The 56,735-nt window shown below is 63.8% G+C and carries 52 protein-coding genes and 1 tRNA gene (1 of these 53 running past the window's edge); 21 read left to right on the forward strand and 32 right to left on the reverse strand.

What is annotated here, in order from left to right; translation table 11 throughout:
• Positions 1 to 127 precede the first annotated feature (127 nt).
• A complete protein-coding gene (locus DDZ17_RS18725; RefSeq protein ID WP_241505958.1) occupies positions 128 to 1,459 on the reverse strand; it encodes an ISL3 family transposase in 1,332 nt (443 codons plus the stop codon).
• A 256-nt stretch (positions 1,460 to 1,715) separates the two neighbouring features.
• Here DDZ17_RS18725 and DDZ17_RS18730 point away from each other — a divergent pair, with 256 nt between their 5' ends.
• Entirely contained in the window at positions 1,716 to 3,608 is a 1,893-nt protein-coding gene (locus DDZ17_RS18730) for a hypothetical protein (protein ID WP_116368522.1), read from the forward strand.
• Between the two features lie 33 nt (positions 3,609 to 3,641).
• Here DDZ17_RS18730 and DDZ17_RS18735 read toward each other — a convergent pair whose 3' ends face one another.
• From DDZ17_RS18735 to DDZ17_RS18745, 3 genes are all read right to left on the reverse strand, one after another.
• On the reverse strand, positions 3,642 to 4,784 hold the full coding sequence (locus DDZ17_RS18735) for a PepSY domain-containing protein (protein ID WP_116368523.1): 1,143 nt from the start codon (positions 4,782 to 4,784) through the stop codon (positions 3,642 to 3,644).
• Positions 4,768 to 6,891, reverse strand: coding sequence for a TonB-dependent receptor (locus DDZ17_RS18740; RefSeq protein WP_116368524.1), 2,124 nt, complete (start codon positions 6,889 to 6,891; stop codon positions 4,768 to 4,770). The genes DDZ17_RS18735 and DDZ17_RS18740 overlap by 17 nt, the downstream gene beginning before the upstream one ends.
• Before the next feature lie 128 nt (positions 6,892 to 7,019).
• Complete coding sequence (locus DDZ17_RS18745) at positions 7,020 to 7,853, reverse strand: SDR family NAD(P)-dependent oxidoreductase (protein WP_116368525.1); 834 nt, start codon at positions 7,851 to 7,853, stop codon at positions 7,020 to 7,022.
• A gap of 311 nt (positions 7,854 to 8,164) precedes the next feature.
• Here DDZ17_RS18745 and DDZ17_RS18750 point away from each other — a divergent pair, with 311 nt between their 5' ends.
• The 4 genes from DDZ17_RS18750 (at position 8,165) to DDZ17_RS18765 (ending at position 12,321) form a co-directional block, all read left to right on the forward strand.
• A complete protein-coding gene (locus DDZ17_RS18750; RefSeq protein WP_116368526.1) occupies positions 8,165 to 8,611 on the forward strand; it encodes a nuclear transport factor 2 family protein in 447 nt (148 codons plus the stop codon).
• Positions 8,612 to 8,904: 293 nt separating this feature from the next.
• Positions 8,905 to 11,220 carry a TonB-dependent receptor gene (locus tag DDZ17_RS18755; protein ID WP_116368527.1) on the forward strand — a complete coding sequence of 772 codons (2,316 nt, stop codon included), beginning with the start codon at positions 8,905 to 8,907 and terminating at the stop codon, positions 11,218 to 11,220.
• Between the two features lie 213 nt (positions 11,221 to 11,433).
• Positions 11,434 to 12,081 carry a glutathione S-transferase family protein gene (locus DDZ17_RS18760; protein ID WP_116368528.1) on the forward strand — a complete coding sequence of 216 codons (648 nt, stop codon included), beginning with the start codon at positions 11,434 to 11,436 and terminating at the stop codon, positions 12,079 to 12,081.
• A gap of 24 nt (positions 12,082 to 12,105) precedes the next feature.
• Entirely contained in the window at positions 12,106 to 12,321 is a 216-nt protein-coding gene (locus DDZ17_RS18765; RefSeq protein ID WP_116368529.1) for a DUF4287 domain-containing protein, read from the forward strand.
• Between the two features lie 67 nt (positions 12,322 to 12,388).
• Here the strand turns inward: DDZ17_RS18765 and DDZ17_RS18770 are convergent, their stop codons facing one another.
• Entirely contained in the window at positions 12,389 to 14,167 is a 1,779-nt protein-coding gene (locus DDZ17_RS18770) for a hypothetical protein (protein WP_116368530.1), read from the reverse strand.
• 159 nt (positions 14,168 to 14,326) lie between these two features.
• Positions 14,327 to 16,036: an amidohydrolase gene (locus DDZ17_RS18775; RefSeq protein ID WP_116368531.1), complete on the reverse strand. Its 1,710-nt coding sequence runs from the start codon at positions 16,034 to 16,036 to the stop codon at positions 14,327 to 14,329.
• A gap of 246 nt (positions 16,037 to 16,282) precedes the next feature.
• Between DDZ17_RS18775 and DDZ17_RS18780 the strand changes: the two genes are divergently transcribed.
• Complete coding sequence (locus DDZ17_RS18780; RefSeq protein WP_116368532.1) at positions 16,283 to 17,113, forward strand: ion transporter; 831 nt, start codon at positions 16,283 to 16,285, stop codon at positions 17,111 to 17,113.
• Positions 17,114 to 17,345: 232 nt separating this feature from the next.
• Positions 17,346 to 18,251, forward strand: a complete 906-nt coding sequence (locus tag DDZ17_RS18785; protein ID WP_116368533.1) for a transporter — start codon at positions 17,346 to 17,348, stop codon at positions 18,249 to 18,251.
• Here the strand turns inward: DDZ17_RS18785 and ychF are convergent, their stop codons facing one another.
• The 10 genes from ychF to DDZ17_RS18835 all read right to left on the reverse strand — a co-directional run bounded on the left by ychF (position 18,252) and on the right by DDZ17_RS18835 (position 27,617).
• Positions 18,252 to 19,346 (reverse strand): redox-regulated ATPase YchF, encoded by a 1,095-nt coding sequence (gene ychF, locus DDZ17_RS18790; protein ID WP_116368534.1) that lies wholly within the window; start codon positions 19,344 to 19,346, stop codon positions 18,252 to 18,254. It abuts the gene before it with no gap.
• Between the two features lie 35 nt (positions 19,347 to 19,381).
• Entirely contained in the window at positions 19,382 to 19,972 is a 591-nt protein-coding gene (gene pth, locus DDZ17_RS18795; protein WP_116368535.1) for an aminoacyl-tRNA hydrolase, read from the reverse strand.
• A 29-nt stretch (positions 19,973 to 20,001) separates the two neighbouring features.
• A complete protein-coding gene (locus DDZ17_RS18800; protein WP_116368536.1) occupies positions 20,002 to 20,658 on the reverse strand; it encodes a 50S ribosomal protein L25/general stress protein Ctc in 657 nt (218 codons plus the stop codon).
• A gap of 154 nt (positions 20,659 to 20,812) precedes the next feature.
• Positions 20,813 to 21,745: a ribose-phosphate pyrophosphokinase gene (locus tag DDZ17_RS18805; protein ID WP_116368739.1), complete on the reverse strand. Its 933-nt coding sequence runs from the start codon at positions 21,743 to 21,745 to the stop codon at positions 20,813 to 20,815.
• Between the two features lie 222 nt (positions 21,746 to 21,967).
• Positions 21,968 to 22,042, reverse strand: a tRNA-Gln gene (locus tag DDZ17_RS18810).
• A 12-nt stretch (positions 22,043 to 22,054) separates the two neighbouring features.
• Entirely contained in the window at positions 22,055 to 22,885 is an 831-nt protein-coding gene (ispE, locus tag DDZ17_RS18815; RefSeq protein ID WP_116368537.1) for a 4-(cytidine 5'-diphospho)-2-C-methyl-D-erythritol kinase, read from the reverse strand.
• The gene (lolB, locus tag DDZ17_RS18820; protein WP_116368538.1) at positions 22,878 to 23,474 is read right to left on the reverse strand and encodes a lipoprotein insertase outer membrane protein LolB; all 597 of its coding nucleotides are present in this window, start codon (positions 23,472 to 23,474) and stop codon (positions 22,878 to 22,880) included. The genes ispE and lolB overlap by 8 nt, the downstream gene beginning before the upstream one ends.
• Positions 23,475 to 23,477: 3 nt before the next feature.
• Positions 23,478 to 25,226 carry a tetratricopeptide repeat protein gene (locus DDZ17_RS18825; RefSeq protein WP_157976729.1) on the reverse strand — a complete coding sequence of 583 codons (1,749 nt, stop codon included), beginning with the start codon at positions 25,224 to 25,226 and terminating at the stop codon, positions 23,478 to 23,480.
• A gap of 65 nt (positions 25,227 to 25,291) precedes the next feature.
• Positions 25,292 to 26,380, reverse strand: a complete 1,089-nt coding sequence (locus tag DDZ17_RS18830; protein WP_206613597.1) for a 3-ketosteroid-9-alpha-monooxygenase, oxygenase component — start codon at positions 26,378 to 26,380, stop codon at positions 25,292 to 25,294.
• 49 nt (positions 26,381 to 26,429) lie between these two features.
• Positions 26,430 to 27,617 (reverse strand): acyl-CoA dehydrogenase family protein, encoded by a 1,188-nt coding sequence (locus tag DDZ17_RS18835; RefSeq protein ID WP_116368540.1) that lies wholly within the window; start codon positions 27,615 to 27,617, stop codon positions 26,430 to 26,432.
• Between the two features lie 309 nt (positions 27,618 to 27,926).
• Here DDZ17_RS18835 and DDZ17_RS18840 point away from each other — a divergent pair, with 309 nt between their 5' ends.
• Positions 27,927 to 28,613, forward strand: a complete 687-nt coding sequence (locus DDZ17_RS18840; protein ID WP_116368541.1) for an OmpW/AlkL family protein — start codon at positions 27,927 to 27,929, stop codon at positions 28,611 to 28,613.
• Here the strand turns inward: DDZ17_RS18840 and DDZ17_RS18845 are convergent.
• On the reverse strand, positions 28,610 to 29,287 hold the full coding sequence (locus DDZ17_RS18845; protein ID WP_157976730.1) for a helix-turn-helix domain-containing protein: 678 nt from the start codon (positions 29,285 to 29,287) through the stop codon (positions 28,610 to 28,612). The genes DDZ17_RS18840 and DDZ17_RS18845 overlap by 4 nt on opposite strands.
• Before the next feature lie 374 nt (positions 29,288 to 29,661).
• Between DDZ17_RS18845 and hemA the strand changes: the two genes are divergently transcribed.
• The 6 genes from hemA (at position 29,662) to rhlB (ending at position 35,935) form a co-directional block, all read left to right on the forward strand.
• Complete coding sequence (hemA, locus tag DDZ17_RS18850) at positions 29,662 to 31,059, forward strand: glutamyl-tRNA reductase (protein ID WP_116368543.1); 1,398 nt, start codon at positions 29,662 to 29,664, stop codon at positions 31,057 to 31,059.
• Complete coding sequence (gene prfA / locus DDZ17_RS18855; protein WP_116368544.1) at positions 31,056 to 32,141, forward strand: peptide chain release factor 1; 1,086 nt, start codon at positions 31,056 to 31,058, stop codon at positions 32,139 to 32,141. The genes hemA and prfA overlap by 4 nt, the downstream gene beginning before the upstream one ends.
• A gap of 8 nt (positions 32,142 to 32,149) precedes the next feature.
• On the forward strand, positions 32,150 to 32,983 hold the full coding sequence (gene prmC, locus DDZ17_RS18860) for a peptide chain release factor N(5)-glutamine methyltransferase (protein WP_116368545.1): 834 nt from the start codon (positions 32,150 to 32,152) through the stop codon (positions 32,981 to 32,983).
• On the forward strand, positions 32,973 to 33,722 hold the full coding sequence (locus DDZ17_RS18865; protein ID WP_116368546.1) for a HesA/MoeB/ThiF family protein: 750 nt from the start codon (positions 32,973 to 32,975) through the stop codon (positions 33,720 to 33,722). The genes prmC and DDZ17_RS18865 overlap by 11 nt, the downstream gene beginning before the upstream one ends.
• Positions 33,723 to 33,863: 141 nt before the next feature.
• Positions 33,864 to 34,457, forward strand: coding sequence for an HvfX family Cu-binding RiPP maturation protein (locus tag DDZ17_RS18870; RefSeq protein WP_116368547.1), 594 nt, complete (start codon positions 33,864 to 33,866; stop codon positions 34,455 to 34,457).
• A gap of 86 nt (positions 34,458 to 34,543) precedes the next feature.
• Positions 34,544 to 35,935, forward strand: coding sequence for an ATP-dependent RNA helicase RhlB (gene rhlB / locus DDZ17_RS18875; protein ID WP_241505959.1), 1,392 nt, complete (start codon positions 34,544 to 34,546; stop codon positions 35,933 to 35,935).
• 6 nt (positions 35,936 to 35,941) lie between these two features.
• On the opposite strand, the gene cysZ is transcribed toward rhlB, so the two are convergent.
• Both cysZ and DDZ17_RS18885 read right to left on the reverse strand, forming a co-directional pair.
• Positions 35,942 to 36,679, reverse strand: coding sequence for a sulfate transporter CysZ (cysZ, locus tag DDZ17_RS18880; protein WP_116368548.1), 738 nt, complete (start codon positions 36,677 to 36,679; stop codon positions 35,942 to 35,944).
• Positions 36,669 to 36,899 (reverse strand): cysteine-rich CWC family protein, encoded by a 231-nt coding sequence (locus tag DDZ17_RS18885; protein WP_116368549.1) that lies wholly within the window; start codon positions 36,897 to 36,899, stop codon positions 36,669 to 36,671. Before DDZ17_RS18885 ends, cysZ begins: the two co-directional genes overlap by 11 nt.
• A gap of 59 nt (positions 36,900 to 36,958) precedes the next feature.
• Between DDZ17_RS18885 and smrA the strand changes: the two genes are divergently transcribed.
• Entirely contained in the window at positions 36,959 to 37,588 is a 630-nt protein-coding gene (smrA, locus tag DDZ17_RS18890; protein WP_116368742.1) for a DNA endonuclease SmrA, read from the forward strand.
• A 26-nt stretch (positions 37,589 to 37,614) separates the two neighbouring features.
• Here the strand turns inward: smrA and DDZ17_RS18895 are convergent, their stop codons facing one another.
• The 4 genes from DDZ17_RS18895 to gatC are packed head-to-tail and all read right to left on the reverse strand — an operon-like array spanning position 37,615 to position 41,151.
• Positions 37,615 to 37,905 carry a PA4642 family protein gene (locus tag DDZ17_RS18895; RefSeq protein WP_116368550.1) on the reverse strand — a complete coding sequence of 97 codons (291 nt, stop codon included), beginning with the start codon at positions 37,903 to 37,905 and terminating at the stop codon, positions 37,615 to 37,617.
• 4 nt (positions 37,906 to 37,909) lie between these two features.
• Positions 37,910 to 39,352, reverse strand: a complete 1,443-nt coding sequence (gene gatB, locus DDZ17_RS18900) for an Asp-tRNA(Asn)/Glu-tRNA(Gln) amidotransferase subunit GatB (protein WP_116368551.1) — start codon at positions 39,350 to 39,352, stop codon at positions 37,910 to 37,912.
• Complete coding sequence (gene gatA, locus DDZ17_RS18905; RefSeq protein WP_116368552.1) at positions 39,352 to 40,815, reverse strand: Asp-tRNA(Asn)/Glu-tRNA(Gln) amidotransferase subunit GatA; 1,464 nt, start codon at positions 40,813 to 40,815, stop codon at positions 39,352 to 39,354. The genes gatB and gatA overlap by 1 nt, the downstream gene beginning before the upstream one ends.
• A 24-nt stretch (positions 40,816 to 40,839) precedes the next feature.
• Complete coding sequence (gene gatC, locus DDZ17_RS18910) at positions 40,840 to 41,151, reverse strand: Asp-tRNA(Asn)/Glu-tRNA(Gln) amidotransferase subunit GatC (RefSeq protein WP_116368553.1); 312 nt, start codon at positions 41,149 to 41,151, stop codon at positions 40,840 to 40,842.
• A 246-nt stretch (positions 41,152 to 41,397) separates the two neighbouring features.
• Between gatC and DDZ17_RS18915 the strand changes: the two genes are divergently transcribed.
• Genes DDZ17_RS18915 through DDZ17_RS18940 form a run of 6 tightly spaced genes read left to right on the forward strand, consistent with a single transcriptional unit; the run spans position 41,398 to position 49,986 of the window.
• Positions 41,398 to 42,435, forward strand: coding sequence for a rod shape-determining protein (locus DDZ17_RS18915; protein WP_116368554.1), 1,038 nt, complete (start codon positions 41,398 to 41,400; stop codon positions 42,433 to 42,435).
• Between the two features lie 56 nt (positions 42,436 to 42,491).
• Positions 42,492 to 43,334 (forward strand): rod shape-determining protein MreC, encoded by an 843-nt coding sequence (mreC, locus tag DDZ17_RS18920; protein WP_116368555.1) that lies wholly within the window; start codon positions 42,492 to 42,494, stop codon positions 43,332 to 43,334.
• 3 nt (positions 43,335 to 43,337) lie between these two features.
• Positions 43,338 to 43,820, forward strand: coding sequence for a rod shape-determining protein MreD (gene mreD, locus DDZ17_RS18925; protein WP_116368556.1), 483 nt, complete (start codon positions 43,338 to 43,340; stop codon positions 43,818 to 43,820).
• A gap of 1 nt (position 43,821) precedes the next feature.
• Positions 43,822 to 44,412, forward strand: a complete 591-nt coding sequence (locus DDZ17_RS18930) for a Maf family protein (protein ID WP_116368557.1) — start codon at positions 43,822 to 43,824, stop codon at positions 44,410 to 44,412.
• The gene (gene rng / locus DDZ17_RS18935; RefSeq protein WP_116368558.1) at positions 44,405 to 45,883 is read left to right on the forward strand and encodes a ribonuclease G; all 1,479 of its coding nucleotides are present in this window, start codon (positions 44,405 to 44,407) and stop codon (positions 45,881 to 45,883) included. The genes DDZ17_RS18930 and rng overlap by 8 nt, the downstream gene beginning before the upstream one ends.
• Before the next feature lie 44 nt (positions 45,884 to 45,927).
• Positions 45,928 to 49,986, forward strand: coding sequence for a YhdP family protein (locus DDZ17_RS18940; protein ID WP_116368559.1), 4,059 nt, complete (start codon positions 45,928 to 45,930; stop codon positions 49,984 to 49,986).
• Here DDZ17_RS18940 and yjgA read toward each other — a convergent pair whose 3' ends face one another.
• The 9 genes from yjgA to lptA all read right to left on the reverse strand — a co-directional run.
• On the reverse strand, positions 49,987 to 50,514 hold the full coding sequence (gene yjgA, locus DDZ17_RS18945) for a ribosome biogenesis factor YjgA (protein WP_116368560.1): 528 nt from the start codon (positions 50,512 to 50,514) through the stop codon (positions 49,987 to 49,989).
• On the reverse strand, positions 50,507 to 51,862 hold the full coding sequence (gene mgtE / locus DDZ17_RS18950) for a magnesium transporter (protein WP_116368561.1): 1,356 nt from the start codon (positions 51,860 to 51,862) through the stop codon (positions 50,507 to 50,509). The genes yjgA and mgtE overlap by 8 nt, the downstream gene beginning before the upstream one ends.
• A 115-nt stretch (positions 51,863 to 51,977) precedes the next feature.
• On the reverse strand, positions 51,978 to 52,247 hold the full coding sequence (locus tag DDZ17_RS18955) for an HPr family phosphocarrier protein (protein WP_116368562.1): 270 nt from the start codon (positions 52,245 to 52,247) through the stop codon (positions 51,978 to 51,980).
• Positions 52,244 to 53,104 (reverse strand): RNase adapter RapZ, encoded by an 861-nt coding sequence (gene rapZ, locus DDZ17_RS18960; RefSeq protein WP_116368563.1) that lies wholly within the window; start codon positions 53,102 to 53,104, stop codon positions 52,244 to 52,246. The genes DDZ17_RS18955 and rapZ overlap by 4 nt, the downstream gene beginning before the upstream one ends.
• Before the next feature lie 3 nt (positions 53,105 to 53,107).
• Positions 53,108 to 53,566 (reverse strand): PTS IIA-like nitrogen regulatory protein PtsN, encoded by a 459-nt coding sequence (gene ptsN / locus DDZ17_RS18965; protein WP_116368564.1) that lies wholly within the window; start codon positions 53,564 to 53,566, stop codon positions 53,108 to 53,110.
• A gap of 10 nt (positions 53,567 to 53,576) precedes the next feature.
• Complete coding sequence (hpf, locus tag DDZ17_RS18970) at positions 53,577 to 53,864, reverse strand: ribosome hibernation-promoting factor, HPF/YfiA family (protein WP_116368565.1); 288 nt, start codon at positions 53,862 to 53,864, stop codon at positions 53,577 to 53,579.
• 77 nt (positions 53,865 to 53,941) lie between these two features.
• Positions 53,942 to 55,444: an RNA polymerase factor sigma-54 gene (locus DDZ17_RS18975; RefSeq protein WP_116368566.1), complete on the reverse strand. Its 1,503-nt coding sequence runs from the start codon at positions 55,442 to 55,444 to the stop codon at positions 53,942 to 53,944.
• Positions 55,445 to 55,568: 124 nt separating this feature from the next.
• Positions 55,569 to 56,294 (reverse strand): LPS export ABC transporter ATP-binding protein, encoded by a 726-nt coding sequence (lptB, locus tag DDZ17_RS18980; RefSeq protein ID WP_116368567.1) that lies wholly within the window; start codon positions 56,292 to 56,294, stop codon positions 55,569 to 55,571.
• Positions 56,272 to 56,735 carry the 3' portion of a lipopolysaccharide transport periplasmic protein LptA gene (lptA, locus tag DDZ17_RS18985; RefSeq protein WP_157976731.1) on the reverse strand. The gene runs 142 nt beyond the window's last position, so only the last 464 of its 606 coding nucleotides appear in the window; its start codon lies beyond the right edge, outside the window — the gene reads right to left on this strand; its stop codon occupies positions 56,272 to 56,274. Before lptA ends, lptB begins: the two co-directional genes overlap by 23 nt.

Below are 56,735 nucleotides of genomic sequence, written 5' to 3' on the forward strand. Positions count from 1 at the left end.
CCCTGTCACCGATTGCGAAGGAGTCTGACTGACGGTAAACAGGTCGAACCGGCACTGGCAAACCCCGTGTCCCCCGAAGGGTGGTAAACCCGTCTAAACGTTTGGGAACCAGCGCGCGAACAGCCCATCAAGGCCCCGTGGCACTCTGTGGCACGAATATGAGGCCGAATACACGTGAGCAATCGATCCTACTGCCTGACATCAAACCCCTTGCAAACGAGGAGGAGTCCATACACGGGGGACGGGCATCCATCCGTACCCGATTGATAATGCCAGCGGAACGCCGCACCGCCCACCCGCAGTGGGTCAGCACTCTCAGCCGGTAATTCTCAAAGTTTCTGAAGCCGTAGGCCCGTCTCGAGATCATCTCCATCTTGTTGTGGAAACCCTCGGTGATGCCGTTACTCTTGCTGAATCGCCACATCGCAACGATGGGCTCCAGCCAACTGGTCAGCGTTTTTGCCAGGGCTCGCAGAGGGCTGTCTCGCAGCTGATCCATTAGCTCAAGCAACTGCGGCAGCTTCTTCCTTGCCCGCTTGGCGGTGAGCGTCTTCAACAACATGAGACGAACTAGCCTCTGCTTGGCCACATACAGCTGCTGTAGCACCGGGTAATCAGCAAGGTAGTGCATCAGGTTGGCGTGCTGCTCATCGCTCAGGTTCCATCGGTGGCGGCGCATCAGGCTGATCAGCCCCCGGTTCTTCCGGCCCTCCGGATCATGCTGCTGCCAGACCTTCAAAAAGTGCTGATTGATGAGGCGAACCACGTGGAAGCGGTCAGCCACGATGGTGGCGCCGGGGAAGTATTGCCGGGCGATGCTGCGGTAGGTCTCGGACAGGTCCATGACGACAACCTGCACATTGCCGCGATCCCTCAGGCCCTTTAAATACGGGCGCAGACTGGCCTCTGAGCGCCCCAGCTTCACATCGAATACCCTGTGCTTGCGCAGGTCCACGAAGGTGGTGGCATAGCCCTTCTTGCGGGTGAAAAAGTGCTCATCGATACCCAGTATCCGGGGGCAGGGCCGGTTGCTCATCTCGGATCGCTTCCGCCCCAAGTGGTGTTGATACCAGCGCTCTACCGTCGCGGCGCTGATCTGGTGGGTCTGGGACAGCTTGCGCAACGTGACGCCGCCATCATGCGCCTCGTACACCTCCATGCGGTAGGCCTCGGAAGACCGATAGCGGGGCCGGATGCCGGCAAACGGGTGTCGAAAATAGCGCCGGCAGCCCCGGCAATGGTACTTGGGAACCCGCAGGTGCAAGGTCAGCACCTGATTGCCTTGACGGGTGTGCTTCACCGTGCGCCGGTAGGTGGCCTTGATCCTCAGATCCTGGCCCTGGCAGTGCTTGCAGGGCGGTCGCCGGTAGGGCTGTGCCCAGACCTCAACACCCCGGCGCCGCTTGACCCGTATTACCTCCAGCCCAGGTATGCCTATAATGGTTCCTGCGTGGGACATCGGTGTTCTCTCCATTAAACGATCTTCGCAAAATCAGTTTAATGAATGCCGGTGTCCCCCGTTTATGATGAAGAGCCCGAGAATGCACCAGCGAGTGGCCATGCAGGATATGCAGTTTCACGCGCTTTCAAACCGTCCGTTGACACGGGGTAGAACCCAAACAATGAAAAAGCAGCTATTGCTGACGGGCTTGCTACTGGGTTGCTTGCAGCTGCCTGCGTCGGTGGCGGGGCAGGCAGCTGGTGGATTAGTCAATATGCAGGATATACCACTACTACAGCGCGGCAGTGAGGCCGAGCGGAAGACAAACCGCCAGCGGATCAGCCAGCTCGGCAGGCGCATCTATGAGCGCAGCATCAGCTACGAGGAATTGCAGGAATACCTCATTCTGGGTGGAGACCCGAACAATCTGACAGATTTTGCCCCGGAGATTACCTGGCTGGCTGAGCGCAGCGAAATGCTGCTGAATTTCTTTATCGGTGACGCGGCGCACTTTCTGGCGAGAGCACAGGATGAGGAGGTGGACCCCCGCTACCGGCGGGAATGGGCCGACATGCTCAAGGCCCACGAAAGCTGGGCTAAGGATAAGCGGGACGATCGCTACCAATCACTGGCGCTGCTGCTCAGAAACGGCGCCACTGTCCAGGTCGATCTGCCCTTTGGTCTTGGGGCCATGGATGACTGGCACAACGCCCAGCCGCTGATTTTTGCCAGCCGGGTGGGTGATATAGCGGCGCTGCGCCTGCTGATGGCCCAGGGTGGGGATGTCCACATCACCAGCAACAGCGGCAAATTTGGGCAGGGGCCGCCGGTGCTGGAAGCAGCCAGCCAGGCGGTGCTGGATGTGCTCGCCGGCGGCGACAGTAATGCACTGGTAATCGGGGATCTGGATGCGGGCCGGCACTGGCTGCAAAAACTGGTGATTGATACCGGTGATGCCAGTGTGTTCGCCGGACCGCTGCTGTGGCGCCTGCGCTGGCTGGAGGCGCAGGGCCTGCGCTACGGCTATTCCGACGACCCCGCTTTGCAGCATGAGGACCCTTTGCTACGCGCCGAGTGGAAGCGGGACTATTATTCAAGCCCCGACTATGACCCCAAGCTGGCCGCCAGCTGGCAGGAGGTGGTCGATGTGCTCAAGCGGATGCGGCAGCTGGACCCCACACGATCGTCGGCAGAGCAGGGGAGCGAGTCTTCCCTCCGTGCCAGTGCCGGCCTCGAAAGTGATGCCGCTGAAGCGGCTGCGCGGAGGTTGAGCGCATCGGAAGCGGAGGCCATACAGGCTGAAAAAGTGGAGCGGGGCGGCACCTTTGCGCGCATTCGCCATCGCAAGGCACTGCGTAAACTGAGTGGTGACATACACGCGCGTACCATCGGCTATGAAACGCTCAAGGACTACCTGCGCATGGGTGGCGACCCGACGGTGCTGTCCAACTATGTGCAAGTGACGCCCCAGTGGCTGCAGTATGACGCTGACCAGGCGCTGCTCAATTATTTTCTTGTCGACGAGGATTCCCTGTACCGCTATTACCAACTGCCGCCCTACTATGTTGCTGGGCCTGCGAGCAAAGATCTGGAAAAGCGCAGCCACTACGATCGTCTGCGCTGCCTGCAGCTACTGCTGCAAAATGGCGCGAATCCCGAGGCAAGTACCGATCGCAACATAAGGCTGGACAACAGCGTTTTCAGGAAACAGGCACCGGCTCTGCTCAACGCCAGCGAGTTTGGTGATGTGGATGCGCTCCGGCTGATGTTGGCAGCGGGCGCCAATGTCAATTTTACCTGGCAGACCGAGTCGGGAGGGACCTTCGGGCCGCCGTTGGCGGAGGCGCTTGATGAGGCCACCGCCGACCTGATCTGGCACTACGGCCCCGATGTCGATTATCGCAATAGCGAGGGTCTCAACCTGCTGCAAATGGCCGTATTTTCTGACCGTCCCCCGGGCTGGATACTGGGCCATTTGCAGTGGATGCAAAAGAAGGGGCTGCGCTTTGACTGGCCCGAGGGTGACCAACATGACCCACTGCGCAAGGCCCACAAGGAAATGGCAGCCGGGGCCCACACCTTCGAACTGGTGGAAATGCGCGAGCAGAAGCAGCGGGCCTGGCGGCAGCTGGCTGAATTGCTGCCCGAACTCAGGCTGGAAAAGTAGGAGCGATTAAGGTCGCGATTAAAGCGGCCATAATTACCCAGCCTCCAAACGCCGTCGCCGGCGATGCTGCCAGCGCGTGTAGTAATGAAGGCCGCCGGTGAAGGCGAGCCAGGCCAGGGCGATGCCGGCCACCAATATCAGCAGCCGATAGGTGGCGGGCATGCCATAACCGGAGTGCAGGGGATAGAGCTGGTTGAGCAGCCGCCGTGCGGTGCGGGACTGGTCGGAGCGTTCGCTGATGAGCAACTCGCCGGTGCTGCGATCGACAGTCACCGAGGTGCGGCCGTTGAGGTGCCACTCTCCCGGCAGGCGGAAACGCACTTTGGTGTGCACGGTGTCGCCGTTCTGGATGGTGCGGATGAAGGTGGGCCAGCCATCGGGCACGGCGGCCTGGGCCAGGCGGTAGTCGCGGCCGATGCCGGGCGAGTCAGCGGGTTGTACGGCAGCGGCCTGGGTGTGGGTGGCAACGGGGGGCAGCAGGGGGCTGATGATTTTTTGCCACAGCATGATGGAGCCGGTGAGCAGGGTGATGAGCACGATGGGGCTGGTCAGGGCGCCGGCATGGCGGTGGTATTGCAGGCTTCTGGCGCTGTGGAAGTCGCGCGGTAGCACCCAGCGCCAGCGGAAGGCCCGACGGCCCGGCCACCACAGCACCAGGCCGCTGATGGTTAGGAACAGGGCCAGCAGCCCGGCGACGAGCAGCAGGGCCTGCCCCCAAGTGTCGGTGAGCAGGGCCACATGGAATTCCCGCACCAGGGTGAGGGCATCCAGGACGCCCAGCTCGTCGGGGTAGGGGTTGAGCGTCGCCACATCAAGGAGTTCCAACGCGTGGCCATCGCGCACGGTCCAGTAGGGCTCCGCCGGGCTCGGCGCCTTGAGGCTGATGCCCTGCCCGGCCGGTTGCCGTGATGCGAGGGTGTGCAATTGGGCGGCGATGTGCGGGTGGTTGTAGGCGGCGGGCAATTCGGCGCCCGGTGTGACGGCGAGGCGAATCAGCTCTTTCTGGTACACCAGCAGCGCGCCGCTCAGGGCGCTCAGCAGCAACACCAACAAAGCGGCCAGGCCGGCCCACAGGTGCCAGCGCCAGAGCCCCCCCGGCCTCGGCTTGGGCGGGCGCCGGCGGCTGGCCTGGGGCGCGCTCGCGGGGCGCGGCGGATGGTCAGAAGTAACGCTGATAGGACAGCCCGAAGCTACGGCCTACACCCTTGAAATTGCGCAGGTCGTTGGGGCTGCTCTGGGAGTAGTAGGTGTAGTAGTCCTGGTCGGTGAGGTTTTGTACTGAGGCGCTGATGACGCCGCCAAAGGCCTGCACATCCGCCACCAGGTCAACGGTGGTGTAGCCGTCGAAGGTATTGATGGTGACGTCGTCGCTATCGCGCACTTTGCGGTCGAAGAGGTGGTTCATTTGCAGCCGGGTGTTCAGGTTGTCGGTCCAGCGGCGCTCCCAGCTCAGGTTCAGCCGGTCGGGGGAGATGTTGTTGCCGTCCAGGTCGGAATCCACCCTGCCGTCCTGGTCGGAATCGAACCGGCCCTCGGCCTCGGCGTAGCGCAGGCCCAGCACGTCAAACTCGGTGACGGACCAGTCCGCCCGGAATTCCAGGCCGTCGACGTCGGTCTTTTCCCGCTTGACGGTGTAGATGCCGTCGTCGCCCCGCTGCAGGCGCTGGCCGAAGTCGGAGTTGGAGGTGTAGTAGCTCAACTGGGCGCTGACGGTGCCATTGTCGAATTCCAGGCCAATTTCGCTGTTTTCCGTGAGGATGGGGGTCAGGTCCAGGAAGCTTTCCACATCCTGGCCGGGCTCGTTGATGCCGCGCAGCACCCGGCCGACGTCGGGCATGGAGAAGGCCTCGGCATAGTTGGCAAACACCCGCCAGGCCTCGGTGAACTGGTAGGTGCCGCCGGCGTTGTACAGGGTTTCGGAAAAGTCGGGCTCGCCCCCGCTGACGAACTGGCTGCCGTAGCTGTACAAGGTGGTGAAGTCATCCACTTGCAGTTCTGATTTTTCGTGGCGCACGCCGCCGGTCAGGGTCAGGCGCTCGATGCCGGTGTATTCCAGTTGCAGGTAGGGTGCCACGTTTTCGTACTTGGTTTCCGGCACCCAGGTGCGGCTGGTCTGGATCAGCGCCTGCCAGGTTTCGTCCTGCAACACATCCACCCCGTACACCAGCGACAGGGGCAGGCCGCCGATGTCATCGACCGAGAGGGTCAGCTTGAGGCCGATTTTTTCCGAGTTGTTCTGCGACTGGTCGATCAGGTCTGGCCCGTAGGCCGGGTCCTGGAAGGTGGCGATGGGCTCGATCTGGGCGCCGTAGGTGGCTTCAAAATCCTGGCGGAAGGCCTGCACACGCAGGGCCTGGCCCAGCCAGTTCTCGTTGAAGTAGTTAAGGCTGACGGTAGTGACCTTGTTCTCCGCCCCGTCCGCGGGCAGCTCGCCCTTGATGGCACCGCTGGGGATGTCGGCGTCGACATCGCCGGGCACCGAGATCCACTCGTGATTACTCTCGATGCTGTAGTGATTAACCATCAGCTCAAGCCGCTGGTCGCTCCAGTTGTAGCCGGTCTTCAGGAACAGGTCCATGGACTCGGAATCCATGGTGTCGCCCTGGGTGTTGTCGACGCCGATGATGTCGCCGTTGGCGTCGTAGGCCATGCCGGTGCTGCGGTAGCTGACGCTGGCCAGCACATCGGCAGCATCGAAACTGTTGGACAGGCTGTAGCTGAGCCCGTAATCGCCGCTCTCGCCAATGTCTTCGCTCTGGAAGGCGCTGTCCACGCGAATATGCTGCTCAAAGCTATCGCTGGGGCGCTTGGTGATCAGGTTGATGATGCCGCCGGCGGCCCCCAGGCCGTGAATGGCGTTGGCGCCGTGCAGCACTTCCACCCGTTCCAGTACCGTCGGGTCGATGGTGTGGCCGTCGCGGCCGCCGTTGCGCAGGGGGTTGGACTGGGGCACCCCGTCAATCAAATACAGGGGCTTGCGGCCGCGCAGGGTTTCCCCGGCATTGGTCATCTTCTGGCGCGCCGGCGAAAAGCTGGGCACCAGGTTGCCGAGCACGGTGGAGATGTCGTTGTGGATGGCCAGCTGGCGCTGCAACGAGGCCTGGTCAATCACCGTGACGGTGTTGGGTATGGTACTCAGGGGCTTGGCCACCCGGCTGGAGGTGACAATGATCTCCTCCAATGGCCGCTCCGCCAGGGCGGGCAGGGCGGCAGCGGCGCTGGCGCTGGCCAGCAGTACGGGCAGGCGCAGTGCCTTGCGTGGGAATCGTGCGGCAGGTTTCATCGCGCATCCTCGTTGGGGCGGGCCCGGTGACCCGGCGAGCAAAGTTTGGGCGCGAAAGTATAGTGATAACGAGAACTATTAACAACAAGCCGCCCGCTGCACCCGGTGGGTGGGGTAGCAGCGGCCATTCAGGGCATCCAGGCGCCACCACTGACGGAAATCAGCTGCCCGGTGATGTAGCCGGAGCGTTCCGAGGCGAGAAACAGCGCCAGCCAGGCGATGTCTTGTGGCCTGCCCAGGCGGGGAATAGGCAGGCCGCTCATGTTGTACAGGGTGCCATCCTGCAGGGCCTGTTCCATGGCGTCGGGCTTGCCCATGGTGTCAAAGCCAAAGCGGTGCCAGAAGCTGCCTTCGCCAACGTCGTTCTCGTCCCGGGGGACGATCCAGCCCGGGCAGATATTGTTGACCCGCACGCCCTGTTTGGCCCACTCCCAGGCCAGGCCCTTGCTGAAGCTGTTCACAAAGCCTTTGACGCCGCCGTAGTGGACGATGTTCGCGGCAGCTTCCCCGAGCAGGGATGAGTTGGATGAAATGTTGATAATGCTGCCCGTCTGGCGCGACAGCATGTCGGCGGACACGGCCTGACAGCAGTTGACGACCCCATCGACATTCAGGGCGATCTCCCACTTGCGCGAGGCCGGGTCCAGCTTCTCGAACTCGGAGGGCGCTGCCACGCCGCCGGCGTTGTTGACCAGCACATCCACCGGGCCAAACGCCTGGTGAGTGCGTTCGACCATGGCCTCGACGCTCGCCGGGTCTGTCACATCGGTGGCAACCGCGATGACCTGGCCTGCAAGGCCCTCGTCCTCGGCCTGCTTGGCAATCTGTTCGCCGGTTTTGACATCGCGGGAGGCGCTGACGACGTTCAGGCCTTCGCGCGCAAATTCCAGCACCAGGCCGCGTCCGATGCCGCCGCTGCCGCCGGTGATAATGGCTGTTTTTCCCTTCAGTAGAAGATCCACGGTGAGCTCCTGATTTGCCAGCGATGATCCTGTTGTCAGGCACCAATCCGCCACACGCTATGCCATGGCCGATGGATGCCGGTTGTCTGGCAGTCTATCCAATGGCAGCCAGGTAAGCGGTTCAACAATTCACCCGATGGCAAACACCTTCACTCATTGGTGGGTGTGTCTGTGCTGTCAGCAGTTGTTTGAAAATACGAGATGGGTAAGTGTAGTGGAGATGCACTTGCAGACGAACTTGCAGATATAGGCAATCTGCATTTTCAACCGACACGATGAGTGCAGCTATCACTGCAGGAGATTTCCCGTTTATGTCAGCCAGTTATGCAGCAATCACCAACCTTCTTTACCTGTATGCAGAGAAAATAGACTCAGGGGATCTGGAGGGCGCATCGCATTTGTTTCGCCATGCAAGAGTTCGTACTCGGGATAGCCAGTTTATCGACGAGGCTGGCCTTCTAGCCTTGTGGCGCAAGCATGTAGTGATTTACGAGTGTGGGACGCCGCGCACCAAGCACGTGGTAACAAATCCGATTGTGGAAGTGGATGACGAGGCGGGAACGGCGACGGCTCGCTCCTACTACACCGTGCTGCAAGCAACAGCAGGCCTTTCATTGCAGCCAATCGCGGCGGGCAGATATCACGACCGCTTCGAACGTGTAGACGGTCTGTGGCGATTCTGCGAACGCGACTATTCCCTGCTCGACATGGCAGGCGACATGAGTCATCACCTGCGCGGTTATCAAGGGTTGGCATAGCGTTTGCCGCACCCGCGAGCGCTATCGTTGGGGGCACAGGCGATGCTTCGGTCGTGGTGCCACTCGGATGATCCGAGGACCCGCGCTGGGCTCTGGCTGGAAACCTAAACCAGGCGCAGCAGATGCAGTGGTTTACTCGTCGATTTGCTGTCGATAGCCCGCATCGGGTGTAGGGTTCCCAAGGCAACACACGGCCCCGCAGTCGCCGTCAAGACCTCCCGCTACTGGTGATACGGGGGTTCCTGCGGCTTCCAATCCATCTGTATAACGCTATAAATAGCAGAGGTAAATTGATGTTGTATCCCCCCAGTTTGAACAAACCCATAAGTCGTTTGGCGGCGGCAGTGGTGCTGGCTTCGCTGTCTGGTGCGGCTCTCGGCCAGTCGGCCAGCAGCGGCGCACTGGAAGAGGTTGTAGTCACTGCGCAGAAGCGCGAACAGTCGCTGCAGGACACGCCGATATCGATCACAGCCTTTGGTTCGAACGAGTTGGAGCAGAGGGGCATCAAGGATCTTACCGATATTGGTACGTTTGCGCCGAATGTGCAGATAGCTACCTTGCCCTCCAATACGCTCAAAGCGACGATCTCCATACGAGGCTCGGTCACTTCCAATCCGTCGATTACGTGGGAGCCAACGGTTGGCATGTATCTCGACGGCGTATTTGTCGGCAAATTTTCCGGTAACGTGTTCCGTGTCGCTGAGCTTGAGCGAATTGAAGTGTTGCGCGGCCCCCAAGGGACCCTGTACGGAAAGAACACCACCGGTGGTGCGGTCAACATGATTACCCGCAGGCCCACGGGTGAATTTGGCGGAAAAGTGCGCGCCGGTCTAGGAAATTTCGGGTACTGGGAAACCTATGGCACGCTGGATCTGCCTGCTCTGTCACTCGGTGGCGCCGGTGAGGTAATGGCCAAGGTGACGCTTTCCAAAGAAGAACGCGATGGCCTTTACGAGAATGAAAATACCGGACTGGGACCTATTTCCCATCCGTTTACCGGGCAGCCTGTTGCCCCCAATCCAGTGAGCAACCGCGACTTCAATGAGGTGGACAGTGAAGTAGGGCGCTTGGACCTGGTGTGGGATATCACTGAACAACTGTCTGCACGCTACACCATGGACAAGGCCAAGGTGAGCAATACACCTTCGAAGCCGCAGTTTACCGACCTCGATACCAGTAACCTTGGCTTTGGTTTTCCCTTCCCCGCGGATCTGGATCAGTATCTTCTGCCGGAGGACAAAAACGAGGATACCACCAGCTCAGACGCACCACTGTACGAAGGATTTGACTCCACCAGCCAGTCGCTGTTTGTCGATTACTCTCTGGGTACTGTTGGAGCGCTGGGAGACATTGGCTTGAAATACATTGGTAACACCCGGGATCTTGATTTCGAGCAGGGTCTGGACAATGACGGTACGCCTTTCTCCCTTTACCACACGCAAATCGACACAGACTATCGCCAGGACTCTCACGAATTGCAGCTCACGGGCTCTGCACCGGGCCTTGAATATGTGCTGGGGCTCTTCTATTTCGAAGAGGAGGCCGATGTGGTCAATCCTTTGAAGCCCCTGAACGATTTTTTTGGTCCGTCCACGCTGGTCAATACCTATGGCTTTGACGGCGAGCAGGTGGCGGCCTACGGACAGGTGGAATGGACGCCGGGGGCCGCCGCTTTGCAGGATCGCCTGACCCTGACCTTCGGTTTGCGTTGGACTGAAGAAAAGAAAGATGCCTATATAGGCCACCCGCCACCGAATCAGTTGGTATTCGAGAGCTATGGCAGCGACGAATGGACCAATACAACGCCGACCTTCATTGTTGCTTACGACCTGTACGAAGACATCAATATCTATGCGAAGTATTCAGAGGGCTTTAAGGCAGGGGGCTTCAATGGCGAGTCAGGCGATCCTGTTGCCTTCAGTACGGGTTACGATCCCGAAACCGTAAAAGCCTATGAGATAGGGCTTAAATCGCGATTGCTGGACAACACGCTGCAATTCAACACTGCAATCTTTGTTAATAAGGAAAGCGATCTGCAATTGTCGGTATTTACCAGTGGCTCTGCAGCCTCGTCGGTTGTCGACAATGCGGGGAGTTCAACCAAGCAAGGCTTCGAAGCGGAGCTGATTTACCAGCCCATTGCGGATTTGCAGCTGACGGCCAACTTGGGCTATCTGGATGCCAAGTACGATGAGTACATGGAGTTTGACCCAGCTGTGGGTGCCGTAGTCGACAAGAAGGACGATAAGGACAATCAGTACGCGCCGGAGTGGACCTACAACTTGAGTGCTGAATACACTCTGGCCCGGGGTAGTTGGGGCGAGGCGATTGCGCGGCTCGATTACACCTATAGCGATGACTACGTGGCGTATGTTAATCCAGAGCAGAACCGTCCTTTGCAAATGGAGAGCTACGGCCTACTCAATGGTCGCCTGACCCTGGCTGATATTGCGCTCGGCGCTGGCGAGACACGCTTGAACGTGGCGCTTTGGGGCAAAAACCTGACCGACGAAGATTACCGTGTGAACGGTATTCCCTTTGGACCCTTTGCCATCAGCTATTTCGGTAATCCTCGCACTTATGGCATTGAGGCCAGGGTCGATTTCTGATTCTGAATGAGCGGCGAAAATGGCCGGCAGTATTCGCTGGCCATTCATTCTCCCGTGAAAAAGCCCGGCTGAACCAATGGCAACCGTTAGGCAACACCTTTCTTTCACGCACTGTCGAAAACATCGACTACCCTTCGACTAACGCGTATCAGGCCGTCTCTTGCAGTTGCCGGGTAGGGGACGGGCCTGGCCTGTTACCAAGAGGAGGGTGCAATGCGCGAGTTTGTAGTCACCACGTTCGACTGGGTTCCCCCGATGCCGCGGGGTTATGTGCGGGATATCCGGGCTTGCTGGGCACTGGAGGAAGCGGGCCTGACCTATCGCGTGGAGGGCACGCCCTTTGCGGTACGCGCGGGTGGGCATGTGGCTTGCCAGCCGTTTGCCCAGGTGCCCTGGTTGCGGGACGGCGATACCACCCTCTTTGAAAGCGGGGCTATTCTGCTCTATCTCGGGGAGCGTAGCGAGGTGTTGATGCCATCTTCTGCCGCCTGTCGAACCCGGGTGATCGAGTGGCTGTTTGCCGCGCTCAACTCAGTTGAGATGGCGAGCCTGCCCTGGTCCCTGTACCGCTTTGCCGACGATATGGACAACACACCGGGTTGCGCGCGTATCGAGGCCTTTCTGGCGTCCCGCTTGCAGCGGATGGACGCGGTGCTGGCGGAACGGGAGTGGTTGGCGGGGGCGTTTTCTATTGCCGACATAGCCATGGTGGATGTGCTGCGGCTGGTTGATCGCTTTGACGGGCTGGCAGACTTTGTCCACTGCCGGGCGTATGTCCAGCGCGGCACCCAGCGCCCCGCTTTTGCCAAAGCCCATACCGATCAACTGGCCTTCTTTGCGAAGGCTGATGCTACTCGTTAAACCACCATTGCCTGGAGGGAACCGATGACACCCGATAATAAGGCGGTAAAGGGCCCAGCGTCCTACTTTCCCGCTATCGAGAAGAAGTACGGCCACCCAGTGGCCTACTGGTTCGGTGTGCTCAAGACGGTGAGTGACTTGAAGCACATGGAGCAGGTAGCGCACCTTAAGAACCAACACAAGATGGGGCATGGCCACGCCAATGCACTGGTGGCCTACTATCGGGCGAACCCGTCGTGACCCTCGCCCTGGCGGATTCCGCCTGGGCAGTGTTGGCCCTGGGACCCCGGCTAAGCCCGCGCGGTGCCTAATTGGGCTGATAGCCCGGCCAGTCGTCCAGGCGGAAGCTGGCCTCCCATTCGACGTCCGAGCGCACATCCTGCGTGCCATCGCCGTCTTGGTCGGTGTCGGTGCGGTTGACGTTGCCCAGGCGGTCGTAGAAAAAATGCTGCTCGGTGCCGCCAAAGGGCGTGCTATTGCCGGTGACGACAAGGCGCGCAAGGCGGCCATCTTCGTTATAGAACAGCGTTCGCGTTTCACGCAGGGTGCCGAAGATGTAGCGTCCATCCTGCTGTTCGACGCGGGTGAGTTGGCCGGCGTCGTTGTAGGTGTAATTGGCAAAGGAATCGTGGCCGCCATCGCCGTCCCGGTCGTAGGTCCAGGCGCTCAGCTGGCCCGCGCTGTTGTAGGCGAAGGTGGTGATCTTATCGTCCAGGCCGTCGTCGTTGCTGTCGGTGGTGCGTCGCGCCAGCCGGCCGTCGGCCGTCCATTCAAAGCGGGTGTCGCGGGTGAAGCGGTTGAGCGGCTCCTGGCTGCCGCCCACAAGAAAGGCCGGCCGGCGCTCGGGGTAAGGGGTGCGCGGGTCAAACAGCGAGACGGGCCCGGTGCCAAACAGGGGCGGGCTGCCCTCCACGGCGCCGTCAATGTCCTGTTCACTGCCACGATAGGTAGAGCGCGTTAAACGCTCTCTGGCGTCGTAATGGTAGCTGGATACCGTATCAATGCTGCCATCGCCGTCGCTGTCTCTCTCGCTGCCCGCCCTCTGGCCGCTGTCGAGGAAGGTGCTCAGCGTGAGCAGGTCGATACTGCCGTCGTTGTTGCGATCTTCCTCGATGCGAACGGTATTGCCCCGCTCATCGCGCATCGACACCGTGCGATCCTGCCGCGGATTGTCGTTGCGGTAGTCGTACACCGTTTCGGTGGCAAAGCCGGAAATATCACGTTGGCTGCGGCTGCTGAAGTTAATGCGGCTATTGCCGTTGCCGTCGTATTCGCTGTGCTCGGCATGGATACGCTGGCCCGCCTGGTCATAGCGGTAGCGGCTGCTGTGCTTTCGTTTGTTGTGCTCATCCCAGGTAACGCTGGTGAGCCGGTTGCCCCACGGGTCATAGGTGAATTCACTGCGCGCGGTGAGCGCGCCGGCCTGAGTGTTCAGGGCGGTCGTTTGCTGGCTGCGTTGCCGGCTGAGGCGGGTGCCGTCCACGCTGAGTTCGGTGCCGGCCACCTGGTAGTGCAGCGCAAGGGCCACTTCCAGGCGGCGCAGGGGGCGGCCCAGGTCGGTGAGCCGTTGCCGCAGGGCGGGCTGGGCGGCAAAGGGCGTCGCCGTCATGGCCAGGTTCAACGACATGCCGGCAAGCCCGGTGCGGGTCTGCTCGTCGATAACAATGCCGTTGCTTGGGTCGTTATCGGCATCCAGGGATTGCAGCAGCCGGATCAGGTTCGCCGCCGCGCTGTAGGGGTGGTTGGCATCGCCCAGGGCGGTTTGGATCTGGCGCACATCGCTCAGCTCCTGGGCGCCGGTGATATCGAGCAGGCTGAGCTCGCCGGCCCCCGTGGCCTGGCCCAGTGTTGTGTCACCCAGGCGGAACGTCAGGGTTTCTCCGCTTTGGTACTGGAAGGTGCCGCTGCTGTCGGTGGTGCCGCTATGGCTGTCGCTGGTGTAGGCCAGCCCGGCCACCGGCATGGGGGTGATATGGCCGGTGAGCAGGGCCGTCTCGCCGGCGGGTGGGTTGTTGTCGCGCTCTGCATGGCTGCCGCCATCGCTACAGGCGCACAGCGCCAGCGCCAATGCACACAGGGCGGGCAAGCAGGCGGCTGAGCGCGCGCCTGCCGGTGTGAACCTGCAACCAGAATGGTCCCGTTGCATGCTGCCTCCGGATTATTGTTGTCAGCGCCTGAAGGCTAGCAGTTTTGCACGGCAGCAAGGTTAATGTCTTGTAAGGTTGCGGCCGGCCCAGGTATGCCTCTACTGATCCGTGCGCTGGTAGATGGTGACGCCGCCGACCACGGTGCGCTCCACCCGCAACTCGCGCAGCGCGGTGGCATCGCCCAGGGGGTCGCCATCCAGCACCACCAGGTCGGCAAATTTGCCTACCTCCAGCGAACCCAGTTCGTCCTCGCGGAAGATCTGCCAGGCGGCGTTGATGGTCATGGCGCGCAGGGCGTCCATGGTCGGCACCCGCTCGTCGGCGCCGATCACCTGGCCACTGGTGGATACGCGATTCACTGTGCTCCACAGCAGCAGGATGGGGTCCATCGGCACCACCGGCGAATCCAGGTGAACGGTGTACTTCAGGTCGCGCTCGCCGGCGGAGCGGGTGGGGCTGATGTGGCTGGCGCGCTCGGGGCCAATGAAGATGTCCCGGTGGCGGTCGCCCCAGTAGTAGGTGTGGGCGGAGAAGAAGCTGGGGGTAATGCCCAGTTGCTTCATGGCATCCAGCTGGTCGTCGCGGGCCATCTGTGAGTGGATAAGGATCAGCCGGGGGTCCGCCACCGGGTGCGCCTGCTGGGCTTTTTCAAAGGCGTAGATTACATCGTCAATGGCGCCGTCCCCGTTGGCGTGAATGGCCATCTGGATGCCGGCGCGGTGAATCTTGCCGACAATCTCCGCCAGCTTGTCGCGTTCGAAGGTGGGGTAGCCACGGTAGCTGTCGTCCCCGCGGAAGGGGGTGTGGTAGGGGTGCGACAGGTAGCCGGTGTAGCCCTGGATGCTGCCGTCAGACACGATCTTGATGGCGTTGGCGTGGAACCACTCGTTTTCCATGTCGGCCACGTCAATCTCGCCGTCGAGTACCTGGGGCCCGATCATCTTGTAGAAAGGCCAGACCTCCAGCCGGAAGGGAATGTAGCCTATGCGTGACGCCAGGTGCAGCCCCTCCAGCACGCCCTTGTCGACGCCGCCGCTCTGGGCGGTGGTAATGCCCTTGCTGGCGTAGTCGGCAATGGCGGTATCGAGCATGGTGAGAATTTCGCCGGCGGAAAAGTCCATGCCCAGCGTTTGCACCGGTGTCATGGCGGTCTCTTCCAACAGGCCGGTCAGCTCGCCGGTTTCGGGGTCGTGCACGATCACCCCGCCCTCCGGGTTGGGGGTGTCCCGGTCGATGCCCGCCAGCGCCAGGGCACGGCTGTTGGCAACGCCCATGTGCCCGGACACATGGGTGACAAAAATGGGATGCTCGGTGGACACCGCGTCCAGCTCGTCCCGGGTGGGGTGGCGGTGCTCGGCGATCAGGGTGTCGTCGTAGCCCAACGCCAGTACCCACTGGCCCGGCTCGCGGCCGGCGGCAAAAGCTTTCAGGGCAGCCTGAATGTCGGCAATGGAGGTGACGCTGCCGATGGGTGGGCTGTTGAGGTCCACCGTGACCGCCGCAACCCCGGTGCCGGGAAAGTGGCCGTGGGCGTCAATAAAGCCGGGCAGCAGGGTTTTGCCGTCAAGGTCGTGTATCAGGGCGCCCTCGAGATAGGGAGCCATGTCCTCGTCATCGCCCACCGCGACAATGCGCTCACCCTGCACGGCAATGGCGGAAACTATGCGGTTCTGGCCGTCCATGGTGAACACCTGGCCATTGCGAAACACTTGCACATCCGGCGGGCTCGGGCGGCCCAGGGTAAGGTAGGCGGTGATGGCCGCCAGTGCGATCAGGGCCAGCAGGCCAAGCAGCAGTTTTTTCAGCAAGTGAACATCTCCCTTGAGGTGGCACGGCCCGGGGCGGTGCCGGTGGCTAGGCTGGCCATGCTACCACCGTGCGGCCACAGCTCAGCCCCTGCTGGCCGACATTTGCCGGCGGCGCCGGGGCAACCCGCGCCCGGGCTAATTTACTGAACGCGCCGGCCCCGCTGTGCAAGGCCCTCCCAATTGCCTAGAATTCGGCGGCGCCCCGGCAACCCCGGGGGCCCTTTCCCCACAGCCTGATTGAGAACCATGTCGCCCACTACCGATGTATTGCAGGCCCGCTTCGAGCGCCTGCGCAGCAACAAACTGTTCGAACTGCTGGTGATCAGCATTATCCTCATGTCAGCCCTGCTGATTGGCGCCAAAACCTACCCACTACCGCCGCTGGTGAATCAGCTGGTGGTGATCCTGGACTGGGGCATCACCTTGTTCTTCCTGGTGGAAATCACCATCCGCTTCATGGGCGAGAGCGACAAAAAGCGCTTTTTCCGCAGCGGCTGGAACGTGTTCGACACGCTGATCGTGGTGGTCAGCCTGATCCCGATTGAAGATTCCGAGCTGGCGCTTATCGGCCGCCTGGTGCGCATATTCCGCGTGCTGCGCATGGTGTCCATCATTCCCGAGTTGCGCACCCTGTTGAATTCCCTGCTGGCGGCGCTGCCCCAGCTGGGCTACGTGATGTTGATGATGTTTATCATCTTCTACATCTATGCCGCGGTGGGCACCACCTTCTTTGCCGACATCAACGACACCCTGTGGGGTGACATCAGCGTCAGCCTGCTGACCCTGTTCCGCATCATGACCTTTGAAGACTGGACCGATGTCATGTACGAGACCATGGCCGTCTACCCCCTGAGCTGGACCTACTACCTGAGCTTTATCTTCCTGTCGGCCTTTGCCTTCCTCAACATGATCATCGGCATTGTGGTGAATGTGCTGGAAGAGGAACACCAGCGCCAGGCGCGGGCCGAGGCACAGGCCGCCGGGGAGCCCAACCTGTCGGACCTGCAGGGCGAAATCCGCGAGCTGCGCGCCCTGCTGGATGTACGCCTGCCGGAGCGTGAGCAGCGGGTGGCCTAAGTGGCAGCAGTGGCAGCAGTGGCAGCAGTGGCAGCAGTGGCAGCAGCGGGCAGCGGCCTGCCCCGGCCCGGCAGCTAGGCACCGCGGGCCACGCGCCGCTATCATGGGCTGGCCGCTCTCTCGCCGGGTCGTGCTGTGGAATGTTGCTGTGCAGTAACGCAGAGCAACAGCGCCGCGTGCTGATGGCGCCAGGGAGCGCGTGAATAACCGTTCGGGAAGGCGGGGTACAGCAATGCAGAAATGGAGCGTGGTGTGGGGGCTGGTGGCCGCTCTTGGCGCAGCCGCGGCGGGTGCCCAGGAGCTGACGCCCAGGGCCTACTGGCCAGCGCCGGCGGGCACCCAGCTGCTGACGCTGGGGGCCTCCTATACCGATGGCGACACCGTGCCCGACCCGTCCCTGCCCATTGTCGGTGTGGACTCCAGCATCCTCACCGCCACCGCCGGCTACACGCGCTTTTTTGCCCTGGCCGGACGCACGGCCAACGTTTTTGTGCAGCAACCCTATTCTGTGGGCGACACCCGGGCCGAGCACGAGGTTTTCGGGGAATTGCAGCGTGACTACCAGGGGGTGGGGGATGTGACCGCCGGCCTGTCCGTTAACCTGCTGGGTGCGCCGGCCATGAACCTGCAGCAGTTTGGCGAGCTGCGCCATGCGCCGCGCCCCATACTCGGGGCCAGTCTCAAGGTGGTGGCCCCCACCGGCCGCTACGAGGCGGACCGCCTGATCAACGTCGGTGCCAACCGCTGGGCGGCCAAGGTGGAACTGGGCTATATCCAGCCACTGGCGCCCAGCTGGCTGCTGGAAGTGGATGTCGGCGTGTGGGGCTTTGCCAACAACGATGACTACGTGGGCTTTACCCGCGAGCAGGACCCGATCTACTCCGCCCAGCTGCACCTGATCAAGCGCTTTGGCCCCGGCTTCTGGGGGGGCATCAACGTCAACGGCTACCGCGGCGGGCGCAGCACCATAGGCGGGCGCGAACTGGACGATCTACAGCGCGATTCCAAGGCCGGTGTTACCCTGGTGTTCCCCTTTGCCGGCAGGCACGCCATCAAGGCCAGCTTCGCCACCGGCTCGGTCAACGACAGCGACGAACGCTTTTCGATTTACCAGCTCAGCTACCAGCGGGTGTTCTGATCACACGTTGAAGCGGAAGTGGATGACATCGCCGTCCTGCACGATGTAGTCCTTGCCCTCCAGGCGCCAGCGGCCGGCGTCCTTGGCACCCTGTTCACCCTTGTGGGAGATGAAGTCGTCGTAGCTGACCACCTCGGCGCGGATGAAGCCCTTTTGGAAGTCGGTGTGGATAACTCCGGCTGCCTCGGGGGCAGTGGCGCCGACTTTCACGGTCCAGGCGCGCACTTCTTTTTCGCCGGCGGTGAAGTAGGTCTGCAGGTTCAGCAGCTGGTAGCCGGCGCGGATCACCCGGTTCAGGCCCGGCTCTTCCATGCCGAGGTCGGCCAGAAATTCATCGCGCTCGTCGTCTTCCAGCTCGATGATTTCCGATTCCAGCTTGTTGCAGATGGGGACCACCACGGCATTTTCGCTGGCGGCAATCTCCCGCACCTTGTCCAGGTGGGGGTTGTTGTCAAAGCCGTCCTCGCTGACGTTGGCAATGTACATGGTGGGTTTGACGGTCAGCAGGAAGAGCTGCTTGAGCAGGGCTTTCTCGTTGGCGTCAAAATCCAGCGCGCGCACCGGCTTTGCCTCGTTCAACTGGGGCAGCAGTTTGTTTTCCAGCAGGGCCTTCATGGCCACCGCCTCCTTGTCGCCGCCCTTGGCGGTACGGGTCACTTTCTGCAACTGCTTTTCGCAGCTGTCCAGGTCGGCCAGCGCCAGCTCGGTGTTGATCACCTCGATGTCTGAGGCCGGGTCCACGGTGTTGGCCACGTGAATCACGTTGTCGTCTTCAAAGCAGCGCACCACGTGGGCAATGGCGTCGGTTTCGCGGATGTTGGCCAGGAACTGGTTGCCCAGGCCCTCGCCCTTGGACGCGCCCGCCACCAGGCCGGCGATGTCGACAAACTCCATGGTGGTGGCGATTTCCCGCTGGGGCTTCACTATTTCGGCGATGCGGGTCTGGCGCGGGTCGGGAATGGGCACCACGCCGGCGTTGGGCTCAATGGTGCAGAAGGGAAAGTTCTCGGCGTCGATGCCGGCCCGGGTCAGGGCGTTGAACAGGGTGGACTTGCCCACGTTGGGCAGGCCGACGATTCCGCATTTGATTCCCATGGTTGATTCCTGTCAGAAAAGGGGCCGAGCCGCGCTCAGGCCGCGTTGAAACTGTGTAGCCGGGTCATGGCCCGGGTGCCGTCGCCGTCCAGCAGCAGGGGCAGGGCGGCCAGGGCTTCGTCGATGCTCAGGTCGATGCGTGTGCGCTCGTCGGCGCTGGGGCGGCCCAGCACGTAGCCGGTGACTTTCGACGCGTGGCCCGGGTGGCCAATGCCGATGCGCAGGCGGTGAAAATCCTTGCTGTTGCCCAGTGCCGGCACGATGTCGCGCAGGCCGTTGTGGCCGCCGTGGCCGCCGCCCTGCTTGAAGCGGGCCTGGCCGGCGGGAATGTCCAGCTCGTCGTGGGCAACCAGAATCTGCTGCGGGGCAATCTTGTAAAAGGTCGCCATCGCCGCCACGGCCTGGCCGCTGCGGTTCATGAACGTGGTGGGGATAAGCAGGCGCAGGTCGTGGCCCGCCAGTCGAATACGTGCAGTGAGGCCAAAGAACTTGCCTTCACTTTGCAGGGTGGCGCCGCAGGAACGTGCCAGCGCCTCCACAAAATCGGCGCCCGCGTTGTGGCGTGTACCCCGGTAGTCGCTGCCGGGATTGCCGAGGCCAGCTATCAGTTGGATATTGGCTGTCAACGCGGGTGCCGCTCGCGGCGCAGGACCAATCAGTCCTCGCCGTTCTCCTCGGCATCGCCTGCTTCGGCTGCGCCATCTTCCTCGTCGTCGGCATCGCTGCCACCTTTCGGCGGGATCACGCTGGCAACGGCCAGGTCGTGGTCTTCACCCAGGGCCAGGGCCACGGAGGTGACGCCCTTGGGCAGTGCGATGTCGGACAGGTGAACGATTTCACCGGCCTTGACGTTCAGCATATCCACTTCGATGTACTCGGGGATATCGGTGGGCAGACACAGGACTTCGATGTCGGTTTCCTGGTGCTGGATCATGCCGCCTTCGATTTTCACACCGTGGCAGCTCTTCTCGTTCAGGAAGTGAACCGGCACGTGCACCTTGATGGCCACTTTGTCGTCAACGCGCAGGAAGTCGGCGTGCATCACGGCATTGCGGGAGGGGTGACGTTGCAGGTCCTTGAGGATGGCCTTCTCTGCCTTGCCGGCCACGTTGACGGTCAGCACGTGAGAGAAGAAAGCCTCGTTCTCCAGGGCCTTTTCCAGGTCCTTGCGGATCAGGGTCAGGGGCTGGGGCTCTTTGTTGCCACCGTAGATGATGGCGGGTACCAGGTCGGCGTGACGACGCAGGCGGCGGCTCGCACCTTTCCCCATGTCCTCGCGCACTTCGGCGTCGATTGCAAATTGGTCAGACATTGTCTGGCTCCTGTAAAAACACCGCTTTGCTTGCGACCAGCGCGGCGGTGGGTTTCAAAGGCTGGCCGGTGTGGCGCAGCCTGTTAATGCCTTCAGCCACTGCCTGGCAACAGGTAGCGTGCGGAAGGCGCCGGTAAGCGCTGTTCCTTATTGGTTACTGGAACAGGGCGCTGATGGATTCCTCGTTGGACACCCGGCGGATGGACTCCGCCAGCAGGTCCGAGATGGTCAGCTGGCGGATCTTACCGATCTGCTTTGCCGCCGCACTCAGGGGAATCGTGTCGGTGACCACCAGCTCGTCGAGCTGGGAGGCCTTCAAATTGTCCAGGGCGCGGCCCGACAGTACCGCGTGGGTACAGTAGGCAACGACCTTCAGTGCGCCGCGCTCTTTCAGTGCGTCGGCGGCCTTGCACAGGGTGCCGGCGGTGTCGACCATGTCGTCCACCAGCAGGCAGGTGCGGCCGTCCACTTCGCCGATCAGGTTCATTACCTGGGCCTCGTTGGCCTGGGGGCGGCGCTTGTCGATAATGGCCAGGTCGGCATCGTCGAGCTGCTTGGCGATGGCGCGGGCGCGCACTACGCCGCCGATGTCCGGCGACACCACAATCAGGTTCTCGTAGTGGCAGGTCTGGATGTCGGCGTTCAGCACCGGTGAGCCGTACACGTTGTCCACCGGGCAGCCGAAAAAGCCCTGGATCTGCTCCGCGTGCAGGTCGACGGTCAGCACCCGGTCAACGCCCACGGTGACCATCATGTCGGCCACCACCTTGGCGGTGATCGGCACCCGGGCAGAGCGCACGCGGCGGTCCTGGCGGGCGTAGCCGAAGTAGGGCACCACGGCGGTAATGCGGGCAGCCGATGCGCGACGCAGGGCGTCGATCATCACCAGCAGTTCCATCAGGTTGTCGTTGGTGGGCGCACAGGTGGACTGCACCACAAACACGTCCTTGCCGCGGACGTTCTCGTTCAGTTCAACGGCGACTTCACCATCGCTGAACTTGCCGACGTCGGCTTTGCCCAAAGTGAGGTACAGTCTGCTGGCCACTTTCTGGGCCAGTTCCGGGTTGGCGTTTCCGGTGAAGACCATCATTTTGGAGGACACGGCGCTTACCTCGGGTCGATGCTGGAAAGGGGCTCTACATTGATCGCCAGTGGCGTCCTGCCGTCTGCGATCGGGTGTACGTCCTGTACATGGAACCTGCTGTACATAGAAATAGTGCCATACACTGCGGTCAATGTATGGCACTGCATCCGGGCGCCCTGCGGTGGTGGCGCCCCGCGCAACGCTGCGGGCGGTACGCGTGGTATATGGCTGGGGTGGTAGGATTCGAACCTACGAATGCCAGGATCAAAACCTGGTGCCTTGCCGCTTGGCGACACCCCAGTAATTGGGTTTTCAGGATAACGCTGACAGTGCGGGTGAGCGGTTGATGCCGCGCGCCACATAGGCCTGCCAGGGCTCGGGAACCTGCACTGCCACCGCCTGGGCGGCTGCGCGACTGTCAAAGCGGGAAAAGACGCAAGCGCCTGTTCCTGTCAGCCTGGAATCTCCGAATTTTGCTAGCCAATTCAATGCCTTGGCTACCTCGGGGTAACGGGTGGTAACAACTTCCTGGCAGTCGTTCCGGTGTCCCCCCTGAAAAACGGCCGCCATTGTGATCGCAGGGCTGTTCCTTGTCAATTCCCGTGCCGAAAAAATTTCCCCGGTGGGCACATGGCAGCCGGGGTGGATGATCAGGTACCACGCCGGGGGCAGTTCCACCGGGCTCAGGCGCTCGCCAAGGCCCTCGGCCCAGGCGCTGTGGCCGGCCACAAACAGCGGCACATCCGCCCCCAGGGCCAGGCCAATGGCCTGCAGTTGCCGATTGCTGTGCCCGCACTGCCACAGCCGGTTCAGGGCCAGCAGAGTGCTGGCGGCGTCGGAGCTGCCGCCGCCGAGTCCGCCGCCGCTGGGAATCCGCTTGGTGGTGTGAATGTGAACGCCGTGGCTGCCGTGCTGCAGGGCGCGGGCGGCGCGGGTGATGAGGTTGTCGGCCGGTGCCAGGCCAAGGGTGTCACCGCCGAGCGCGATGCGGCCGCTGTGGTCGGGGGTGAAGGTCAGGGTGTCGCCCCAGTCCAGCAGCTGGAACAGACTCTGCAGCTCATGGTAGCCATCGGGGCGGCGCCCGGTGATGTGCAGCAGCAGATTCAGCTTGGCCGGTGCCGGCAGGACAAGGGGCTCACTCACCGGGGGCCCCCGGCCGCCAGTCGCGGATCAGCAGCCGGGCGCTGGTGTCGCCGCGGCGCAGGTTCAGGCGGGTGGGCAGGTCGTAGTTGTCGAACCGGCGATAGTCGAAAAACTCCACCTGCCAGCCCTGCTGCTGCAGGTGGCTCAGGCGCTGGTTGTCCAGGCGCAGTGCCTCGGTGGCGGCGTTAGGCTGTGGTATGCCGCGCAGCCAGAAGGGCAGGGCGGCCACCGGAATGTCCCAGCCGGTGCTCTCGCGCACCGCCTCGGGGGTGGAGATGTCCAGAATGCGGATTTCGTCGCCGCGCCGGACCTCCAGCCGTTCACCGTCTGCCAGCACCTGGGTGGAGGCCATGCCCAGGGGGCCGCTGAGCTGCAGTTCGGACTGCTCGCCGCGCTGGCGCCACAGCAGGCTGGCGGTTTCCGCCTGCTCGCCATTGCGCAGGGCCAGCTTGCCCCGGGCCTGCCACTGTTCTAGCGCGCCCAGCCGGGCGAGGTGCTGCTGCCAGCCCTGCTCGCCCGGGGGCGATGGCGGGACGGTGCTGCAGCCGGCCAGCAGGGCCAGCAGCAGGGGAAGAATAAGCCGGCGCATGGATCAGGGGTTGGCTTGCAGCATGCTGACGTCAAAGCGCTGGATGGTGCTCAGCAGAATTTCGTGGCGCGGGTCTTTCTGCAGGGCGTCGCGCCAGATGGCGCGGGCCTGTTCGGCCTTGCCCGATACCCACAGCACCTCGCCCAGGTGCGCCGCTACCTCCGGGTCGGGGAAGGCCTGGTAGGCGCGCTCCAGATAAAAGAGGGCATCTTCATAGTGGCCCTGGCGATAGAGCACCCAGCCCATGCTGTCGAGGATGGCGGGCTCGTCGGGTTCCAGAATCAGTGCGCGCTCGATCAGCTCGCGGGCTTCGTCAAAGCGCTGGGTGCGGTTGGCCAGGGAGTAGCCGAGGGCGTTGAGCGCGGTGGCGTTGTCCGGCTCCTGGGCGATGATGGTGCGCAGGTCGGATTCCATCAGCGCCAGGTTGCCCTGTTTTTCCCCCAGCAGGGAGCGGCTGTAGCGCAGGGATGAGGACTCCGGCAGGCGCGCCAGGCCGGCATCCAGCACGGCCATGGCGGCGCTGCTGTCGCCGGCGCCGCTGAGCACTTCGGCTTCCAGGGCGTAGAGCCGCTCCTGTGCCTCGGGGTGGCTCTCGCGCAGGGTGTTGAACAGGGTGCGGGCCTGCCCGTCCTTGCCGTTTTCCAGCAGGATGCGGCCGATGCGCCCCTTGGCGCTGAAGAAGTCACCGCTGTCCGCGGCGCTGACTTCCATGTAGGCCTTCACCGCCGCCTGCTGGTCGCCGGCATCCTCGGCGATGCGGCCCAGGTAGTAATAGGCTTCGTCGGTGCGCTGGCCAAGGTCGATCAGCTGGTGCAGGTAGGCCTTGGCCGCCAGGTCGTCGCCGACCTCGTGGTTGATCAGGGCCAGGGAGAACAGCAGGTTGCCGTCTTGCGGGGCGCGGGCCGAGAGAATCTCAAACTGGCCGCGGGCGGCGTCGATATCGCTGCGGGTGAGCAGGCGGGCGTACTGCAGGCGCAGCCGGCTGTCGTCGGGGTTGGCGGCCAGGGCTTGCTCGATATGGGCGAAGGGTGCATCGCTGCCCTGCTCCAGCCGGATCTTGGCTTCCAGCAGCAGGCCCTGGTACTGGTAGGGTTCCTGGGCAAACAGTTGCGTCAACAGCGCCAGTGCCTGCGCGTGCTGCTGCAGCTCATCGTAGGCCAGGGCGCGGGTCAGCAGCAGTGAGGGGTTGTCGGGAAACTCCTGCGACAGCGCCTCCAGCCCGGCGACCAGCGCCTGTTGCTCTCTGGCGCCCAGTTCCGGAAAGCGGTTCAGCAGAATGGGGAAGTTGGCCTTGCCCTGGTCCCTGGCCACCAGGGCCAGGTGGGGCAGGGCTTCGTTGGTGCGCCCGGCCCGGGACAGCAGGGTGGCGTAGGTGTTGTTGGCCTCTACGTTGTCCGGCTCCAACTCCACCCACAGGGCGGCGGATTCCCGGGCGGCGTCCTCCTGCTGCATGAACTGGGCGATGTGGGTGGTGTGGGCGCTGACCCCGCGGTCGCGCAGCAGCGGCGCCTGCTGGGTGTAGAGGTCCAGGGCGGTGCCGTAGTCGCGCCGGCGCAGGGCGAATTCCCCCACCAGCAGGGGGTAGAGTGCATCCGCCGGGATGGCGCGCTCCGGTGGAGGTGGTGCCTCATCGGCCTCGGCCACAGGGGCGGCGGGCGCTTGGGGGGCTGGCGCAGAGGCGCAGGCGCCGAGCAGGGCGGTCAGGCAGGCGGCGAGGAACAGACGCGACATGGCGGGGAGATTTCCGGACATCGGCAACAAAACTCCCGATGATTGTGACACAAGCCCCCGCGCAAGCCTACTTCAACGGCACCGCATCAAGCCCTGTTTGCCAGAACTGCCAGGGTATCTTCCACCGAGGGTCCCTCCACCGTGACGTGCTCCCTCGCGCGCACCTGATCGTCGCGGATATCGGCAACGTCGGTCATGAACTGGCTGTACCATTTGCGCACCAGGTGAATGGGGCCGTCGCCATCGCACAGCAGGGGATTGTCAATCAGGCATTTGTTGTTCCAGATCGCGACATCCTGGTGGAATGACTCAAGCGTCTTTTCGGTATAGGCCGCCAGCAGTGCGCGGTTCTCTTCCGCGTTGTGTGTGGCGCTCTTTTTCATCATCACTCCGAAGTTGATGATGAAGTTATTCGTGTCCACCGGGATATGGCTCACCAGCAGGTGCACGGCCATGGGCTGTCCCTCCATGCTGCCCGTCATGGCGGTGGTCATGTAGGCCGGCCCCTCGTAAGTGGCGACACTGGTCAGCAGGTCGTCACAGCTATCGGTCAGGAGCTGGTGTCCGCCGACCATGTACTGGATAAACCGGTGTCCATCCATGACATTTTTGAACGACTTAACAGAAGAGTAGTGAACCGGGCCAAAATGCGCCATATCGGCCATGTTATCAACCAGCTCTCTGCCTTGAGACTGAATCGGGATGCTGTGCATTTCCCAGTCTGTCCATTCGCCGCTGTACCAGTCGGCGTTGTCTACTGGCTCTTGCTCTGGTATCGGCGGGTTATTCTCTGGATCCTGCCACACCATTACCAGGCCATTTTTTTCCAGTACGGGCCAGGACTTGATGACAGCTTTGGGGGGGATTCGCTTGGCGTAAGGGATGTGATCGCACACACCATCGGCGCCCCAGCGCCACAGGTGAAACGGGCAGATAACAGAATTCCCGCAGACTTCGCCGCGGCTGAGATCGCCCCCCATATGCGGGCAGTAACCATCGAGAATATGTACCTGGTTGTCCTCCTGGCCGCGATAAGCCACGAGTTTTGTGCCGAAAGCGCTCAGCGTGGTGGGTGTGGTAGTGATACTGCTGTTGCTGCCAATCACGTACCAGCCGCGAGCGTAACGTTCCGGCGTTGGCCGGTGCTCTATGGTGTAGGGTTCGATCATGTTCATCTTTAGTCTCCCAGTACTGTTCGAACTTCCCGGTCACTGATGTGACCCGTTACAGGAAAGAGTCGGTGTTGGCCTGGCCCATCAGCGAACCACCGAGGTTGCGCGCAAATTTGAACGGGTTGTTTGCCACATGGGTGCGGCCTGCATTGATGTCCAGCCAGGCCCGATTGAGTGGATGGCTGCGGTGTATGCCCTGGGCGCCACAAGCGATGAACAGATCGTTGACGGCATCCGCGCAGCGGGCGCCCACGCGCGCGGCCTCATAGCGCATGCGGATGCGCTCTTCCAGGGGCAGCGCGGAGTTAGCAGTCGCAACCGCCATCATGCGCCGGATATTGCGAAACATGATGGTTTCACATTCGTCCACTACCGCCAGGGCTTGCGCCAGCGCCACTTGTGCTTCTGGATCGGTGGCAATTTTGTTGCCGTCATTGAGGCCAACCCGATGGCGGTTAACGGCAATGTAATCACCGGTAATGCCCTTCAGGCTGCCAATGGCGGCGCTACTGACCGCGCGCACAAAAATCTGGCCGAAAGGAATACGGTACAGCGGTGCGGTATTTACCTGATTCCCAGGGCTGTTGCAGTGAAATCCGTCGATTGAGCGGTGAGTGCGATATTCCGGGACAAAGGCGTCGCGGACAACGATATCGTGGCTACCGGTTCCCTCCAGGCCACTGACATCCCAGTTTTCCTCGATGTCGTAGTCTTCCCGGGGTACCAGGAAAGTGCGGTAGTCGGGGCTGTCACCTTCGTCTTCCGGCGGGATGGCGGCGCCCAGAAAAGCCCATTGACAGTGCATGGAGCCAGAGGAAAAACCCCAGTGGCCGCTGAGCCGGAAACCGCCGTCGACCCGGGTCACATTGCCCACCGGCATGTAAGAAGAGGATATCAGGGTGCTGTTGTCTTCCGCCCACACGTCGCGCTGGGCCTGTTCATGAAACAGGGCGAGCTGCCAGTTGTGAATCGCCACCACACCGAGCACCCAGGCTGTTGACATGCAGCCCTGCGCGAGAATCATCTGTACGCGGAAAAAGACTTCCGGGTCGAGTTCATACCCCCCAAAGCGCTTTGGCTGGAGTATCCGAAAGAACCCGCCTGCCTGCAGGTCACTGAGGGTTACGTTGGGTAAGCGCTGTAGTTTGATCGCCGACGGCTGCCTTTTTCGCAGTTCCGGTACCAGTTGCTGGGCCTGCCGGTAAAGCGATTCGGCCAGAGTGCCTGGGCTGTCGTTCATTGATCGTCGTCCTGTTGCTTCACGCTGATAAGTCAGTGTTGGAGGTTGGCCCGAGGGGCACGGATGAAGCTGTTTATAAGCCGGATGCCTGTGCCGCGGGTTTGATCTGGATCAAGGGATTGTGCGGCCGGGCTGAGGGGGGTCTTGAAGTACAACTTATTGAATCGTAAGTGCTGTCATTTTGCTGGTGTGTCCGGTTGATCTGCCTGCGCGGGGTTTTCTTGATTTGGGTCAACGGCAGTTGCACTGGCTGGCCCCTACAATCCGCGCCGACATCAACAGCAGTAGTGACTGTGACGGAGTAAACCGATGCAAAAGTGCTTGAGAGCGGCCCTTGGTGGATGTTTGTTGGTTGCCGCTGTACCGGCGCTGGCTTATGAGGCGGGCGATGTGATCGTGCGGGTTGGCGCTGCCACTGTGAACCCCCGGGAAGACAGTGAGCAGATTGTTCTGCCCACAAGCCCCAGCCCCACCGTGCTACCGGGTGTTGGTGTGGATGGTGATACCCAACTGGGGCTGGGAGGCGCCTATTTATTGACTCCGAGCCTGGGTATTGAGCTTTTGGCGGCAACCCCGTTTGAGCACGACGTGAAGGTGCAGGGGCTCGGGATAGAGGGTGGTTCGGTCAGCCATTTGCCGCCCACCCTGAGCCTGCAGTGGTACCCCAGAGGGGCGGCGGCGGGCTGGCAGCCCTATCTCGGTATAGGCATTAACTACACCGTATTCTTTGACGAGGATGTAAGCTCAGAGTTGAAAGGGGCCTTGCAGGCCACCCTGGGCGCCAGTCGGGCCGATCTTGCGTTGGAGAACTCTGTCGGTCTTGCTGGTCAGGTTGGGGTGGATATTCCACTGAACGACAATCTGATGTTGAATGCCGCAGTTTGGTATATCGATATCGATACCGAGGCAGCTATCCGCACTGATGTGGGCACAGTAAAGTTTGACCTGGATATCGACCCCTGGGTTTACAGCCTCGGCCTTGCCTGGCGATTTTAGGGCTTGTTTGCGGGGCGCGCAGTGCTGCGCAGTGCCTCCGGCTTGAGAATGCGGATTTCACGGTTGTCCAGGGTAATCACCTGCTCCTCGCGCAGCCGGCTCAAGCACCGGCTGACGGTTTCGATGGTCATGCCCAGATGGCAGCCGATGTCTGCCCGCGACATGGGGAGCCGAAAGTGCAGTGCGCTTTGTCCCAGGCTCGCATAGCGTTTGGAGAGGTTCAGGATCAGGGCTTTGATCCGCTCGTAGGCACTGTACTGGGTTACCAGGCAGAGGTGTTCCATCTTGGCCTGCACGCAGCCGCTGACTGCCTCCATCAGGTGGGTCTGGAGTATGGGCAGTGTTCTGCCCAGTTGTTGCAGCAGGTCAAATGGCAGGGCACAGACCGATGCGGTTTCCAGGGCCTGCACACTGCACTGGTGCTTGCCACTACTGACGCCATCGAGACCGAATACCTCGCCCGGCAGTACGAAGTCGGTAATCTGGATGTTGCCATTACTGCAATGCCGGTAACCCTTGAGCGCCCCTGAACGCAGTGCATACAGATTTGTGAAGGGCTCCCCTTCTTCGTAGACGATGCCGCCGCGATGAATCGGCGTGCTGCGTTGAACGATGTCGTCCAGCAAGAGGGTTTCCGCCTCATTCAGGCTCAGCGGCAGGCAGAGCCGGTTCATGCGGCAGTTCTGGCAGTTGATCAAGTGGCGCTGCGTGGCGCCATGCGCTTGGCCAGAGGGGGATAATCGAGGTTCGGGTTTCACTGGCTTCAAGTCCGCGGGTGAGTCGCAAGGGGGCGGTAAACAGAGGTCGTCGCCCGCGTGGTTAGAATACTGCGTATTGACAGGGGGGTCGAGCAGGGCGAGAGGCTGGGAAAGGGACTCGGAAAGGGACTCGGAAAGGGGCTTGGAGAGGGGCCGAGAGAGGGGCCGAGAGAGGGCTCTATTGTGGACTACGACAGGGGAATTTTGCTGTGGATATGCTATCTTGCAGGCCCTTTTGCCATGTATTTATAAAGCGTGCAGATCCGGCGTGATCTGCAGCCCCGACCACGATGAATTTCCTTGCCTTGGGTATCAACCACAACTCCGCCGCCGTCGAGGTGCGCGAGCGGGTGGCCTTTGCCCCGGAGCAGGTGGGCGATGCGTTGACCGCGCTGTGCCGGCACCCCGGCGTGGAAGACGCCCTTATTCTTTCCACCTGCAACCGCACCGAGCTGTATATCCAGGGCAGCGACGCGGTGAGCGCCGAACTGGCCAGTCGCCTGGTGGAATGGATGGCCAGCTATCACCACCTGTCGGCCGACGAACTGCACAAAGCCGCGTATTTTCACCTAGGCAGCGATGCCCTGGAGCACGTGGTGCGGGTGGCCAGCGGGCTGGACTCCATGGTGCTGGGCGAGCCGCAGATATTCGGCCAGCTCAAATCCGCCTTCTCGGTGGCGCTGGACGAGGGCGTGGTTGGCGCCGACTTCAACCGCCTGTTTCAGCGCGTGTTCGCCCTGGCCAAGCGGGTGCGCACCGATACCGCCATCGGCGAAAACCCGGTGTCGGTGGCCTATGCCGCGGTGGATCTCGCGGGCCACATTTTTACCGACCTGTCGGCCTGCTCCGCCCTGCTGGTGGGCGCCGGGGAAACCATCGAACTGGTGACCCGCCACCTGATCGAGGCCGGAGTGCGCCGCATCACCATCGCCAACCGTACGCTGGAGCGCGCGCGGGAACTGGCCCGGCGCTTTGGCGCCGAGGCAGTACTGATGGCGGACATCCCCGACCAGTTGATTAACGCCGATATTGTTATCACCTCTACCGCCAGCCAGTTGCCCATTCTTGGCAAGGGTGCGGTGGAGCGCGCGGTTCGCGCCCGCAAGCACCGCCCCATGCTGATGGTGGATATTGCCGTGCCGCGAGACATCGAGCCGGAGGTGGGGGAGCTGCGGGACATCTACCTGTACAGCGTGGATGACCTGAGAGACATCGTGGAAGAAAACCTGCGCAGCCGCCAGAGCGAAGCGCGCAAGGCGGATGTGATGATTGCCGAGGGCGTGCGCGCCTACAGCGAGGAACTGCGCAGCCTGGTGGCGGTGGACTCGGTAAAGGAATACCGCGCCATGGCCGAACAATTGCGCGAGCAGGAACTGGACCGCGCCCTGCGCGGCCTGGCTCGCGGCGACGACCCCCAGGTGGTGGTGGCGCAGCTGGCCCGGGGCATCACCAACAAACTGATACACGCCCCCACCGCCGGTCTCAAGCAGGCCAGCGTGGACGGCCGCGCCGACCTGCTCGGCCAGGCCCGCCGGCTGCTGGGGCTGGAGCCCCCCGCCGCGGCGTCGGCCCAGCCGGCGTCGCGCACTGCGCCCGAGACTGAACCCAAACCTGCGCCCAAGGCTGCGCCCGAGCAAAGCCCCGGCCCCGCCGGCGACAACCGCAAACCCGGACACACCCTGCAATGAAAGCCTCCCTGCTGAGCAAACTGGATACCCTCACCGACCGTCACGAGGAGGTGGCCGCCCTGCTGGGGGACGCCGAAACCATCGCCAGCCAGGAGCGCTTCCGCGACCTGTCCCGCGAGTACGCGGAGCTGGAAACCGTAGTGCAGTGCTACGCCGGCTACCGGCGGGTGAAGGGCGACCTCGAAGAAGCGCGCGCCATGCTGGCCGAGAACGACCCCGACATGGTTGCCATGGCAGAAGAGGAGATCGCCAGCAACAGCGAGCAGCTCGAAGCGCTGGAGTTGGAGCTGCAAACCCTGCTGTTGCCGCGCGACCCGCGGGATTCCCACAACGTCTATCTGGAAATTCGCGCCGGCACCGGTGGTGACGAGGCGGCTATCTTCTCCGGCGATTTATTCCGCATGTACTCACGCTATGCCGAGCGGATGGGCTGGCGCATCGAGGTGCTCTCGGAGCGCCCCGGCGAACACGGCGGCTACAAGGAAATCATCACCCGGGTGGAGGGGCGCGATGTGTACGCCCACCTAAAGTTCGAGTCCGGCGCCCACCGCGTGCAGCGCGTGCCGGAAACCGAGTCCCAGGGGCGCATCCACACCTCGGCCTGCACCGTGGCGATCATGGCCGAGGCGGAGTCGGTGGACGAGGTGGAAATCAACAAGGCCGACCTGCGCGTGGATACCTACCGGGCCTCTGGCGCCGGCGGCCAGCACGTCAACAAAACCGACTCGGCGGTGCGCATTACCCACCTGCCAAGTGGCATAGTGGTGGAGTGCCAGGACGAGCGCTCGCAGCACAAAAACCGCGCCCGGGCCATGTCCCTGCTGCAGTCCAAGTTGCTGTCCAGTGCCCAGGACAAACAGGCCGCGGAGCAGGCCGAAGAGCGCCGCAACCTGGTGGGCAGTGGTGACCGCTCGGACCGTATCCGCACCTATAACTTTCCCCAGGGGCGGGTTACCGACCACCGCATCAACCTCACCCTGTACAAGCTCGACGAAGTGATGGCAGGCGAGCTGGATGCCGTCATCGCGCCGCTGCGTCAGGAGTACCAGGCCGACCAGCTCGCGGCGCTGGCGGCGCAGTAAGTCACGCCGTGGCCAGTGTCAGGGACCTGTTGGCACTGGGCGCCGACCTGCCCACGGAAAGCCCCGCCCGGGACGCCGAAGTGCTGCTGTGCCACTGCCTGCAGCGCGATCGCACCTGGCTGTACACCTGGCCGGAAAAACCCGTCGACGCGGCAAATGAGCAGCGCTTTCGCGCACTACTGGCGCGGCGCCGGCAGGGTGAGCCGGTGGCCCACCTCACCGGCCAGCGCGACTTCTGGACCCTGTCCCTGGCCGTTACGCCCGACACCCTGATACCCCGGCCCGACACCGAGACCCTGGTGAGCTGGGCGCTGGAGTTGCCGCTGCAGGAGCAGGCCCGGGTGCTGGACCTTGGCACCGGCAGCGGCGCCATTGCCCTGGCGCTGGCCAGTGAGCGGGCGGGCTGGCAAGTGACCGCCACCGATGCCAGCGCGGCGGCACTGGCGGTGGCCCAGCGCAACATTGCGCACTGCTGCCCCGGCCGCGTGCGCACCCTGCAGGGCAGCTGGTTTGCACCGCTGGCTGGCGAGCGCTTTGACCTCATTGTCAGCAACCCGCCCTATATCGAAGCCGCTGACGCGCACCTGGCCAGTGGCGATGTGCGCTTTGAGCCGCGCTCGGCGCTGGTGGCCGGCGCCAGCGGGCTGGACGACCTGCAGGCCATCATCTCGGGGGCGCCCGCGCACCTCGCTCCCGGTGCTTACCTGTTGCTGGAACACGGCTATCGCCAGGGCGAGGCGGTGCGCAATTTGCTGACGCAGGCGGGGTTTGAGGCTGTAGCTACGCGGCGCGACCTGGGCGGCAACGAGCGGGTGAGCGGGGGCCGGTGCGGTGCTGACTGATGCCCAGCTACAGCGCTATGCGCGCCAGATTCTGGTGCCCGGTGTGGATATTGCCGGGCAGGAGCGGTTGCAGCAGGCCCGGGTGATGGTACTGGGGCTGGGGGGGCTCGGCAGCCCCGCCGCCCTGTATCTGGGTGGTGCCGGGGTGGGGCATCTGGTGCTGGCCGACGGCGACACCGTGGCCGTGGACAACCTGCCGCGCCAGCTCTGCCATCAGGACGATGACTGTGGCCGCAACAAGGCGCACTCCGCCGCCGCGGCCATTGCCGCGCGCAACCCCGAGGTGAGCGTTGAAGTGATTCCCCGGCGCCTTGATGAAGCTGATCTGGATGCCTGCCTGCCCGGGCTGGACCTGGTGCTGGACTGCAGCGACAACTACCCCTTGCGCTACGCACTCAACCGCGCCAGCCTGCGCCACCGGGTGCCGGTGGTGAGTGCGGCGGCGGTGCGCCTTGAGGCCCAGATTGCCCTGCTGGACCCGAACCGCAACGACCCCTGCTACCGCTGCCTGTACCCCGAGGCCGGCGCGCAAACCGCCCTGAGCTGTGCCGAAAGTGGCGTGCTGGGCCCGGTGGTGGGGGTGGCTGGCAGCCTGCAGGCGCTGGAGGCCATCAAGTACCTGTCCGGTTGCGCCGAGCCGCTGGCGGGCACCCTGCTGATGATGGACCTGGCGACGCTGGAGTTTCGCCGCCTGGGCGTTCAGCGCCGCGATGGCTGCCCGGACTGCGGCGGGCCCTGACTGAACGGGCAAGACGGCAGGCGTTAAGACAGCCGCCGTTCGTGGCCGCCCCGCGTCACTCCCTGTGCCGGCAAACTTTCATCGGGTATTGTTGTCACAGTTGCAGTCCACCGATACCGTCCACTGGCTCTGGAAAACGCTATGAACGCACTGGCGCGCGCCTATTACAGCCTACACGAAGCCCTTTTTCCCCGGCTGGCTCACCTCGATGGCCTTGCCCCGCTCGCCATGCGCCTTTACCTGGTGCCGGTGCTGTGGACGGCGGGCAGCCAGAAAATCGCCAACATGGAATCCACCATCGAGTGGTTCGGCAACCCCGAGTGGGGGCTGGGCCTGCCGATGCCGTCGCTGCTGGCCCACCTCGCCGCCTACACCGAGGCCATTGGCGCGCTGCTGTTGCTGGTGGGGTTGGCGGTGCGCTGGGTCAGTGTGCCGCTGATGATTACCATGGCGGTCGCCGCAATCACCGTGCACTGGGCCAATGGCTGGCCGGCCATTGCCGATTCCAGCGCCCAGGAAGTAGCCATTCGCCTGGGTGAGGCCAAGGACATCCTGCGCGAGCACGGCAACTATCGCTGGCTCACCGAGAAGGGCAATTTTGTGGTGCTCAACAATGGTATCGAGTTCGCCGTTACCTATTTCATTATGCTGCTGAGCCTGTTTTTTACCGGCGGCGGGCGCTATGTGAGTGCCGATTACTACCTGTCGCGCCTCTATCCGCGAAGCCGCGTATAATACGCGCCCACCTACCGGCACACGCCGCGGGCGAGTGGCCGCTAAAGGTGATAGACTAGCGCGTTTTTTGAGCAACAGGACATCGAGTGATCAAACATCTGGTGGGTCGTATCGTCAGCAAAGGCGGTGCGGAACCCGAAACTCAGGCCCCGGCGGGGAAGTACCCCGCGGCCGGACAAAAGGGCCCGCGCCCAGAGCCCGAGGCGCCACGCGCCCACCCGCGCGAAGCGGGCAAGGCAAAGACCAACCGCAAGCGCCAGCAGCCCAAGCCTGCGGCCGAGCCCTGGAGCGTTGAGCAGTTCCCGGTTGAGCCCCAGGAGGGCAAAACCCGCTTTCACGACTTGGGGCTGCGCGACGAGCTGATGCACGGCATTGCCGACCTCGGCTTTCAGTACTGCTCTCCCATCCAGGCCTCGGTGCTGCCCCATACCCTGCAGGGCCACGACGCCATCGGCAAGGCGCAGACCGGCACCGGTAAAACGGCCGCCTTCCTGATTACCGCCTTTAACGATTTGCTCTGCCATCCGGCCGAGGGCGAGCGCTTTCTCGGTGAGCCGCGGGCGCTGGTGATTGCCCCCACCCGGGAACTGGTGATGCAGATTGCCGAAGACGCCAAGGATCTGGGCAAGCACACCGGCCTCAATACCGTCACCCTGATTGGTGGCATGGATTACCAGAAGCAGCTCAACCAGCTCAATCGCCGGGTGGTCGATCTGGTGGTGGCCACACCGGGCCGCCTGATCGACTTCATGACCCGCCGCGACCTGTTCCTGGATCGGGTGGAAATCCTGGTGCTGGACGAGGCCGACCGCATGCTGGACATGGGCTTCATTCCCCAGGTGAAGCGCATCGTGCGCGCCACGCCGCACAAGGAAGACCGCCAGACCCTGCTGTTCTCCGCCACCTTCACCCAGGACATCATCAACCTGTCCAACCAGTGGACCTACCACCCGGTCACCGTGGAGATCGAGCCGGATCACGTGGCCACCGACACGGTGGACCAGAAGATCTACCTGGTCAGCAGCGAGCAGCGCTACCGCGTGCTCACCAACCTGCTGCGCGGCCCCGACGCCAGCAGCGTGATTGTGTTTGCCAATCGCCGCGACCAGGTGCGGCGCCTGCACGAGCGCCTGCGCAAGTCCGGCGTCAAGGCGGGCATCCTGTCGGGCGAGATTCCCCAGGCCAAGCGCACCCGCACCCTGGAGCAGTTCAAGAGCGGTGACATCAAGGTGCTGGTGGCCACCGACGTGGCGGGGCGGGGGATTCACGTGGACGGCGTTACCCACGTGGTGAACTACAACCTGCCGGAAGACCCGGAAGACTACGTGCACCGCATTGGCCGCACCGGCCGCGCCGGCGCCAGCGGCACCTCCATCAGCTTTGCCAGTGAAGACGACGCCTTCCTGCTGCCGGACCTGGAGGCCCTGCTGGGTGAGCCGCTGGAATGCACCCACCCGCCGCAGGACCTGCTGGCCTGAGGCCCCTCAGTGCCGGGGCGCCAGCTCCCGGCACCACAGCAGGGTGGCGCCCACCACCGCCGAGGGCACCACAAAAAAGTTCACCACCGGAATTGCCGCGCCCAGCGCCACCAGCCCGCCAAAACCCATGCTGGACAGGCGCCGGCTGCGCACAGCCTCTTTGACGTCGCCAAAACTGAGGCGGTGGTTGTCCATCGGGTAGTCGACGAACTGGATACTCATCATCCAGGCTCCCAGCAGGAACCAGAGCAGCGGCGCCAGGGCATTCACCGCCGGGATAAAGCTCAGCACCAGCACAAACAGCGCCATGGGCACGTAGTAGAGCAGCTTGGCCAGCTCCCGCACAATGCCCCGGGGCACCTCCATCAGCGCCGGGCCGATGCCTTCCAGACCCTCCACCTCGCGGCCGGTAATCAGCTCTTCGGCTTTTTCCGCCAGCAGCGAATTAAAGGGCGAGGCAATCAGCAGGGCCAGCGCGGTGAAGGTGTAGCCGGTTGCCAGGCTGAACACCAGGCCAATCAGCGGCCAGATAATCCACTCCAGAAATGACAGCCAGTCGGGGATAAAGCCCAGCCAGTAGTCCATGTGGCTGGCCAGGTAGGCGTAGGCCACACCCAGCAGCGAGGCGAAAATCAGCACGTTCACCACCAGCGGGATCAGCACGAACAGCCGCAGGCGGGGGTGGGTGAGCAGGCGGGCGCCCTCGATCAGGTAGCCGGCGCCCTGGATGGCGTTACCCTTCATAGTGGTCTCCAACGTGGTGGCCAGGTGGCCTGGCGGTGCGCCCGCAGGCGGGGCACAGGCAGGCCTGGCCACGCGCGTCCGGGGGAACTGCCGCCAGTGCGGCGCGGTCGATAGTGGCAGCGGCGCACCAGCAGTCCTCAATGCCGCCACCGCGTGTCAGCGCGCAGCGATTGTCGCCACCGCACAGCGGGCAGTAAATAGCGGTGTTTGGGCGCTCCATGCGGGCTTACCGGGAAAAGTGTACGGGCTATAATAGCGAACCCCAGGCAGGTGATGTACATGGCAGACGACGAACTCTCCCTGTTCGAGCAGGAAATGGCCGGCGTGAAGCGGCTGCAACAGGATGAACGGGTGGCGCGCCGGGGAGGCGGTGAGTCTGCCCAGGCCCTGGCCCACCGTCGCCATGCCGCGGTCACCGACAGCCATGTCGATCCCAACACCCTCAGTGATCGCGAGATAACCCCCCTCGACCCGTGGTATGTGCTGGAATTCAAGCGCCCTGGTGTGCAGAACGGCGTCTATCGCAAACTCTGCCAGGGCCGCTACGAGATGGAGGCCCGGCTCGATTTGCACCGCATGACGGTGGCGGTGGCGCGGCGGGAGATTTTCGACTTTATCGAGCAGTGCTATGAATACGGCCTGCGCAGTGTGCTGCTGGTGCATGGCAAGGGCGAACGCAAGGCCGAGCTGGCGCGCAGCGGCGTGCTGAAGGCCTATGTGGATGTATGGCTGCGGGACCTGGACACGGTGCAGGCTTTCCACAGCGCCCAGCCGCGCCACGGGGGGACCGGGGCGGTGTACATCCTGCTGAGGAAAAGTGAAGAGAAAAAGCGCGAGAACCGCGAGCGTTTTATGAAGGGGCGGGTGCCCTATGAGAAGGGGCGGGTGCCCTACGACAGCGGGCGCTGAGGCCCGCCGCTGGCGTCAGGGTGCCGCTAGTTGGCACCGGCCTGGCGCAGAATGTCCGCGTACTCGCCACCGTGGCGGTGCTCGCTGACAATGGCCAGCACCGTGCGGCCGTCGCTGCCGCAGGCGTTGATGTCGCGGCCCTGCCCACTGAACATGCCGACAAACAGCTCGAAGTCCGAGGCGCGCATGCTCTGGTAGGCCTTCAGCAGCATGTGAAAGTCCTCATTGCTGCCGTCGTAACTGCGCACATTCAGGAAGCTGCGCACATGGTCTTCGGTCCAGACTTCGTCAATGACCTTCTCTTTGTCTTTCTTCATCCTCTTACCCTAGTTTCTCGGCCAGCAGTTGGTTGACCATTTGCGGATTGGCCTGGCCCTTGGAGACCTTCATCACCTGGCCGACAAAAAATCCCACCAGTTTCTTGCGCTTGCCCTCGTCGGCGGCGCGGTACTGTTCCACCTGGCCGGGGTTGTCGGCGATCACGGCCTCCACCATGGCTTCCAGTTCGCCACTGTCGGACACCTGTTGCAAACCTTTGGCGGCGATGATGCTGTCGGCGTCGCCCTCGCCATTCCACATGGCCTCAAACACCTGCTTGGCGATTTTTCCGGAAATGCTGTTGTCCAGGATGCGCTGGATCAGCTGCGCCAGCTGCGCCGCCGGCACCGGGCAGTCGGTGATGTCTCTCTCGTCGCGATTGAGGCGCCCGAGCAGTTCCACCTGTACCCAGTTGGCCGCTATCTTGGCGTCGCCTGCCTCGCTGGCCACCGCCTCGAAGTAGTCGGCCAGGGCGCGGCTGGCGGCCAGTACGCCGGCGTCGTAGTCGCCAAGCCCGTAATCGCTGACAAAGCGGGCGCGCTTTTCACGCGGCAGTTCCGGCAGGCTGGCCCTTAATTCTTCAATAAAGGCTTCATCCAGCACCACCGGCAGCAGGTCTGGCTCCGGGAAGTAGCGATAGTCGTTGGCCACTTCCTTGGAGCGCATGGGCCGCGTTTCGTTGCGGTCGGCGTCGTACAGGCGGGTTTCCTGCACTACCTTGCCGCCATCCTCAAGAATGTCGGACTGACGCTCGATTTCATGCTGGATGGCCTTTTCCACAAAGCGGAAGGAGTTGACGTTCTTGATCTCCGCCCGGGTGCCGAGGGTATCGCTGCCGGCCGCGCGCAGGGAGATATTGATATCGCAGCGCATGGAGCCTTCGGCCATGTTGCCGTCGGAAATGCCGAGATAGGTCACCAGGGAGTGCAGGGCCTTGAGGTAAGCCACGGCCTCCTCAGCGCTGCGGATGTCCGGCTCGGTGACGATCTCCAGCAGCGGCGTGCCGGCGCGGTTCAGGTCAATCCCGCTGGCGCCCTGGAAGTCCTCGTGCAGTGACTTTCCGGCGTCCTCCTCAAGGTGGGCGCGGGTGATGCCGATCTCGCGGGTGCTGCCGTCTTCCAGATGGATTTCGAAGGTGCCGCGGCCCACGATGGGGTCGCTGAACTGGCTGATCTGGTAGCCCTTGGGCAGGTCCGGGTAAAAGTAGTTCTTGCGATCGAACACCGAGCGGCGGCCGATGTCGGCGCCAATGCCCAGGCCAAACATCACCGCATAGCGCACCGCCCGCTCGTTCAGCACCGGCAGCATGCCGGGCATGGCGAGGTCCACCGCGCTGGCCTGGGTGTTGGGCTCGGCGCCGAAGGTGGTGGCGGAGCCGGAGAAAATCTTTGACTGGGTGGCAAGCTGCAGGTGGACTTCCAGGCCGATGACGGTCTCAAATTGCATCAGGCGGTTCCTCCGGCAAGTTCGGGTGTGCGATTGTGCCAGTCGGTGACCTGTTGGAAGCGATGGGCCACGTTCAGCAGGCGGCCCTCGTCAAAGTGTTGGCCGATCAGTTGCAGGCCAACCGGCTTGCCATCGACAAACCCGGCGGGCACCGACATGCCGGGCAGGCCGGCCAGGTTGACCGCCAGGGTGTAGACGTCTTCCAGGTACATGGCCACCGGGTCGGCGGTTTTCTCGCCAATGCCAAAGGCCGGGCCTGGCGTGGTGGGGCCGGCGATGATGTCGACCGACTCGAAGCAGGCCAGGAAGTCGTCGCGGATCAGGCGCCGGGCCTGCTGGGCTTTTTTGTAGTAGGCATCGTAGTAGCCGGCGGACAGTGCGTAGGTGCCCACCAGAATGCGCCGCTTCACCTCGTCGCCAAAGCCTTCTTCTCGGGTGCGGGTGTACAGGTCGTGCAGGTCCTGCGGGTCGGCGCAGCGGTGGCCGTAGCGCACGCCGTCGTAGCGCGACAGGTTGGTGGAAGCCTCCGCCGGGGCAATGATGTAGTAAGTGGGAATGGTCAGCTGGCTGTTGGGCAGCTCCACCTCTACCAGTGTGGCGCCCTGGCTTTCCAGCTCCTTCAGGGCCGCCTGGATGCACTCGCCGGTGGCGGCATTCAGCCCTTCGCCAAAGTACTCCTTCGGCAGGCCGATGCGCAGGCCGTCCAGGGGGCGCTCCAGGTCGGCGCAGTAATCGGGCACATCGCGGCGGGTAGAGGTGGAGTCGGCCGGGTCGTGGCCGGCCATGGCGTTCAGTAGCAGGGCGCAGTCTTCGGCGCTGCGCGCCATGGGCCCGCCCTGGTCCAGGCTGGAGGCGTAGGCCACCATGCCCAGCCGCGACACCCGCCCGTAGGTGGGCTTGAGGCCGGTGATGCCGCAGAAGGCCGCCGGCTGGCGGATGGAGCCGCCGGTATCGGTGCCGGTGGCGGCGGGCACCAGGCCCGCGGCCACGGCGGCGGCGGAGCCGCCAGAGGAGCCGCCCGGCACCAGGGCGGCGTTCCAGGGGTTTTTCACCGGGCCGTAGTAGCTGTTTTCGTTGGACGAGCCCATGGCGAACTCGTCCATGTTGGTTTTGCCCAGGCTCACGGTGCCGGCATCCGACAGCTGGCGCACCACGGTGGCGTCGTAGGGCGGCACAAAGTTGTCCAGCATTCGCGAGCCGCAGCTGGTGCGCACGCCTCGGGTGCAGAAGATATCCTTGTGGGCGATGGGCACCCCGGTGAGGGGGCCGGCCCGGCCGCTGGCCAGTGCCTCGTCGGCGCGGCGGGCCGCGTCCAGGGCCTGCTCGTCGGTGACGGTGATAAAGCTGTTGAGCTGGCCGTCGAGCTGGCCGATGCGGCGCAGCAGGTGCTCGGTCAGCTCAAGGCTGGAAAACTGTTTGTCGCGCAGGGCGCGGGCCAGCTGGGCGACAGTCTGGTCATGCATGGGAATAATCCTGGAACAGCGTGCTTACTCGATGACTTTGGGCACCAGATAGAGTCCGTTCTCCACCGCCGGGGCGATGGCCTGGAAGTCGTCGCGGCGGTTGCCCTCGGTCACCGTGTCAGGGCGCAGCGCCTGGGTGGCGTCGAGGGGGTTGGCCATGGGGGCGACGCCCTCGGTGTCGGCGGCCTGCAGGGTGTCGAACATGCCAAGGATGCGGGTGATGCGACTGGCCACTTCATCGCTCTGGTCGGCGGCGATGCGAATGCGCGCCAGTTCGGCAATTTTCTCGATCTCTTCGCGGTCGACGCAGGGGCTTGATGAGGGCGTGTCGGACATGGTCTGTCCCGGTCTCCAAATGCGGTGGGTATAGGTCGGCGGGGTGCCGCGGGGGCGTAAACTTATCATATTTGCGCCTTGCCCAACATCCCCGCGGTTGGTAGAGTTGCCGGATTATCCGCTCGCCGAAGAATAATGATTTCGCCGCCTCGATTTCATCGCCTTTCCCGGCCAGAAGGCGGCAGGTAGGGTGCACGAAGGTCTCCGTCCGGAGCAACCCGTTGTTCTCACAAGGTAACCAATTTAATGCTGAAAAAACTGCGCGGAGTGTTCTCCAATGATCTTTCGATAGATCTGGGTACCGCCAACACTCTTATATACGTGCGCGACAAGGGAATTGTCCTCGACGAGCCATCGGTCGTGGCAATCCGTATCCACAATGGCCAGAAAACCATCGAAGCCGTCGGCACTGAAGCCAAGCGTATGCTGGGGCGTACCCCCGGCAATATCACCGCCATCCGCCCGCTGAAGGACGGGGTGATTGCCGACTTCCAGGTGACCGAAAAAATGCTCCAGCACTTTATTGCCAAAGTGCACGAGAGCCGCTTCATCCGCCCCAGCCCCCGGGTGCTGGTGTGTGTGCCCTGCATGTCCACCCAGGTTGAGCGGCGCGCCATTCGCGAGTCGGCCCTGTCTGCCGGTGCCCGCGAAGTGCGCCTGATCGAGGAGCCAATGGCCGCGGCCATCGGCGCCGGCCTCGACGTGGAGGAAGCCACCGGCTGCATGGTGGTGGACGTGGGCGGCGGCACCACCGAAATTGCCATCATCTCCCTGAACGGCGTGGTGTACCGCGACTCCGTGCGCATTGGCGGTGACCGCTTCGACGAGGCCATCGTCGCCCATGTGCGCCGCCGCTACGGCAGCCTGATTGGCGATGCCACCGCCGAGCGCATCAAGCAGGAGATCGGCTGCGCCTTCGCCGGCAGCGAACTGCGCGAGATCGACGTGCGCGGACGCAACCTCGCCGAAGGGGTGCCGCGCAGTTTTACCCTCAACAGCGACGAGATCCTCGAGGCCCTGCAGGACCCACTGTCCTCCATTGTGCAGTCGGTCAAGACAGCCCTGGAGCAGAGCCCGCCGGAACTGGCGGCGGACATTGCCGAAAGCGGCATTGTGCTCACCGGCGGCGGCGCCCTGCTGCGCGACCTGGACCGCCTGATTTCCGAAGAGACCGGCCTGCCGGTGATTGTGGCGGACGATCCGCTGACCTGCGTTGCCCGCGGCGGTGGCCGTGCAATGGAGCGCATGGATCGGCATACTATCGACCTGCTGTCCACCGAGTAATCCGGCGTGCAGCCCCGGGCGTGCCCGCTTGGGGCTGGCCGCCCTAGGGAACTGCCATAAAGCCGTTATTCGTCAAAGAGTCTCGCCTTGGGTTGCGCATTGTGCTGACCCTGCTGGTGGTGGCGGGCCTGATTGTTGCCGATTTGCGCTTCAACAGTCTGGACCGCACCCGCGCACTCCTGGACACCCTTGTCACCCCGGTTTACTGGGTGGCGGATATTCCCTCGCGCCTGTCTGAATGGCAGCAGACCCACCTGGTGTCTCGCAGTGTGCTGCAGGAAGAGAGCGAACGCCTGCGGCGCGAAAACCTGATTCTGGAGGGGCGCACCCAGCAAATGGCCTCGCTGCAGGCGGAGAACATCCGCCTGCGGGGACTGCTCAACTCCGCAGCCCTGTTGCGCGACGATGTTGTGGTGGCCGAGCTGATCGGCGTGTCGCCGGACCCGGTGCGCCAGCAGGTGGTGATCAACAAAGGCGCCCGCGACGGGGTCTACCTCGGCCAGGCGCTGATTGATGCCGATGGCCTGATGGGGCAGGTGGTGGAAGTGGCAGAGTTCACCTCTCGCGTGCTGCTGATCACCGACCTTACCCATTCTGTTCCCGTACAGATCAACCGCAACGGCGTGCGCGCCATTGCCGAGGGCAATGGCACCCTGAGCGCGCTGGAAATTCACCACGTGGCCGCCACCACGGATATCCGCGAAGGCGACCTGCTGGTGACCTCGGGTCTGGGTGGCCGCTTCCCGGTGGGTTACCCGGTGGCGGTTGTCAGCGCGGTGGAGCGCGACCCGGGGCAAACCTTTGCCCGCATTCTGGCCCAGCCCACCGCCGCCCTGGATCGCAGCCGCCACGTGCTGCTGGTGTTCACCGTGGCCAGCACCGCGGACGAGGCGCAGTAGGCCGTGGACCGGGGGCAGGGCTACTGGGTTGTGATCGTCACCCTGCTGGTGGCCGCCGTGCTGGCCGTGCTGCCTCTGCCGCTGTGGCTGGTGTGGCTGCGGCCGGAGTGGGTGGCGATGGTGCTGGTGTACTGGTGCATCGCCCTGCCGCACCGGGTCGGCGTGGTGGCGGCCCTGCTGGCCGGGGTTGCCATGGACCTGCTGGAGGGCGCGCTGCTCGGGCAGAATACCTTTGCCCTTGCAGTGGTGGCACTGCTGTCGGTGGGGCTCTACCAGCGCCTGCGCCTGTTCAGCCTGTGGCAGCAGGCCGGCATCGTCTTTGTGCTGATTGGTATTCACCAGCTGATCTGCCAGTGGGTGCAGAACCTGGAGGGTGTTGGCGCCCGCTCACCGTTGTTTTTGTTGCCGGCGCTGAGCAGCGCGCTGCTGTGGCCGCTGGTGCTCACGGTGCTGCGCAGCCTGCGCCGCCACTACCGGGTGGCCTGAGATGAGCGCACTGGTGCTGGCCTCGGCCTCTCCCCGGCGCCGTGAACTGCTGGCCCAGATCGGCGTGCAATGCCGCGTGCAGCCGGCGGATATCAACGAGACACCCCTGCCCGGTGAAGCGCCCGATGACTATGTGAGACGCATGGCGCAGGAAAAGGCCCAGGCCGTGGCCGCCGCTTTACCGGCCGGGGTTGTGGTGCTGGCGGCGGATACCACCGTGGTGATCGACGACGACGTACTGGGCAAGCCGGTGGATCGCTTCGACGCCCTGGCCATGCTGGCGCGGCTGGGTGGCCGCACCCATCAGGTGCTGAGTGCCGTGTGCCTGCGCGCCGGCGAGCGCTGCGAAACGGTGGTGGTGACCACCGAGGTGACCTTCGCCTCCCTGGACCGCGAGCTGTGCGAGGCCTACCTGGCCACCGACGAACCCTGGGACAAGGCCGGCGCCTACGGCATCCAGGGCCTTGGGGCGGTGCTGGTGGAACGCATCAACGGCAGCTACAGCAATGTGGTGGGGCTGCCGCTGGCCGAAACCTGGCGCCTGTTGCGGGGCTTTGGCATTGCCTCTGGCCTGGGAGATGGCGATGAGTGAGGAGATTCTGGTCAACGTCACGCCGATGGAAACCCGCGTCGCCGTGGTGGAAAACGGCGCCACCCAGGATATTCACATCGAGCGTCGCAGCAGCCGCGGCATCGCCGGCAACATCTACGCCGGCAAGGTGGCCCGGGTGCTGCCCGGCATGCAGGCCGCCTTTGTGGACATTGGCACCGAAAAAGCCAGCTTCATTCACGTCAACGACATTGTGCCCCTGGACAGCCGTGGCCGCGAAGACCGCAGCCGCCACAGCAGCGCCATTCGCGACCACCTGCACGAAGGTAAAAAGCTCATCGTGCAGGTGACCAAGGACCCGCTGGGCACCAAGGGCGCGCGCCTCAGCACGCAGTTGTCGGTGTCCTCCCGCTATCTTGTCTTCATGCCCCAGAACACCCACGTGGGGGTGTCCCAGCGCATTGACGATGGCGAAGAGCGCGGCCGCCTGCAGGCACTGTTGAACGAGGCGCTGGCGCTGGAGGACATGAACGACAGCGGCGGCTACATTCTGCGCACCGCCGCCGAGGGCGTGGGGCTGGAGGAACTGTGCGCCGACCTGCGCTTTCTGCGTCGCCTGTGGGCTGCGGTAGAGCGCCGCGCAAAGGCCGCCACCCAACCGCAACTGTTGTACGAAGATTTGCCCCTGCACCTGCGCACCGTGCGCGACCTGGCCCGCCCGGGGGTGGAGCGCATCCGTATCGATAGCCAGGAAAGCTACGCCGCCCTCAGTGAATTCTGCCGCGATTACGTGCCGGAGGTGAGCGCCCTGCTGGAATGCTACCGTGGCGAGCGCCCCCTGTTTGATTTGCACGGGGTGGAGGATGAAATCCAGCGCGCCCTGGCGCGCAAGGTGGATCTGAAGTCCGGTGGCTACCTGGTGCTGGACCAGACCGAAGCGATGACCACCATCGACGTCAACACCGGCTCCTTTGTCGGGCGGCGCAACCTTGAGGAAACCATCTTCAAAACCAACCTTGAGGCCGCCACGACCCTGGCCCGGCAACTGCGCCTGCGCAACCTGGGTGGCATCATCATCATCGACTTTATCGACATGCAGGACCCGGAGCACCGCCGCCAGGTGCACCGGGCGCTGGAAAAAGCCATGCAGAAAGACCCGGCGCGCAACAAAATCACCGGTGTGTCGGAACTGGGCCTGGTGGAAATGACCCGCAAGCGCAGCCGCGAAAGCCTGGAGCATTTGCTGTGCGAAGACTGCCCGGTGTGCGCCGGGCGCGGCAGCCTGAAAACGGCGGAAACCGTGTGTTACGAAATCTTCCGGGAGATTCTGCGCGATGCCCGCGCCTACGACAACGACAGCCTGGCGGTACTGGCCGGGCAATCGGTGGTGGATCGCCTGCTGGATGAGGAGTCCGCCAACGTGGCCGACCTGGAAGAGTTTACCGGCAAGGCCATCAGCTTTCGGGTCGAGCCCAATTACAACCAGGAACAGTTCGACATCGTCCTGCTCTAACCGTTTATGACCGTCCAGCCAGCCAACCCGTTGCCGGGAGAGTCGTGGAACACGCCCTGATGCACCGCCTGGCGCGGGCCCTTTGGCGCCTGCTGGTGATGGCCATTGTGCTGCTGGCCGCCTATGTCAGCTTCGGCCGCCTGCTGGTGGACCGGGTTGGCAGCCAGCAGGACTGGATACTCGCCCAGCTCAACCAGCGGCTGCCCTTTACCATTGCCGCCGACCGGGTCAGCGGGGATTGGCGCTCCTTCAGCCCGGAGCTGGTGCTGACCGGCCTGCACCTGCGCTTTCCGGGCTATGCCGCGGGCGATATCAGCCTCGACGAGGGGCGGGTGCGCATCAATCCCCTGCGCAGCTTGCTGGAGGGTGGCCTGCGGGTGAGCCGCCTGCGCCTGGATGGCCTGACCCTGCCGCTGCAACTGGATGCCGAGGGTCGCTTCAGCCTAGTCGGGTTTGAGGGCGGTGATGGCAGCGCCGGCGAGTGGCTCCAGCACCTGGCCCTCAGCATCGAGGAGCTGGCGCTGCGCAACAACCATCTGGAAGTGTCCCTGCCCAGCGGCGACGTGCGCCACCTGAGTGTGGATTTCAACCTGCGGCGCGACGGCAGCCAGCGCGAGCTGAGCGGCGCCCTGCTTGGCGAGAGTACCGGCACGGCCATTCAGGTGGCGGCCGAGGGCCTGGGCAATCCCTTTGCCACCGATACCTTCGAGGGACGCGCCTATCTCGGCGCACGCGATGTCGACCTGCAGGCCCTGGCCCAATGGCTGCCCGCCGACACCCGGCTGCCGGCGCTGGCCGGCACGGTGGAACTGCAGGCCTGGCTGGACTGGCGCGAGGGCAAACCCCATCTGCGCACCCGCCTGCGTGGCGACGCCCTTAAGGCGCGGGCGCGCGATGGCGGCTGGCAATTGCCCCTGCAGCAACTGGCCTTTGACGCCGTGTTGCGGCGCGACCACAGCAGCTGGCGCATTCTGGTGCAGAACCTGCTGCTGGCCAGCGGCGAGGCCCGCCTGGTGGTGCCCCGCCTGCAGCTGGATAGCTGGGGCGATTCCCTGCGCCTGCGTGGTGAAAGCGTGCCGGTTGGCCCGTTAAACCAGGTGTTTTCCAGCCTGGGTAGCACCCCGCCGGCGCTGGCGGATGCCATGCAGGTGCTGGACACCCGCGGCCTGCTGCAGCGCGTGGAGCTGAGCCTGGACGACCGCCACAATCCGCAGCGCGGCTGGCAGGTGGCGGCCAACTTCCGCGACATTCACCTCAACTCCTGGCGCGGTGCGCCGGGCACCACCGGCGCATCGGGCTATGTCAACGTGGCACCCGGGCAGGGGCAGGTGGTGCTGGACGCGCGCCAGTTCAGCCTCGACTTCCCCACGGTTTACGACCACGCGCTGGACTACGAGGACATCTACGGCACGGTGGATATTCGCTGGGACAGCGATGCCCTAAAACTGCACAGCGGCCAGATTGTGGCACGCGCGGCCGAAGGTGAATCGCATGCCCTGTTCGCCCTGCAGGTGCCGTTTACCCCGACATCGGCAGGGATCGAGATGGACCTGCTGGTGGGCCTGCAGGACTCCACCGCAGATCACCGCGACAAGTACCTGCCCACCGTGCTGGACCCAGGCCTGCTGGCCTGGCTGCGCGATGGCCTGGGGGAGGGCCGGGTTGAGCAGGGGGCGTTTTTATGGCGCGGCAGCCTGCGGCCACAGGCCGACCGGCTGCGCACCGTGCAGCTGTTTTTCCAGGTGGAAGACACCGCCCTGCGCTACCAGCCCGACTGGCCGCCTTTGGCCGACCTGTCCGGACTGGTGCTGATCGACGATACCAACGTCAGCGTGTGGGGCGACAGCGCCAGGCTGTACAGCGCGCAGCTGGCGCAGCTTTCCGCCGAGGCCTGGATGGCGCCGGAGCAGGGCATGCAACTGGCCGTCAAAGGGCAGATGCAGGGCACCGTGGCCGACGGCCTGCGGCTGGTGAAAGAATCGCCCCTGTCTGGGCTCAGCGCCGGTGTCTTTGACGACTGGGCTGGGCAGGGTGAGCTGGCCATCGATTTGGCGCTGGCGCTGGATTTACGCAGCGATGCGCCGCCGCCACAGGTGCGGGTGAATGCCCGCCTCAACGACGCCAGCGCCGATCTGGGGGCGCTGCAATTGCAGCTGTCCGGCATCAGCGGCGCGGTGGATTACGACAGCAGGCGGGGCTTTCAGTCGCGCCAATTGAAGGGGCGGTTGTGGGGGCAGCCCCTGCGCGCTCGCTTTTCCGCGCTGGCGTCAGCAGACGCGGCGCCACCGGGGCTGGCCATCGAACTCGAAGGCGCGGTGCCTGCGGACGACCTGCAGGCCTGGCTCGGCCTGTCTGCGCCCTATCCCGCCACCGGCGTGGCCCAGGTCAGCGGTGTGCTGCAGGTGCCGACCGGCGCAGGTGCCAATCTGCAGCTTGGCTCTGATCTTACCGGCGTGGCCATTGCCCTGCCGCCGCCACTGAACAAGGCCGAGGCCGCGGCCCTGCCCCTGGCGATCGACCTCAAACTTGGCAGTGCGCCGCGCCTGCTGACCCTGGACCTTCAGCGGCGCCTGCAGGCCGCCTTGCTGCTGGGGGAGGGCGGTGCCCTGGTGGGGGGGGATGTCGCCCTGCAGGAGCATGCCCAGACACCCCAGGCCGGCCAGTTGCGGCTGCGCGGCCACCTGCCGGTGCTGGAGCCGGCCCAGTGGCAGGACTGGCTGGCCCCGCCACCAGCCGCCGGTGCCAGCAGTGCCAGCGATGCTCTCAGCGGTACTCTCAGCAATACAAACAGCGATACCAGCAGCGATACCAGCAGCGATACCAGCAGCGCCCCGCGCCGCCTGTCGCTGGCCGACCTGCCCCCGCTGGCAGTGGATGACCTGCTACTGGACAGTCTGCTGCTGGGGGGCATGGAGTTGCGGGACGTGGTGGTCAGTGGCAGCGCGAGTGAGGAACAGGGCTGGCAGATTCAGGCCGAGACTGACTGGCTGCAGGGCGCATTGACCCTGGTGCCGGACCAGACCCGGGGCAGCCTGCAGATCAGCCACCTCAACCTCTCCGGCCTGACGGGGCTGGGCGGAGAGGACGCAAAGGGCGGCAAACAAGGCGGCGACCAGAACGAGCTGGACTTCAGCAACCTGCCGCACCTGGCGGTGCGCATCGACCAGCTGCGCACCGACCGGCTCGACCTTGGTCACCTCGCCTTCGACCTGCACCCCGAGGGCAGCGGCCTGCGGGCCGCCCCGATTACCGGCGAGCTGGCCGGGCTGGTGCTGACCGCCGAGCAGCCGGGGGAATTGCTGTGGCAGCGCGATGGTGGCCAGTCCCATACCGCGCTGTCTGCTACACTTGATTTCGCCGACCTTGGCACCGTGCTGGAGCGCTTGGACTACGAGCGCATCATGGATACCGAGGGTGGGGAGTTTGCTGTCCAGCTGGATTGGCCCGGCGGCCCCCAGGACTTTGCCCTGGCGGCAACCCGTGGCCGTATCGGCATCGATGTGGGCGAGGGCCGCTTCCTGGACGCCCCTGCGGGCACCTCCGGCACCCTGCGGGTGGTGAGCATCTTCAACCTGACCGAAATCGTGCGCCGGCTCAGCCTCAGCCATATGTTCGAATCCGGCATTCCGTTTGACTCCATGGACGGCGAGCTGTTTTTCCACGCCGGCAGCGTGGAAGTGCCGGGTCTGGAAGTAAAAGGCGCCTCCAGCAGTTTCAACTTCTCGGTGATCAGCCCCCTGGCAGAGCAGACTCTGGACGGCGAACTGGTCGCCACCCTGCCGGTGGCCAGCAACCTGCCCTGGGTGGCAGCACTGACCGCCGGGCTGCCGGTGGCGGCCGGTGTCTATGTGGTCAGCAAGGTGTTTGAACAACAGATGAACCGGGTATCCAGCGCGGTGTACGGTGTCGGCGGCAGCTGGGATGACCCACAAGTGAGCTTCAGCCGCATTTTCGATACCGGCAGCCGCCAGCGCGGCAGTGCAGAGGTCGAGGCCGGCGAGGCAGCGGCAGATCAGGCACCGGGTGATGCGCCGCCCGAGCCAAACGCCCCGGCCGATCCCAATTCGCCAGACGCAGCCGCACCGGCCGCCAGCGAGCCCTAGCTAGCTCGCCGCGCCGCCGCTGTGCTCGTCCAGCTCCCGCAGGTAGCGGAACAGCTTGCGGCTGGCTGCCGGCGGTTTGTTGCGCGCGCTTTCGCGCTGGTGCTGTAGCACCAGCTGGCGCAGGTGCTGGCGGTCGGCGTGGGGCCAGCGCGTCACCACCTGCTCGATGCCTTTCAGGCCCTGGGTCAGTACCTCGTCACGCAGTTGCTCCAGGCGCTGGAAGCGGTCGGCGCTCTCGCGCTGCTCGCGGTACAGGTTGTCCAGCGCCGCCTCGATGGGGGTGGGGTCGATATTGCGCATCAGCTTGCCAATGAACTGCATGTGCCGGCGGCGGGCGCTGTTGGAGTTGATGGCCTTGGCCTCGGCGATGGCCTGGATCAGCTGCGGGTCCTCCAGCGGGATTTTTTCCAGTTGCCGGTCGCTGAGGCGGGTCAGGGTTTCTCCCAGCTCCTGCAGCGCCGTCATGCGGCGCTTCAGTTCGCTTTTACTGGGGGCGTCGTCGCCGTATTCGTCGTAGTCGTCAGCCATAAAACCAGGTCGCCAGGCCAAGGAAGGAAACAAAGCCCACCACGTCGGTGACGGTGGTGAGCACCACGCCCCCGGCCAGGGCCGGGTCGATATTCACACGTTTGAGCAGCAGTGGCAGGGCCGCGCCGGTAAAGGCCGCGGTGACCAGGTTGATCATCATGGCCGCGGCAATAATCAGGCCGATATGCCTGTCGTCAAACCACAGCGCGGCGGTCACCGCCACCACCGTGGCCCACAGCATGCCATTGAGCACGCCAACGCCCAGTTCGCGATTGATCAGCCAGGCGCCATTGCTGCGGCTGACGTGGCCCATGGCCATGCCGCGCACCAGTACGGTGAGGGTCTGGGTGCCGGCTATGCCGCCCATGGAGGCGACAATGGGCATCAGCACCGCCAGCGCCACGACTTTCTCGATGGTGCCCTGGAACAGGTTGATGACGGCGGCGGCGACAAAAGCGGTGACCAGGTTGATCCCCAGCCAGATGGCCCGGCGCTGGGCCGTGCGAAACACCGGGGCAAAGGTGTCCAGGTCTTCCTCCAGGCCGGCCATGGAGGTCAGGGAGTGGTCAGCGTCCTCGCGGATAACGTCCACCACGTCGTCAATGGTGATACGGCCCAGCAGGCGGCCTTCTTCATCCACCACCGGGGCCGATACCCAGTCGTGGCGCTCGAACAGGCGCGCCACTTCGTCGTCGGGCATGTAGGCGGGAATGGGGTCCACGTCGGTGTCCATCATCTCGCGCACGGTGCGCGAGGGGTCCGACACCAGCAGGGTGCCCAGCGGCAGCAGGCCCACAAAGCGGTCGTCGCGGTTGACCACGATCAGGTTGTCGGTCATGGCCGGCAGCTCTTCGTGCCGGCGCAGGTAGCGCAACACCACATCCAGGGTCAGGCGCGCCCGGATGGTAATGGTGTCGGTATTCATCAGGCCGCCGGCGGTGTCGTCGGGGTAGTGCAGCACCCGCTCCAGTCGCGCCCGGTCCTGGTGGTCCATGGCATCCAGGACTTCCCGGGTGACCTGCTCCGGCAGCTGCTGCAGGATGTCGGCAACGTCGTCGTCGTCCAGGTGTTCGGTAATCTGGGCGACCTCGGCGGCATCCATGTCGCTGAGGAAGTGGGTACGCAGCTCGTCGGAGAGCTCGTTGATGATGTCGCCCTCGTTGTCGAGGTCGACCATCTTCCACAGGATGTGGCGGAAGCGCGGGGTGGAGGATTCCAGCAGGTGGGCCACGTCCCCGGGGGGGAGGCCGTTGAGCATGCGTTTAACGTCGACGAAGGTGCCGGATTCCAGTGCCGCCGACAGGCGGTCGAGTTGTTGCTGGGATTTGGGCGTATTCGTCGCTGCCATTGCCTTCCTTACCGCTGCCGCGCCGCGGCGGAATTGCCGGGCCGGTTAATTATCCGGAAAAGCCACAGGCACAACAACTTGCAGCGGGGGCGCAAGGCGTGTTCAGGGGTGTGAATTATTCCGCTTCGTCGAAGCGATTGGCGATCAGCGTCGCGAGGGCCTCGAGCGCATCCTGCTCGTCGTCGCCGCTGATCTCGATATCCAGCACGGTGCCCTTGCCGGCGGCCAGCATCATCACCGACATGATGCTCTTGCCGTCCACCAGCTTGCCGTCCCGACCGGCCTGGATAGAGCTGGAAAAGGCGCTGGTGCAGCCCACGAACTTGGCGGCCGCGCGGGCGTGCAGGCCAAGCTTGTTGACAATGGTGAGCTGGGTGCGGATCACGACGGTTGCAATTCCCGGTGTCGGAGATGGACTTGCGGGAACTGCTGTCGGTAGTGCTGGTACAGCCGATCCGCGAGATATACTGACCGATGTTGCCCACCGGTACAACCCACGGCAATGGTCATGTAGGAGCGGTTGCTGTCGGCATAGGCGGGCAGCCAGCGGTCGAGGTAACTGGCGATGCTGTTGAACAGATCGTGGGTGGCTTCCTGGGCTTCCAGAAAGTCCCGCACCGGCTCGTCCAGGCCGCTCAGCAGGCGCAACTCCCGGACCCAGTGGGGGTTGGGCAGCATGCGCACGTCAAACATCAGGTCGGCGTCGGCCGGCACGCCGCGCTTGAAGCCGAAGGACTGGAACAGGATGGACATGCTGCGGTTGCTGTCCCCCAGCAGGCGCTCGCGGATGGCATCGCGCAGCTCGTAGAGGGTGAGCTGGCTGGTGTCCAGCACCAGCGAGGCGGCGCTGGCAATGGGCTCGAGCAGCTCCCGCTCGCGCAGGATGGCCTCGGCCAGGGGCAGGCTGTGGTCGCTGAGGGGGTGCTTGCGGCGGGTTTCGCTGAAGCGTTTGATTAGGGCCGCGTCCTGGGCGTCCAGGAACAGTACCTGGCAGTCCGTACCCTCGGGCAGGGATTCGAGGATGGCGTTGAAATCCTGCAGGTCCTTCCAGGCGTTGCGCGCGTCAATGCACACCGCGGCGCCGCGGAAGTGGGCAAATTCCTCGCGGAAGGTCTGCTCCACCAAGGCCGGCAGCAGGCCCAGCGGCAGGTTGTCGATGCAGTAGTATCCCTCGTCTTCCAGCTGGTGCAGGGCGGTACTCTTACCGGAGCCGGAGCGGCCGCTGATGATAACGAGTTCCACGGCTCACACCTGCCACTGGGTGGCGATATCGTAAAGGGCCTGGTTATCGCCGGCGTTGCGCAGGGCCTGGCAGAACTCCGCCTGGCTGAACAGGCCGGCGATGTGGGACAGGATGTCCAGGTGTTCCTGGTGGGCCTCCTCCGGCACCAGCAGCACAAATAGCAGATCCACCGGCTGGTTGTCGGGGGCGTCGAAGTCGACCGCTTCATCCACGCTCAGCAGGGTGCCCAGGGGCTGGCTGCAGTTGGGAATGCGGCAGTGGGGAATGGCGATGCCCTGGCCGAGGCCGGTACTGCCGAGCTTCTCGCGGGCAATCAGCTGGGTGAAGACCTCGGCATAGGGCAGCGACAGCTGGTCTTCACTGATGATTCTGGCAATGGTTTCAAACAGGCGTTTTTTGCTGCCCCCGGGCGCGCGGCAGATGGTGCGCCCGGGGGAGAGTATTTGCGTCAGGTTTTGCATGGGATGGGCTTCAGTGGCCTCGTGCCTTTTCTTTGTGTTTGATCAACTGGCGGTCGAGCTTGTCGGCCAGGGCGTCGATGGCGGCGTACATGTCCTCGGACTCGGCCGCGGCAAAAATGTCGGCGCCGGAGATATGCACGTTGGCCTCGGCCTTCTGGATCATTTTCTCGACGATAAGGGTGACTTCGGTGTTGGTTATTTGATCGAAATGTCGTTGCAGGCGCTCAAACTTGTTTTCCACGTATTCCCGCAGCGGGGTGGTAACTTCTACATGGTGACCGCTGACATTCAGTTGCATAACTGACTCCTTCTTCAGTGTGAACCGGCGCCGGGGCCGGTGCGGTGGCGGCCTGCAAAAGGCCGCTCCATTTCATTCTAGACCAATCTCTTGCGCTCATTGGAGGGCGGAATGAGCAGGGTGTCACGGTATTTGGCGACGGTTCTCCGGGCCACCTGGATGCCCTGGTCCTCCAGCAACTGGGTGATCTTGTTGTCGCTCAGGGGTTTGCGCGGGTTCTCCGCCGCCACCAGCTTTTTGATTAGGGCGCGAATGGCGGTGGAGGAACACTCCCCCCCGCCGGCGGTGCCCACATGGCTGGAGAAAAAGTACTTCAGCTCGAAGATGCCCCTGGGGGTGTGCATGTACTTGCGAGTGGTGACCCGGGAAATGGTGGACTCGTGCATGTCCACCGCCTCGGCAATGTCGTGCAGCACCAGCGGTTTCATGGCCTCCTCGCCGTACTCCAGGAAGTTGCGCTGGTGCTCGACGATCTTGCTGGCCACCTTCATCAGGGTCTCGTTGCGGCTCTGCAGGCTCTTCAGGAACCAGCGGGCCTCCTGCAGGTTGTCCTTGAGGAAGGTGTTGTCGGCGCTGTTGTCGGCGCGCTTGATCAGGCTGGCGTAGTTGCTGTTGATGCGCAGGCGCGGCGCGATGTCGGGGTTCAGCTCCACCACCCAGCGCTGGTTGAGTTTGCGTACAAACACATCGGGCACGATGTATTCGGTGTCGTCGCTCTCCACGGACAGCCCGGGGTTTGGGTCCAGGCTGCGGATCAGCCCCAACGCCTGGCGCAAATCGTCTTCGGTGAGGCGGGCGCGGCGCAGGATCTGCTGGTGGTCGCCGGCACCCAGCTGGTTCATGTGGCGGCTGACAATGGTGCGCGCCGCGTCCAGGTAGGGGGTGTCCGGGGGTAGCTGGCCGAGCTGGATCAGCAGGCATTCCTGCAAGTCCCTGGCGCAGACACCGGCGGGTTCGAACTGCTGCAGGCAGTGCAGCACGGCCACCACCTCGTCCATCTCGATATCCAGGTTGGCGCCGGTCAGCGACTCGAGGATGTCCTCCAGCGGGCTGGTGAGGCGGCCGTTGTGGTCGGTGGCGTCGATGATAGCCAGGGCGATGACCCGGTCTACATCCGACAGACGGGTCAGGTTGAGCTGCCAGCGCAGGCGATCCTGCAGGGATTCGCCGCTGCTGTTGCGGGATTCAAAGTCGTAGTCGCCGCCCTCGTCGGGGCCGCTGGCGGCGGGGGCGGACGCGGAGGGCAGCAGGTCGTCCCACTGGGTGTCCACCGGCAGATCCTCGGGCATGGAGGCCTGCCATTCGCCGTCGTCGCCGGTGTTGTCGGCCGCGGTGCCCTCAAGGCTCTCCAGGGGGCCGTCGCCGCTTTCGCGGGTTGCCTCGCTGTGGCGCTCGGTGTTGTCGGCGGGCTCCGGGCTGTCGTCGTCTTCGGCGGTTTCCAGCAGCGGGTTGGAGTCGAGCGCCTGCTGGATCTCCTGCTGCAAATCCAGCGTGCTGAGCTGCAACAACCGGATCGCTTGCTGCAGCTGCGGCGTCATGGTCAGCTGCTGGCCAAGTTTGAGTTGGAGCGACTGCTTCATGGGGTTGTTAAGGGTTCCGATACCACGGTAGGCGTACTGCTCGCGATGGCTTGTGGCCAGTGTAGCGCCGGGCGCGGAAGGCTGGCAACCGCTGGCGCGAATATTGCTTATACCACCGCTGGCTTTACAGTCGGAACTGATCCCCGAGGTAGACCCGGCGCACCGATTCGTTGGCGAGAATGTCCTCGGTGCCCCCCTCGGCGATGATGTGGCCCTCGCCCACAATGAAGGCGTTCTCGCAGATATCCAGGGTGTCGCGCACGTTGTGGTCGGTGATCAGCACCCCGATCCCGCGGTCGCGCAGTTGCCGGATGATCTGCTTGATGTCGTTGACGGAAATCGGGTCGACCCCGGCGAAGGGCTCGTCCAGCAGGATGAAGTCCGGCTCGGTGGCCAGGGCGCGGGCGATCTCCACCCGGCGCCGCTCGCCACCAGACAGGGACTGGCCAAGGCTGTCGCGCAGGTGGCTGACGTGGAATTCTTCCAGCAGGGCGTCGCAGCGCTCCTGGCGCTGGGCCCGGTTCAGGTCGGGGCGCGTTTCAAGGATGGACAGGATATTGCTGCCCACACTCAGGCGGCGGAAGATGGACGCCTCCTGGGGCAGGTAGCCAATGCCGCGCCGGGCGCGCTCGTGCATGGGCAGGGCGGTCACGTCCTCGCCGTTCAGCACGATGCTGCCGCGGTCGGCGCGGACTATGCCCACAATCATGTAGAAACAGGTGGTTTTGCCGGCGCCGTTGGGACCCAGCAGGCCCACAATCTGGCCGCTCTCCAGCTGCAGGGACACATCCTGCACCACCTGTCGCCCGCGGTAGGCCTTGGCCAGGTTACTGGCCGTCAGTTGCGCCACCCGGCTTCTCCTCTGGGCTGTCCTGGGGCGGGGCGGTTGCGCCCTCGTCCTGCTGGTTGTTGGGCAGGGCGCTGGCGGGGATCACCACCTCCACCCGCCCGCTGTCGCTGGCGCTGGAGTCGGCGCGGATCAGCTGCTGGCCAATGAAGTACTCAATGGAATCCCCGGCCACCTTGGAGCCGTCCTGTTCGACACTGGCGTTGCGCTTGAGCAGCACCCGCTCCTCGGCCTTGAAGTATTCGATCACCTCTGCCCGGGCGTGCATCAGGCCCTTGTCGGCCTGGGGCTGCTCGCGCATGTGGGCCGGGCTGCCTTCGGCCATGATGCGATCGGCCTCCTTGTCCTCGTGAAACACGGTGACCTTGGCGGCGTCGATACGCAGAGTGCCCTGCTGCATCATCACGTTGCCCTGATAGACGGTAAAGCCCTTCTTCTCATCGC

This window comes from Parahaliea mediterranea, assembly GCF_003402235.1.
Taxonomy (GTDB): domain Bacteria; phylum Pseudomonadota; class Gammaproteobacteria; order Pseudomonadales; family Halieaceae; genus Parahaliea; species Parahaliea mediterranea.

Coding starts and splice junctions, on each gene's coding strand:
- DDZ17_RS18825 (WP_157976729.1), bottom strand. CDS start 25,226: ATGTCCGGAAATCTCCCCGCCATGTCGCGTCTGTTCCTCGCCGCCTGC.
- DDZ17_RS18750 (WP_116368526.1), top strand. CDS start 8,165: ATGTCAGCCAGTTATGCAGCAATCACCAACCTTCTTTACCTGTATGCA.
- lolB (WP_116368538.1), bottom strand. CDS start 23,474: ATGCGCCGGCTTATTCTTCCCCTGCTGCTGGCCCTGCTGGCCGGCTGC.
- DDZ17_RS18870 (WP_116368547.1), top strand. CDS start 33,864: ATGAACGCACTGGCGCGCGCCTATTACAGCCTACACGAAGCCCTTTTT.
- DDZ17_RS18975 (WP_116368566.1), bottom strand. CDS start 55,444: ATGAAGCAGTCGCTCCAACTCAAACTTGGCCAGCAGCTGACCATGACG.
- hpf (WP_116368565.1), bottom strand. CDS start 53,864: ATGCAACTGAATGTCAGCGGTCACCATGTAGAAGTTACCACCCCGCTG.
- DDZ17_RS18805 (WP_116368739.1), bottom strand. CDS start 21,745: ATGGTCTTCACCGGAAACGCCAACCCGGAACTGGCCCAGAAAGTGGCC.
- DDZ17_RS18895 (WP_116368550.1), bottom strand. CDS start 37,905: ATGAAGAAAGACAAAGAGAAGGTCATTGACGAAGTCTGGACCGAAGAC.
- prfA (WP_116368544.1), top strand. CDS start 31,056: ATGAAAGCCTCCCTGCTGAGCAAACTGGATACCCTCACCGACCGTCAC.
- DDZ17_RS18730 (WP_116368522.1), top strand. CDS start 1,716: ATGCAGGATATACCACTACTACAGCGCGGCAGTGAGGCCGAGCGGAAG.
- hemA (WP_116368543.1), top strand. CDS start 29,662: ATGAATTTCCTTGCCTTGGGTATCAACCACAACTCCGCCGCCGTCGAG.
- gatA (WP_116368552.1), bottom strand. CDS start 40,815: ATGCATGACCAGACTGTCGCCCAGCTGGCCCGCGCCCTGCGCGACAAA.
- DDZ17_RS18765 (WP_116368529.1), top strand. CDS start 12,106: ATGACACCCGATAATAAGGCGGTAAAGGGCCCAGCGTCCTACTTTCCC.
- DDZ17_RS18740 (WP_116368524.1), bottom strand. CDS start 6,891: ATGAAACCTGCCGCACGATTCCCACGCAAGGCACTGCGCCTGCCCGTA.
- DDZ17_RS18840 (WP_116368541.1), top strand. CDS start 27,927: ATGCAAAAGTGCTTGAGAGCGGCCCTTGGTGGATGTTTGTTGGTTGCC.
- DDZ17_RS18845 (WP_157976730.1), bottom strand. CDS start 29,287: ATGAACCGGCTCTGCCTGCCGCTGAGCCTGAATGAGGCGGAAACCCTC.
- DDZ17_RS18760 (WP_116368528.1), top strand. CDS start 11,434: ATGCGCGAGTTTGTAGTCACCACGTTCGACTGGGTTCCCCCGATGCCG.
- yjgA (WP_116368560.1), bottom strand. CDS start 50,514: ATGGCTGACGACTACGACGAATACGGCGACGACGCCCCCAGTAAAAGC.
- gatC (WP_116368553.1), bottom strand. CDS start 41,151: ATGTCCGACACGCCCTCATCAAGCCCCTGCGTCGACCGCGAAGAGATC.
- mgtE (WP_116368561.1), bottom strand. CDS start 51,862: ATGGCAGCGACGAATACGCCCAAATCCCAGCAACAACTCGACCGCCTG.
- DDZ17_RS18835 (WP_116368540.1), bottom strand. CDS start 27,617: ATGAACGACAGCCCAGGCACTCTGGCCGAATCGCTTTACCGGCAGGCC.
- smrA (WP_116368742.1), top strand. CDS start 36,959: ATGGCAGACGACGAACTCTCCCTGTTCGAGCAGGAAATGGCCGGCGTG.
- ptsN (WP_116368564.1), bottom strand. CDS start 53,566: ATGCAAAACCTGACGCAAATACTCTCCCCCGGGCGCACCATCTGCCGC.
- DDZ17_RS18915 (WP_116368554.1), top strand. CDS start 41,398: ATGCTGAAAAAACTGCGCGGAGTGTTCTCCAATGATCTTTCGATAGAT.
- DDZ17_RS18930 (WP_116368557.1), top strand. CDS start 43,822: ATGAGCGCACTGGTGCTGGCCTCGGCCTCTCCCCGGCGCCGTGAACTG.
- DDZ17_RS18755 (WP_116368527.1), top strand. CDS start 8,905: ATGTTGTATCCCCCCAGTTTGAACAAACCCATAAGTCGTTTGGCGGCG.
- DDZ17_RS18830 (WP_206613597.1), bottom strand. CDS start 26,380: ATGAACATGATCGAACCCTACACCATAGAGCACCGGCCAACGCCGGAA.
- DDZ17_RS18885 (WP_116368549.1), bottom strand. CDS start 36,899: ATGGAGCGCCCAAACACCGCTATTTACTGCCCGCTGTGCGGTGGCGAC.
- DDZ17_RS18780 (WP_116368532.1), top strand. CDS start 16,283: ATGTCGCCCACTACCGATGTATTGCAGGCCCGCTTCGAGCGCCTGCGC.
- ychF (WP_116368534.1), bottom strand. CDS start 19,346: ATGGGAATCAAATGCGGAATCGTCGGCCTGCCCAACGTGGGCAAGTCC.
- cysZ (WP_116368548.1), bottom strand. CDS start 36,679: ATGAAGGGTAACGCCATCCAGGGCGCCGGCTACCTGATCGAGGGCGCC.
- DDZ17_RS18785 (WP_116368533.1), top strand. CDS start 17,346: ATGCAGAAATGGAGCGTGGTGTGGGGGCTGGTGGCCGCTCTTGGCGCA.
- DDZ17_RS18800 (WP_116368536.1), bottom strand. CDS start 20,658: ATGTCTGACCAATTTGCAATCGACGCCGAAGTGCGCGAGGACATGGGG.
- DDZ17_RS18725 (WP_241505958.1), bottom strand. CDS start 1,459: ATGTCCCACGCAGGAACCATTATAGGCATACCTGGGCTGGAGGTAATA.
- gatB (WP_116368551.1), bottom strand. CDS start 39,352: ATGCAATTTGAGACCGTCATCGGCCTGGAAGTCCACCTGCAGCTTGCC.
- rng (WP_116368558.1), top strand. CDS start 44,405: ATGAGTGAGGAGATTCTGGTCAACGTCACGCCGATGGAAACCCGCGTC.